Origin of the sequence: Trichocoleus sp. FACHB-46, assembly GCF_014695385.1 — a bacterium.
Classification (GTDB): Bacteria; Cyanobacteriota; Cyanobacteriia; order FACHB-46; family FACHB-46; genus Trichocoleus.
In genome coordinates, this window is sequence record NZ_JACJOD010000028.1 from 1 (window position 1) to 57,671 (window position 57,671).

The 57,671-nt window shown below is 48.2% G+C and carries 52 protein-coding genes and 1 tRNA gene (1 of these 53 running past the window's edge); 36 read left to right on the plus strand and 17 right to left on the minus strand.

Annotation, left to right across the window (positions count from 1 at the left end):
* From H6F72_RS15500 to H6F72_RS15510, 3 genes are all read left to right on the plus strand, one after another.
* Positions 1-297, plus strand: a 297-nt coding sequence (locus tag H6F72_RS15500; protein WP_190437301.1) for an IS1 family transposase, incomplete at its 5' end; no start/stop codon positions are given.
* 375 nt (positions 298-672) lie between these two features.
* A complete protein-coding gene (gene rpsU, locus H6F72_RS15505; protein ID WP_190437304.1) occupies positions 673-861 on the plus strand; it encodes a 30S ribosomal protein S21 in 189 nt (62 codons plus the stop codon).
* 135 nt (positions 862-996) lie between these two features.
* Positions 997-1,374, plus strand: a complete 378-nt coding sequence (locus H6F72_RS15510; protein ID WP_190437308.1) for a pentapeptide repeat-containing protein — start codon at positions 997-999, stop codon at positions 1,372-1,374.
* A 48-nt stretch (positions 1,375-1,422) separates the two neighbouring features.
* On the opposite strand, the gene H6F72_RS15515 is transcribed toward H6F72_RS15510, so the two are convergent.
* Entirely contained in the window at positions 1,423-2,262 is an 840-nt protein-coding gene (locus tag H6F72_RS15515; RefSeq protein WP_190437311.1) for a DUF1838 family protein, read from the minus strand.
* 472 nt (positions 2,263-2,734) lie between these two features.
* On the opposite strand from H6F72_RS15515, the gene H6F72_RS15520 reads away from it, so the two are divergent.
* The 7 genes from H6F72_RS15520 (at position 2,735) to H6F72_RS15550 (ending at position 11,981) form a co-directional block, all read left to right on the plus strand.
* Positions 2,735-3,457, plus strand: coding sequence for a response regulator transcription factor (locus tag H6F72_RS15520; protein WP_190437314.1), 723 nt, complete (start codon positions 2,735-2,737; stop codon positions 3,455-3,457).
* A gap of 153 nt (positions 3,458-3,610) precedes the next feature.
* On the plus strand, positions 3,611-5,101 hold the full coding sequence (gene glgA / locus H6F72_RS15525) for a glycogen synthase GlgA (RefSeq protein WP_190437316.1): 1,491 nt from the start codon (positions 3,611-3,613) through the stop codon (positions 5,099-5,101).
* Between the two features lie 106 nt (positions 5,102-5,207).
* Positions 5,208-6,116, plus strand: coding sequence for a rhodanese-related sulfurtransferase (locus H6F72_RS15530; protein ID WP_190437319.1), 909 nt, complete (start codon positions 5,208-5,210; stop codon positions 6,114-6,116).
* A gap of 64 nt (positions 6,117-6,180) precedes the next feature.
* Positions 6,181-6,849 (plus strand): isoprenylcysteine carboxylmethyltransferase family protein, encoded by a 669-nt coding sequence (locus H6F72_RS15535; RefSeq protein ID WP_190437322.1) that lies wholly within the window; start codon positions 6,181-6,183, stop codon positions 6,847-6,849.
* Between the two features lie 123 nt (positions 6,850-6,972).
* Positions 6,973-8,415 carry a DUF3370 domain-containing protein gene (locus tag H6F72_RS15540; protein WP_190437323.1) on the plus strand — a complete coding sequence of 481 codons (1,443 nt, stop codon included), beginning with the start codon at positions 6,973-6,975 and terminating at the stop codon, positions 8,413-8,415.
* A 97-nt stretch (positions 8,416-8,512) separates the two neighbouring features.
* Entirely contained in the window at positions 8,513-10,636 is a 2,124-nt protein-coding gene (locus tag H6F72_RS15545) for a sensor histidine kinase (RefSeq protein ID WP_190437326.1), read from the plus strand.
* Between the two features lie 346 nt (positions 10,637-10,982).
* Entirely contained in the window at positions 10,983-11,981 is a 999-nt protein-coding gene (locus tag H6F72_RS15550; protein WP_190437329.1) for a sensor histidine kinase KdpD, read from the plus strand.
* On the opposite strand, the gene H6F72_RS15555 is transcribed toward H6F72_RS15550, so the two are convergent.
* A complete protein-coding gene (locus H6F72_RS15555) occupies positions 11,973-12,686 on the minus strand; it encodes a response regulator transcription factor (protein ID WP_313930055.1) in 714 nt (237 codons plus the stop codon). The two genes, H6F72_RS15550 and H6F72_RS15555, sit on opposite strands and share 9 nt — an antisense overlap.
* A gap of 187 nt (positions 12,687-12,873) precedes the next feature.
* On the opposite strand from H6F72_RS15555, the gene H6F72_RS15560 reads away from it, so the two are divergent.
* Entirely contained in the window at positions 12,874-13,608 is a 735-nt protein-coding gene (locus H6F72_RS15560) for a glutathione peroxidase (RefSeq protein ID WP_190437331.1), read from the plus strand.
* Between the two features lie 177 nt (positions 13,609-13,785).
* Positions 13,786-14,367, plus strand: a complete 582-nt coding sequence (locus H6F72_RS15565) for an NADPH-dependent FMN reductase (RefSeq protein WP_190437339.1) — start codon at positions 13,786-13,788, stop codon at positions 14,365-14,367.
* Between the two features lie 164 nt (positions 14,368-14,531).
* Here the strand turns inward: H6F72_RS15565 and H6F72_RS15570 are convergent, their stop codons facing one another.
* Positions 14,532-14,816, minus strand: coding sequence for a photosystem I reaction center subunit PsaK (locus H6F72_RS15570; RefSeq protein ID WP_242016965.1), 285 nt, complete (start codon positions 14,814-14,816; stop codon positions 14,532-14,534).
* 274 nt (positions 14,817-15,090) lie between these two features.
* On the opposite strand from H6F72_RS15570, the gene H6F72_RS15575 reads away from it, so the two are divergent.
* Positions 15,091-15,597, plus strand: coding sequence for an orange carotenoid protein N-terminal domain-containing protein (locus H6F72_RS15575; protein ID WP_190437342.1), 507 nt, complete (start codon positions 15,091-15,093; stop codon positions 15,595-15,597).
* A gap of 216 nt (positions 15,598-15,813) precedes the next feature.
* Here the strand turns inward: H6F72_RS15575 and H6F72_RS15580 are convergent, their stop codons facing one another.
* Both H6F72_RS15580 and H6F72_RS15585 read right to left on the minus strand, forming a co-directional pair.
* On the minus strand, positions 15,814-16,176 hold the full coding sequence (locus tag H6F72_RS15580) for a DUF1257 domain-containing protein (protein WP_190437344.1): 363 nt from the start codon (positions 16,174-16,176) through the stop codon (positions 15,814-15,816).
* 522 nt (positions 16,177-16,698) lie between these two features.
* A complete protein-coding gene (locus H6F72_RS15585) occupies positions 16,699-17,559 on the minus strand; it encodes an SDR family oxidoreductase (RefSeq protein ID WP_190437346.1) in 861 nt (286 codons plus the stop codon).
* 562 nt (positions 17,560-18,121) lie between these two features.
* On the opposite strand from H6F72_RS15585, the gene H6F72_RS15590 reads away from it, so the two are divergent.
* Positions 18,122-19,327: a hypothetical protein gene (locus H6F72_RS15590; protein ID WP_190437348.1), complete on the plus strand. Its 1,206-nt coding sequence runs from the start codon at positions 18,122-18,124 to the stop codon at positions 19,325-19,327.
* Between the two features lie 84 nt (positions 19,328-19,411).
* On the opposite strand, the gene H6F72_RS15595 is transcribed toward H6F72_RS15590, so the two are convergent.
* Entirely contained in the window at positions 19,412-19,621 is a 210-nt protein-coding gene (locus H6F72_RS15595; protein ID WP_190437351.1) for an RNA-binding S4 domain-containing protein, read from the minus strand.
* A gap of 109 nt (positions 19,622-19,730) precedes the next feature.
* Positions 19,731-22,157, minus strand: coding sequence for a TIM-barrel domain-containing protein (locus H6F72_RS15600; RefSeq protein WP_190437353.1), 2,427 nt, complete (start codon positions 22,155-22,157; stop codon positions 19,731-19,733).
* A gap of 166 nt (positions 22,158-22,323) precedes the next feature.
* Here H6F72_RS15600 and H6F72_RS15605 point away from each other — a divergent pair.
* Positions 22,324-22,397 (plus strand) — tRNA-Val (locus H6F72_RS15605).
* A 10-nt stretch (positions 22,398-22,407) separates the two neighbouring features.
* Here the strand turns inward: H6F72_RS15605 and H6F72_RS15610 are convergent.
* Positions 22,408-26,718 (minus strand): ATP-binding protein, encoded by a 4,311-nt coding sequence (locus H6F72_RS15610; RefSeq protein ID WP_199299115.1) that lies wholly within the window; start codon positions 26,716-26,718, stop codon positions 22,408-22,410.
* A 422-nt stretch (positions 26,719-27,140) separates the two neighbouring features.
* Between H6F72_RS15610 and H6F72_RS15615 the strand changes: the two genes are divergently transcribed.
* The 4 genes from H6F72_RS15615 to H6F72_RS15630 all read left to right on the plus strand — a co-directional run bounded on the left by H6F72_RS15615 (position 27,141) and on the right by H6F72_RS15630 (position 32,185).
* The gene (locus H6F72_RS15615) at positions 27,141-28,040 is read left to right on the plus strand and encodes a tetratricopeptide repeat protein (protein WP_190437356.1); all 900 of its coding nucleotides are present in this window, start codon (positions 27,141-27,143) and stop codon (positions 28,038-28,040) included.
* Between the two features lie 143 nt (positions 28,041-28,183).
* Complete coding sequence (locus H6F72_RS15620; protein ID WP_190437360.1) at positions 28,184-29,929, plus strand: ABC transporter ATP-binding protein/permease; 1,746 nt, start codon at positions 28,184-28,186, stop codon at positions 29,927-29,929.
* 34 nt (positions 29,930-29,963) lie between these two features.
* Positions 29,964-30,941 carry a 50S ribosomal protein L11 methyltransferase gene (locus H6F72_RS15625; protein WP_190437363.1) on the plus strand — a complete coding sequence of 326 codons (978 nt, stop codon included), beginning with the start codon at positions 29,964-29,966 and terminating at the stop codon, positions 30,939-30,941.
* 74 nt (positions 30,942-31,015) lie between these two features.
* The gene (locus H6F72_RS15630) at positions 31,016-32,185 is read left to right on the plus strand and encodes an AGE family epimerase/isomerase (RefSeq protein ID WP_190437366.1); all 1,170 of its coding nucleotides are present in this window, start codon (positions 31,016-31,018) and stop codon (positions 32,183-32,185) included.
* On the opposite strand, the gene H6F72_RS15635 is transcribed toward H6F72_RS15630, so the two are convergent.
* The gene (locus tag H6F72_RS15635; protein WP_190437369.1) at positions 32,178-34,367 is read right to left on the minus strand and encodes an ATP-binding protein; all 2,190 of its coding nucleotides are present in this window, start codon (positions 34,365-34,367) and stop codon (positions 32,178-32,180) included. The two genes, H6F72_RS15630 and H6F72_RS15635, sit on opposite strands and share 8 nt — an antisense overlap.
* Positions 34,368-34,690: 323 nt before the next feature.
* The gene (locus tag H6F72_RS15640; RefSeq protein ID WP_190437371.1) at positions 34,691-34,849 is read right to left on the minus strand and encodes a hypothetical protein; all 159 of its coding nucleotides are present in this window, start codon (positions 34,847-34,849) and stop codon (positions 34,691-34,693) included.
* A 19-nt stretch (positions 34,850-34,868) separates the two neighbouring features.
* Between H6F72_RS15640 and H6F72_RS31145 the strand changes: the two genes are divergently transcribed.
* The 5 genes from H6F72_RS31145 to H6F72_RS15665 all read left to right on the plus strand — a co-directional run bounded on the left by H6F72_RS31145 (position 34,869) and on the right by H6F72_RS15665 (position 39,977).
* Positions 34,869-36,146, plus strand: coding sequence for an AAA family ATPase (locus H6F72_RS31145; RefSeq protein WP_190437375.1), 1,278 nt, complete (start codon positions 34,869-34,871; stop codon positions 36,144-36,146).
* 14 nt (positions 36,147-36,160) lie between these two features.
* Positions 36,161-36,946 (plus strand): hypothetical protein, encoded by a 786-nt coding sequence (locus H6F72_RS15650; RefSeq protein ID WP_190437379.1) that lies wholly within the window; start codon positions 36,161-36,163, stop codon positions 36,944-36,946.
* 107 nt (positions 36,947-37,053) lie between these two features.
* Entirely contained in the window at positions 37,054-38,193 is a 1,140-nt protein-coding gene (locus H6F72_RS15655) for a phosphotransferase enzyme family protein (protein ID WP_242016966.1), read from the plus strand.
* A complete protein-coding gene (locus H6F72_RS15660; protein WP_190437382.1) occupies positions 38,190-38,729 on the plus strand; it encodes a DOMON-like domain-containing protein in 540 nt (179 codons plus the stop codon). The genes H6F72_RS15655 and H6F72_RS15660 overlap by 4 nt, the downstream gene beginning before the upstream one ends.
* A 279-nt stretch (positions 38,730-39,008) precedes the next feature.
* The gene (locus H6F72_RS15665; RefSeq protein WP_190437385.1) at positions 39,009-39,977 is read left to right on the plus strand and encodes a protochlorophyllide reductase; all 969 of its coding nucleotides are present in this window, start codon (positions 39,009-39,011) and stop codon (positions 39,975-39,977) included.
* 115 nt (positions 39,978-40,092) lie between these two features.
* On the opposite strand, the gene infC is transcribed toward H6F72_RS15665, so the two are convergent.
* Together infC and H6F72_RS15675 are read right to left on the minus strand one after the other, a co-directional pair.
* On the minus strand, positions 40,093-40,584 hold the full coding sequence (infC, locus tag H6F72_RS15670) for a translation initiation factor IF-3 (RefSeq protein WP_190437772.1): 492 nt from the start codon (positions 40,582-40,584) through the stop codon (positions 40,093-40,095).
* Positions 40,585-40,699: 115 nt separating this feature from the next.
* Positions 40,700-41,257 carry a hypothetical protein gene (locus H6F72_RS15675; protein ID WP_190437387.1) on the minus strand — a complete coding sequence of 186 codons (558 nt, stop codon included), beginning with the start codon at positions 41,255-41,257 and terminating at the stop codon, positions 40,700-40,702.
* A 108-nt stretch (positions 41,258-41,365) separates the two neighbouring features.
* Here H6F72_RS15675 and H6F72_RS15680 point away from each other — a divergent pair, with 108 nt between their 5' ends.
* The 4 genes from H6F72_RS15680 to H6F72_RS15695 all read left to right on the plus strand — a co-directional run bounded on the left by H6F72_RS15680 (position 41,366) and on the right by H6F72_RS15695 (position 44,588).
* Positions 41,366-43,018, plus strand: coding sequence for a glycerol-3-phosphate dehydrogenase/oxidase (locus H6F72_RS15680; protein WP_190437390.1), 1,653 nt, complete (start codon positions 41,366-41,368; stop codon positions 43,016-43,018).
* A 372-nt stretch (positions 43,019-43,390) separates the two neighbouring features.
* Positions 43,391-43,708, plus strand: coding sequence for an RNA-binding protein (locus H6F72_RS15685; protein WP_190437392.1), 318 nt, complete (start codon positions 43,391-43,393; stop codon positions 43,706-43,708).
* Positions 43,709-43,826: 118 nt separating this feature from the next.
* A complete protein-coding gene (gene rpsU, locus H6F72_RS15690) occupies positions 43,827-44,018 on the plus strand; it encodes a 30S ribosomal protein S21 (RefSeq protein WP_190437776.1) in 192 nt (63 codons plus the stop codon).
* A 57-nt stretch (positions 44,019-44,075) separates the two neighbouring features.
* Positions 44,076-44,588, plus strand: coding sequence for a hypothetical protein (locus H6F72_RS15695; protein ID WP_190437395.1), 513 nt, complete (start codon positions 44,076-44,078; stop codon positions 44,586-44,588).
* 39 nt (positions 44,589-44,627) lie between these two features.
* Here the strand turns inward: H6F72_RS15695 and H6F72_RS15700 are convergent, their stop codons facing one another.
* On the minus strand, positions 44,628-44,969 hold the full coding sequence (locus H6F72_RS15700; protein ID WP_190437398.1) for a 2Fe-2S iron-sulfur cluster-binding protein: 342 nt from the start codon (positions 44,967-44,969) through the stop codon (positions 44,628-44,630).
* A gap of 176 nt (positions 44,970-45,145) precedes the next feature.
* Here H6F72_RS15700 and H6F72_RS15705 point away from each other — a divergent pair, with 176 nt between their 5' ends.
* Together H6F72_RS15705 and H6F72_RS15710 are read left to right on the plus strand one after the other, a co-directional pair.
* Positions 45,146-46,228, plus strand: coding sequence for a DUF3474 domain-containing protein (locus H6F72_RS15705; RefSeq protein ID WP_190437402.1), 1,083 nt, complete (start codon positions 45,146-45,148; stop codon positions 46,226-46,228).
* A gap of 163 nt (positions 46,229-46,391) precedes the next feature.
* The gene (locus tag H6F72_RS15710) at positions 46,392-47,423 is read left to right on the plus strand and encodes an aldo/keto reductase (RefSeq protein WP_190437405.1); all 1,032 of its coding nucleotides are present in this window, start codon (positions 46,392-46,394) and stop codon (positions 47,421-47,423) included.
* 23 nt (positions 47,424-47,446) lie between these two features.
* Here the strand turns inward: H6F72_RS15710 and H6F72_RS15715 are convergent, their stop codons facing one another.
* The 3 genes from H6F72_RS15715 to H6F72_RS15725 are packed head-to-tail and all read right to left on the minus strand — an operon-like array spanning position 47,447 to position 50,574.
* Positions 47,447-48,148, minus strand: coding sequence for a DevA family ABC transporter ATP-binding protein (locus H6F72_RS15715; RefSeq protein ID WP_190437408.1), 702 nt, complete (start codon positions 48,146-48,148; stop codon positions 47,447-47,449).
* Between the two features lie 9 nt (positions 48,149-48,157).
* Positions 48,158-49,363 carry an ABC transporter permease DevC gene (gene devC / locus H6F72_RS15720; protein WP_190437411.1) on the minus strand — a complete coding sequence of 402 codons (1,206 nt, stop codon included), beginning with the start codon at positions 49,361-49,363 and terminating at the stop codon, positions 48,158-48,160.
* Positions 49,360-50,574, minus strand: coding sequence for an ABC exporter membrane fusion protein (locus H6F72_RS15725; RefSeq protein ID WP_190437416.1), 1,215 nt, complete (start codon positions 50,572-50,574; stop codon positions 49,360-49,362). Before H6F72_RS15725 ends, devC begins: the two co-directional genes overlap by 4 nt.
* 165 nt (positions 50,575-50,739) lie before the next feature.
* On the opposite strand from H6F72_RS15725, the gene H6F72_RS15730 reads away from it, so the two are divergent.
* Together H6F72_RS15730 and H6F72_RS15735 are read left to right on the plus strand one after the other, a co-directional pair.
* Positions 50,740-51,354, plus strand: coding sequence for a TetR/AcrR family transcriptional regulator (locus H6F72_RS15730; RefSeq protein ID WP_190437419.1), 615 nt, complete (start codon positions 50,740-50,742; stop codon positions 51,352-51,354).
* 73 nt (positions 51,355-51,427) lie between these two features.
* Positions 51,428-53,320: an aminopeptidase P family protein gene (locus tag H6F72_RS15735; protein ID WP_190437422.1), complete on the plus strand. Its 1,893-nt coding sequence runs from the start codon at positions 51,428-51,430 to the stop codon at positions 53,318-53,320.
* Between the two features lie 17 nt (positions 53,321-53,337).
* Here H6F72_RS15735 and H6F72_RS15740 read toward each other — a convergent pair whose 3' ends face one another.
* Positions 53,338-54,462 carry a DNA topoisomerase IB gene (locus tag H6F72_RS15740; RefSeq protein WP_190437424.1) on the minus strand — a complete coding sequence of 375 codons (1,125 nt, stop codon included), beginning with the start codon at positions 54,460-54,462 and terminating at the stop codon, positions 53,338-53,340.
* Positions 54,463-54,676: 214 nt separating this feature from the next.
* On the opposite strand from H6F72_RS15740, the gene H6F72_RS15745 reads away from it, so the two are divergent.
* The 4 genes from H6F72_RS15745 to H6F72_RS15760 all read left to right on the plus strand — a co-directional run.
* Positions 54,677-54,871, plus strand: coding sequence for a cation transporter (locus H6F72_RS15745; RefSeq protein WP_190437425.1), 195 nt, complete (start codon positions 54,677-54,679; stop codon positions 54,869-54,871).
* A gap of 104 nt (positions 54,872-54,975) precedes the next feature.
* Positions 54,976-55,206, plus strand: a complete 231-nt coding sequence (locus H6F72_RS15750) for a DNA-directed RNA polymerase subunit alpha C-terminal domain-containing protein (protein ID WP_190437428.1) — start codon at positions 54,976-54,978, stop codon at positions 55,204-55,206.
* 527 nt (positions 55,207-55,733) lie between these two features.
* Positions 55,734-56,690, plus strand: a complete 957-nt coding sequence (locus H6F72_RS15755; RefSeq protein WP_190437430.1) for a hypothetical protein — start codon at positions 55,734-55,736, stop codon at positions 56,688-56,690.
* Between the two features lie 280 nt (positions 56,691-56,970).
* On the plus strand, positions 56,971-57,671 hold the 5' portion of the coding sequence (locus H6F72_RS15760; protein ID WP_190437779.1) for a LysR family transcriptional regulator. Its footprint extends 256 nt past the window's final position; the window shows 701 of its 957 coding nt (coding positions 1-701); the start codon lies at positions 56,971-56,973; its stop codon lies beyond the right edge, outside the window.

The following is a 57,671-nucleotide window of genomic DNA, read 5'->3' on the forward strand; positions in this document are numbered from 1 at the left end:
GGCGACCGCAGCAGCAAGACCTTCAAGTTGTTATGGGTGATTGTAAAGTGCTGGCACTGTTTCTTCTACGTCACCGATGGATGGAAGGTTTACTCTATGTTCATTGAGGAAAGTGACCAAATTGTCAGTAAGACTTATATGACTCGGGTGGAGGGAGAGAATACCCGACTGAGGCATTATTTAGCACGATTGCACCGGAAAACCTTGTGCTACTCCAAATCAGTTGAGATGTTGAAGTGTTCACTTCGGTTGCTGCTGCATTATTTGAAGTATCGGACAATTCCTCTCTCAGCTTAAATCATTACCTATTCAGCAACGCCTTCCGTCGTAATCCGAAGCAATTGCTAAATAACGCATCGCCTTAATTAGATAGGTCCATTTATCCTAAGGTGCGGGATTGCCTGGCTCATCTAACAGAAGCACTAATCTTAAAAGCAATTCACTAAGCTAGACTTGCGAGAGTTGGCCTACTGCATCGTGATGCAATCTGTAACTTAACTATGCAACTCGTGACAAAAATCCTGACGAAAGATAATTAGCTAACTATTGCTTAACTCAATCCTGTGCTAGCCTGTGGAAAAGGATTATTTTCGGCTGTGTAATTCGTTTTGTTGCAAGCGTTTCTCCGAATCTAACTCTCTGCACCTTTGATTCTGGAGATGCCCCAACCGAATGGCCCAAATAATTCTAAATGAAAATGAGGGAATTGAGGCAGCAATCCATCGATTCAAGCGGAAAGTTTCTAAGGCGGGAATTTTTCCAGATATGAAGAAGCATCGCCACTTCGAAACGCCTGGGGAAAAACGTAAACGTAAATTAGTTGCTAAGCATAGACAGCGGAAAAAATATTCTCGTCACTGATCCTTAAAACTTATCTGGCTGACGCAGCCTAATCAACCTAAAACTCTCGGACCTGAGTTCCGGAAGTTAAGCTTGATCGCTGAAATGAGACACTCCTTCTCTTCGTAAATCTTCTAACAACTCCTAAAGGCTCCTATGAATACCAAAGAACTTCTAAGCCGCTACTCAGCTGGACAAAGGGACTTTAGAAACCTTAATCTAATGGCTGCTAATCTGAGAAATCTTAACTTCAGTGGGGCTAATTTCAGTGGAGCCAATTTCAGAGGGGCAAACCTGACTAGCACCAATTTGAGCCAAGCGAACCTGAGCGATGTCAATTTGACGGGCGCAAACTTAACCAGAGCCAACTTGACACGGGCTAATTTGAAGAATGCCGACTTGACTCATGTCAATCTGAGCGACACAAATCTAAGTCATGCGTATCTGTCAGACGCTATCCTGCCCGATGGAGCAGGAGCCAAACTCGCCTCTAATAGTCCTGCGGTAGCGCTGTCTCAAGATGTAGTAGGCTAACTTGTTCTGAACTATCTCTGAACTCGCTAACCTACTGGTGCCTAGTCTTTACTCTAAGCAAGGTTCCTCTTTGAGGGGAGCGAGTAAGGGAAATTCTTCGCCGCGCAGGTAAGCATCAAATTCTTCTTCAAATCGGCTCCAGCTTGTTGCAATCGAACGTTGCAAACGACAGGCTGGAGCTTCTCGGTATAAAGGAAGGCGTTGCTCGATCTGCGTTTTTAGCGCTGGATGCAATTCTTCAAAGACATTCGTTTTTGTGCCTGTGTAGTTCAACACTAAAAAGCCTGGTTTGCCTTTCATCTTCATCCAAGGCTCCCAAGGTCCCATGCGGTAATAGGACAAAGTGACAGCGCGATCGCAACTGGCATCTACGATCTCATCTTCAAGCATGCGAGTTGGAAAAATAAATTTGTAGGAATCAGAAGATTGCACGAATGGCTCAGGAGAATATTCAGCAAACTTAGGATTACTCGCCAAATTATTAGGTAGCTTCAGGTTGAGGTCTAGTGAGACAAAAGATACTTCAGGCCCAATAAAAGCCCCAACCTGTGGCGGAATCTGAAACTCCTGATAGTCGTAGGAGCGGTGGATGACGTGTAGCGTTTCACCTGTCCACGGGTTTTGCCATTGCCGCAATATTTCTTGCGATCGCGGCTCCAGATAGAGCGTAAATTTGCGGCTGAGTAAAGTCCAGCGCGAAGTTGTAGGGTCTTGAATACAGCGCGAAATATCGACCCCCAAAAAGTCGAACAGGTGAATGGGTTGATCTGAGTCGAGCGGCTGCGCGTACATAGAGCCTGTGGCTTCAAAGTAGTGAGTTCCGCCATCGGTACTACAGCGCATTTTGACAAACTGCTGGTCGGTAATTGTGGACTTGCGTAAAGTCATATTTCACCTCTAGCGAGATCGATTAATCGTAGCTTGAAGATCAGGTGAAGGGGAAACCTCTGTAATGTTACGGGTAATCAAACGCTGTATGTAGGTACTCTGGATCGATAAGTCCTAAAATCAATGAAAATTACTGCATTCTTCATGAATAAAGTAGCAATTTGATTAATTTATTTTAGTGAAAACTCGTAACCATGAAATTACACCTAGAGCTTTGTAGGAAGACAAAAACTACAAAGTGGGTTTAGATTGGGTTAGCTTAATCAAGATTTTAACTACAATACCAAGCGCTGAATTCCAGCTAGCAAAAGGCTTTTAGGGTTGCGATCGCAGTTTTTTCTCTTTGATGGCTTCAGTAGTACTGAACTAATTAATAATTTTCTACACGGGCACTTTCGCGCTGATTAGAACGTCTTTATAAAAGCTTTGTTAAATCAGCTCCATTCTTGTCAGGCAGTGGTGAAGGTTGCAAATGAGTGAAATTCGTGTGGCCCTAATTGAATCTCAGGACCTCAGTCGGTATGGGATGCAAGCGGCTTTAGGACAAAGTGATCTAATCACTGTTGTCGGGGAAGCGGCCAAGGGGCGAGAAGGTTTAGACCTGTTGCAACAAACTCAGCCCGATTTGGTCATTATCGAACTGGATTTGCCTGATATCAGTGGCATTGAGGTCATTCAGCAGATTAAAAACCCAGAGTCGGAAGCAGAATCTGCCGACCTGAAAGTTTTGATTTTTAGCACTGAAGCTAATGAAGAATTGGTCATGCAAGCCTTTGCCGCAGGCGCAGATTCTTACTGCTTAAAAGACAAAACTAATCACCAAGATTTGTTAGAAGCGATTGAGGCAACTTACCAGGGAAATTCCTGGCTCGATCCCGCGATCGCTCGGATTGTGCTGTCCCACTATCAGCAAACGATTGAGCAAGACACCAACGACTCGAGCCCCGGATCTGTGAGCATTGAACCGATTGACCCAGCCGTAGGCCCCATTCTAGGCGCTGACCCTTTAACTAAACGGGAGCTAGAAATTCTGGAGTTAATTGTGGGGGGGCACAAAAATGAGGAAATTAGTCAAAAGCTCTATATCACGCTGGACACGGTAAAAACCCATGTCCGTAATATCCTCAACAAGATGGGAGCCAGCGATCGCACTCATGCAGCGGTTTTAGGCTTGCGTTCAGGCTTAGTGAATTAGAGCGATCGCTAGGTGATTCTCCCCGAGTTTACCTGTCAACATCACCTGATGTGCTGATTTCAGGTTATGCCGAATGATGGGGTTGCTCCTTCGCGAGAAATAAATATACTTTTGTGAAGATAACAAAACCCTTTTGATCAACGAGGAGTAAAGATGTACATCGTACAAATTGCCTCTGAGTGCGCTCCAGTCATCAAAGCCGGAGGCTTGGGCGATGTGGTTTATGGACTCAGCCGTGAATTAGAAACGCGAGGACACTGTGTTGAGCTGATTCTGCCCAAATATGATTGCATGCGCTACGACCATATTTGGGGCTTGCACGATGCCTACCGTGACCTGTGGGTGCCTTGGTATGGCGGCACAATTCACTGCTCGGTTTACTGCGGCTGGGTACATGGGCAACTCTGCTTCTTTATTGAGCCTCACTCTCGCGATGATTTCTTCAATCGCGGTTGTTACTATGGTTGCCACGATGACACCATGCGCTTTGCCTTCTTTAGCAAGGCCGCTCTAGAATTTTTGCAGCAGAGCAACAAGCGTCCCGATGTCATCCACTGCCACGACTGGCAGACTGGCTTAGTTCCCGTCATGCTGTTTGAGAATTACAAGTATGAAATGGGGCTTCAGCGAGTTTGTTACACGATTCATAACTTCAAACACCAAGGCTTTGCGGGCAACGAGATTCTTTGGGCCACCGGACTCAACAACGAACCTTACTATTTCCAACCCGATCGCCTGCAAGACAACTTCAACCCCTTTGCTTTGAACTTGATGAAAGGGGGCATTGTTTACGCCAATGCAGTAACCACAGTTTCACCGCACCACGCTTGGGAAGCGCGTCATACAGAGGTGGGGTCTGGTCTGGGCCACACGCTGCATATGCATCAAGACAAATTTACCGGAATTCTCAACGGCATTGATCTAGACTTCTGGAGCCCCGAAGTCGATCGCTATATTCCACACCACTACACCCAGGACAACTTAGAAGGCAAAGCCCAGAACAAGAAAGCGCTGCGCGATCGCCTGTTGTTGCAAGATGTAGACAAACCAATCATTGCTTATATTGGCCGTCTGGATGCTCAGAAAGGCGTTCACCTGGTGCATCACGCCATTTATCACGCCATCGATAACGGTGCCCAGTTTGTCTTGTTAGGTTCCGCCACCGAAGCGGGAATTAATGCTCACTTCCAGCACGAAAAGCGCTTTTTGAATGACCATCCTGACGTGCATCTGGAGCTGGGTTTTAACGAAGAACTGTCGCACCTGATCTACGCTGGGGCCGATATGATTTTGGTGCCGAGCAACTACGAACCCTGTGGCCTGACTCAGATGATTGGCTTAAAGTACGGCACAGTACCCATTGTTCGGAGTGTGGGGGGTCTGGTGAATACAGTGTTCGATCGCGACTACGACTCCAATCATTTGCCCGAAACCCGCAATGGCTATGTCTTCTATGATTCTGACTATCAAGCGTTAGAATCAACCATGAATCGAGCTTTGAGCCTGTGGCGGGATTACCCCAAAGAGTTTCAACAACTAGTGAAGCAGGGCATGGAATACGACTACTCTTGGAACCATCCGGGTAAGGATTACATCGAGATTTACGATCGCATCCGCCACAAACCAGCTGCTGTAGCGCTGTAATAGTCTGATTGGGAGGAATGGGATTTGTCCCACCCAAAACTAACATTTTAGGGCGCACTCCGGTGTGCCCTAAAATGTGTTTAGACGCTTGATTCGTACGGGAAGCATGACCGAAATTGTTGTTGCCGCACTCTACAAATTTGTCAGCTTGCCAGACTTCGCTGAGAAAAAAGATATGCTCTTGGCCTATTGTTTAGACCAAGACATTAAGGGCACCCTTCTTTTCGCTTCAGAAGGCATCAATGGCACGATCGCCGGATCTCGATTGGCGATCGATGCGGTTCTCTCTTTTTTGCGGGCTGATCCGCGCCTCGCTGATTTAGAGCACAAAGAGTCATATACAGATACTCCCCCGTTCGATCGCCTGAAAGTTCGCTTAAAAAAAGAGATCGTGCCTTTAGGCGTGCCTGAGGTTGACCCCAACCAGAAAGTAGGAACCTACGTCAGCCCAGAAGAGTGGAACGAGCTGATTACCGATCCAGACGTGGTGGTGATTGATACGCGCAATGATTACGAGGTGCAAATCGGTACTTTTCAAGGCGCTTGCAATCCCCAGACGGCTTCCTTTCGGGAATTTCCTGACTATGTTCGCCAGCACTTAGACCCCCAAAAACATAAGAAAGTTGCAATGTTTTGTACGGGTGGAATTCGCTGCGAAAAAGCTTCCTCTTTTATGTTGGAGCAAGGGTTTGAGGAAGTGTATCACCTGAAAGGCGGCATCTTGAAGTACCTCGAAGCAGTCCCAGCCGAAGCAAGTCTTTGGGAAGGCGAGTGCTTCGTATTTGACCAGCGGGTAGCGGTGCGTCACGGGCTAGAACCTGGTTCTTATGATGCTTGTATGGCTTGTGGTAGACCTATTTCAGACGAAGACAAAGCTTCAGAACATTACCAGGAAGGGATTTCTTGTCCTCATTGCTTTGATAGCCTTACGGAAGAAAAAAGAGCCCGCCAAGTAGCCCGTCAAAGACAAGTTGAGCTAGCGAAGCAACGTCATCAGGCTAGCGTCGAGCCTTAAGCGGTTTTGCCAGTTTCCGCATTGCTGCCTTCAATCATAAATTAGAGATCAAAAGGATACGCTGATGAAAGCGAAACATATTATTAACTTGCAAAAGGGGCTGACTGGATTTGTAGTCCTAGGACTGATGTGGGCTTATCACAACTTCACCATCGGTCCGTGGATTTATCTGGCGCTTCACGGCACCTACGGCCTGCTTTGGTTGCTTAAAGATCAGCTCTTTCCCGACAAGCAGTGGGAGCAGAAGATTTCACCAGGGCAAGGTATTTTTGTTGGCATTATCCTAGTTTTGTATTGGGTTGCTCCCTTCTTGCTGATTAGTCGTGGTGTTGTGCCGTCGGCTCCTCTGATTGCGGCGGCTGTGGCCTTGAACATCCTTGGTGTATTCCTCCACTACAGCAGCGATGCTCAGAAATACTTCACGCTGAAATATCATCCTGGTTTAATTACGGAAGGCTTTTTTGCCCGATGTCGCAACACCAACTACTTGGGGGAAGTACTGATCTACAGCTCATTTGCACTTTTAGCTCAGCACTGGTTGCCGTTTGTGATTCTGGCTCTGTTTGCTGCAGGTTTGTTTATCCCGAATATGCGGAAGAAGGACCAATCTCTGGCGCGTTACCCAGAGTTTGCTGAGTATAAAGCGCGTTCTGGTTTGTTGTTGCCTCAACTCCTGCCATCAAGAAACTCGGGTTTAGACAGTCAAGCTCCTGATTCACCTCAAAACGGCTAAACTGGCGATCGCCTGAGTGAACCATTTCCTGTTTGGGGAGTAGTTATAACGGCACTTTGGCTCCAGGATTTGGGTCTCTACAAGATGTATCCCTTTATCTGAGACCCAAGTAGGTAATTGTTTATGAGGCCGAAGCAAAATAACATCGCGATCGCTTTGATCTCTGCTCTAGCCCTGGTTGGGGTAGGCAGTTACAGCTTATTACTTGCTGGTAAAACAGCTTCGTCTGCGTCGGACCTCGCTCAGGGAGCGCCACCTAGCCCGAAACCTACTCCCCAAATCATCGTGGAGCCGCAACCGGTGCGAGCTTTGCCAGGGCAGCTAGATCAGGTGCCGATGTTTAACAGCAATAGCCCGGAGTGGGTTAAGACTGAGGGTATTCTGCTTTCGACTCTGCCGCCTACGAGCAAGAAAACACCAACTGCCCATCTAAATTTTCCGTTTCAGGGCCGCTTCGATTTATTCATTCACCACCAAACACACACCCCGAAGGATCTACAAACTTTCTACTTGGGTGTGATGCTGCATAACTCCAGTTCGCAACCCGTGACTGTTGATGTGTTGCAAGGCGCGACTTATCTGACCCAAAGCGCTCCCTACATCAAGCTGCCAACCTATGTAGACAATCCCAATAATACAGTTTATGCAGGGCCAGGCGATCGCGTGGTGACAGATATTCTTCAGGGCAAGCGCCAAGCTGATTTTCCGGCTCAACTGGTGATTCCGCCAGGTCAAAGCCGGATGCTCCTAAACCACCCGATGCCAGTGCGGGGTTTAGAGAAACCAATCAATGGGCGATCGGGTTATCTGCGGCTGCGTAGTAGTGGCAAGGTCTACGCGGCCAGCTTGATGATGTTTGCCAAGAAAAATGCCAATGGTAGCGATCGCGCCCCCACCTTAGCGGAGTGGCAAGCTTTACTAGACACTGGGACTCTCTCTGGACCTCGCGACAAAGTACCAACGCCACCCGAACAGGCAGGCGGACAGTTGATTTATGGTCGAGTTGCAGGAGTTGCTCAAGGATCGCGCTGGCAAGCTCAACTCAGCGATCGCCCTGGAGCCAAAAACTTAACCATTCCTGCTCCAGGGCAGGCGGTATCTTATGCCATCAGCACAGTGCGAGCAGGTCGCTTGGGCACGGAGCAAAATCAAGCGGCTAAAATGCTGGTACGTTACCCCGATACCGCTTATGAATCCCATGCTAACTATGGCGTGGAATACAACTTGACCTTGCCGCTTTTCAACCCGACTCAACAGCCTCAAAAAGTGGCTTTAACCTTAGCAACTCCTTTAAAGGAGGATCGCCTCAGTCAAGGTGGACTGCGTTTCCGCCAACCCCCTTTTGATGTGCCCTTCTTTCGAGGCACTGTACGTCTGCGCTACCCAGATGATCGAGGCCAGCTTAAGACTCGGTATGTCCATTTGTGGCACCGCAAGGGACAAGTACTGGAGCCGTTAGAGATGATTGCTCTGCCTCCCAACAGTAGCCGTTCTGTGCAGCTAGATTTGATTTATCCGCCTGATTCCACCCCACCTCAAGTCCTCACCCTCAAAACTCAAGGTTAATTTCTATGTAAGTAAGCTGGACTGCCAGAATTGACGCTAAAAGGTATATATTGATCCAAAGCGTTGCGAGATTCTGCGGATTGGCAAGGACGCCTGCATGAAACACCCTGCCACTCTTATCACCAAGCGATTGCAGAAAGTGCCACTGCAAACGGTTCTGGTCGCTCCTTTTGTCTTGCAAATTGCGATCGCAGTGGGGCTGACGGGTTGGCTGTCGCTACGTAATGGTCAGAACGCGGTCAACGATGTGGCTAGCCAGCTACGGACTGAGGTAACCGCTCGAATTCAGCAGCATGTCACGACCTACCTAGAAACTCCTCATCTCGTCAACCGCATTAACGCTGATGCCATTCGCTTGGGATTACTGAACGTTGAAAACATCCCTGGTTTAGAACGCTATTTCTGGCAACAGATGCAGCAATTTAAGACGGTGAGTTACATCTCGCTGGGGACAGAGCAGGCAGAATACATCGGAGTAGAGCGCTTAGATAATGGTGCCTTACAAATTGAAGTCTCCGATCGCGCCACAGGCCGAAATTTCCAAACCTACGCCACGGATAGCCGAGGAAACCGCACGCGACTGGTGCAAAGTAAACCCAATTATGACCCGCGCCAGCGGGATTGGTACAAAACCAGTGTGAAAGCGGGTAAACCGATTTGGACCGAGATTTACACTTACTTCTCTACGCAAAAACTCACGATCACGGCTGACCAGCCACTGTACGATGCCCAAGGCAAATTGATTGGGGTGACGGCGGCTGATTTGGTGTTGTCTCAAATCGGCGACTTTCTCCGCAGCCTCAAGATTGGCAAAACGGGGCAAACCTTTATCATGGAGCGATCGGGGCTTCTAGTTGCAACTTCGCTGCCCGAGAAACCTTTCATCCTCAGCGCTGATGGCAAAACCCAGGAACGACTGGCCGCGACTGCTAGCCGCAATGAGTTGATTCGAGCCACGGCGCAGCACCTACAGCAACGCTTTGGTGATTTGCGGCAAATCCGAGGTAGCCAACAGCTCGACTTTCAATTGGAGGGTAAGCGTCAATTTCTGCAAGTGCTACCAATACCAGATCAGCGAGGTTTGGATTGGCTGATCGTGGTGGTAGTGCCAGAAACAGACTTTATGGAGCAGATCGAAGCCAACACGCGATCGACAATTTTGCTGTGTTTGACCGCCTTGATTGCTGCGATTGTGCTGGGAATTCTCACCTCGCGCTGGATTGCACAGCCGATTTTGCATTTGAGCCGAGCAGCTAAAGCTTTGTCCCAAGGTGAGTGGGAGCAAACAGTGCCCGTGGAGCGAGAAGATGAAGTGGGGGTCTTGGCTCGGGCGTTTCAGAATATGGCGGAGCAGTTACGTGCTTCCTTTGGCGTTCTAGAACAACGCAATGAAGAGTTAGAAGTCCGAGTTCAGGAGCGAACTGCGGATATTCGAGCGGCCAATGAGCAACTGCTAGTGGAAATTGCTGAACGCCAGCGGGTGGAAGATGCATTGCGGGTTTTCTTGCACGCCGTTTCTCATGACCTCCGCAACCCAGTGACTGGGATGTTGATGGTGTTGGGGAATTTGCTCAAAAGTGAATCGTTGCCTATTGATGACTCCAACGGTTCTGGCAAGGCGGTGATCCCGGTGGCCCGTAGCATTTTGGAGCGGATGGCTCAAAGTAGCGATCGCCAACTGTATTTAATTAACTCGCTTTTAGAAGTCCATGCCAGCGAAGTGGGGGGGATTGTCCTTCAGACTGAACCGCTTGAACTTGAGCACCTGATCATAGATGTGCTGACGGATTTTGAGCCTCTGCTCTCTAAAAACCAAGTTAGCGCCACAGCTCTGATTCCGAACAATCTACCTGCCGTTCCAGCAGATCCCTTGCAACTGCGTCGAGTGCTAGAAAACTTACTAGCAAACGCTCTGAAGCACAACCCGCCAGGAGTGAGCTTGAGTGTCAGCGTGGAACAAAAAGACAACTCGTTGCTTTGCCGAGTGCAAGACAACGGAGCAGGCATCAACCCAGAGGTGCGCGAGCATTTGTTTGACCTGTATTCTCGCGGGCCTCAAACCCGTCGCTCTACAGGGCTGGGGCTAGGTTTATATCTTTGCCGTCAAATTATTGTGGCTCATGGGGGAGAGATGGGCGTGACTAGCAGTCCTGAGGCTGGCTCGACTTTCTGGTTTACCTTACCCTTGGCACCTGTAGCAACAACCACAAAATCACCTTGATGGGTGAATCATGTGAGCGAGGTGCGATCGCCTTACCCCCACCTAAGATAAAACTAAGGTGATTAAACAAACTGAGTTTGAAATCAGCTACACCTGCTCTCAAGCTGATTCCGCAAAAAAGAAGTCAGTCTTTCTAACTAGCGCGAACTGGTTATTTTCACAGCAATTTAACGGTGTGTTTAACCAAACTAATAAAGTTTGAGCCACTACCAAGCTGACTATATTGGCACAGCCTGGTTGAGATTACGCATATCAGGTGGTTGCCGATTAGGGCGGCAAAATCGCTGTCTAAAGATTCGCTTGTCTTCGCTTTATCGCCAAAATTAAATCCTATAAGAACTAAATTATGATTGCTGATGTGAACTACCTCCAGGCTTTACGAAATTGCTGTCGCGATGAAGCAGCCTTTACCCAACTACAACAACTCCTCGCAGACCCTCGCGCCAGTCAGCATTTATCAAAGTTATCAGGGTTTGTAGGCAGTCAACCTCAGGCAGAAGCTAGCACCGTTAATCTAAGCGCAATAAGCGCAACCAACACCACCCTAGAGCCGCTAGATCGGGTAGAAGCGTTGTTGCAAGAGGCCTCTACTGAACTTCAGGAAGTACGTCAACGGCAAGCTGTACTGTTTCATGTCATGGAGCATGATCTGCGCCCTTTCCTCATGGGTACCTTGATGGTTTTGCGGAACTTACTCAAGCAAGGAGATGAGACGGTTACAATCACTCGCTCTAGAGTAGAACGGATGATTCAAGCTAGCGATCGCCAACTGCATGCTATGAGCGCCTTGCTCGAAACCTACGCTACAACAGAGCAAACCGTACCACTGCAACCGGAACCTGTAGAGTTTCCAGCGCTCAGCCAAACTATCTTGCAGGACTTGGCACCCCTTTTAAGCGCCAACCAAGCGAGAATTACGCCGCAGATTCCTGCCAATATGCCACCCATTTTGGCAGATTCGGACCAAATTCGCCGGGTGGTTTCCCACCTAGTGACAGCAACCTTGCAACACAATCCACCGGGCCTGCATTTAAGTCTTGCTGCCGAAGTGGAAGCTGGGATGCTGCGCTGTACTCTACTCGATGACGGGCTCGGCTGGGACTCTCGAGAATGCGATCGCTTTTTTGAATTGCAAGTGCGATCGCCCCATGCTTGCTGTTCTACGAGTTTGGGGGTGCAACTGCACCTGTGTCAGCAAATCATTCAAGCGCATGGAGGTGAAATTGGCGTTATCAACACCGAACCAGGTTCGATCATCTGGTTTACGCTGCCCCTCCTAGCAACAGCGGTTGCTTCTAGCAGTTACGCATCGGCTCGGCTCGCGATCGTGCCAGGCTTAAACTAAACCAGAGCGCAAAGCGACCACTGCGGCTTGCACACGATCGTCTACTGATAACTTATTCATGATGCCCCGGACGTGAGTTTTGACGGTATTGGGGCTTAGGTAGAGTTTGGCAGCGATTTCGGGGTTACTGAGTCCTTCAACCATCAGCTTCAGCACTTCCAGTTCACGTTCCGACAGTTGACCAATGCCACTGTTGGGCGTAGGAGGCTTGAGGTGATCAATCACACGCCGGGCAATTTGAGGATCGAGGTAGGTAGCACCTTCCTGAGCGGCGGCGATCGCTGCTTGGAGTCGATCTAAACTGGCACCCTTAATACAGTAAGCATCGGCTCCACTAGAGAGAGCTGCAATAATTTCTGTTTCTGCCGTGTGTGAGGTCAGCATCACGACCCGCACCTCAGGGAGCGCAGCCTTAATTTTTTGAGTGGCCGCGATTCCGTCTAGTCGGGGCAGACCGATATCCATGATAATCAGGTCTGGCTTGAGTCTTAGAGCTGCCTCTACACCTAAATACCCATCTTCTGCCTGTCCCACAACGATGCACGCTGAATCAGCTTGTAATGACTGTTCTAGACCCAACTGCATCATTGGGTCATCTTCAATAATCAAAACCCGTAAAGTTGGCGATGAGATAGTGGCATTCATAAATAGATCTTGTGGCAATACAGCCTTAGTGTAGGCATCTACTTCAACTTTGCACTTCACCCAGGTGACTCACCTGAATGAGTGATGCTGGACAAAGCCAAATTAGTCCTATAGCGACTCTATTATTCTCAGCTTGATTCAGGTAGAACTTCCTAGGGTGTATTGACAGGCATACTCATAATGAGTACGCTTTAAGCAGTCATAGGATGCAAAACTTTACATCCAAACCCAGCGAGGAGCGAAACTTATGTTGCCTAACCACGAAGGACAAAGAGTTCCTGACGTCACCTTCCGAGTTCGACAGAACAATCAGTGGATTGACATCACAACTAATGATCTGTTTGCCGGAAAGACTGTAATTGTTTTCTCCTTACCTGGTGCTTTCACCCCAACTTGTTCCTCGACTCATTTGCCTGGCTACAACGAGTTGGCTCCAGCCTTTAAGGAAAATGGTGTAGACAGTATTCTTTGTCTTTCGGTCAATGATACGTTCGTGATGAACGAATGGGCTAAGGACCAAGACGTTGGTAATATTACACTCATTCCAGATGGTAACGGTGAGTTCACCGAAGGCATGGGGATGTTGGTTGATAAGACTGACCTGGGCTTTGGTAAGCGGTCTTGGCGCTATTCCATGCTAGTCAAGGATGGTGTGATTGAGAAGATGTTTATTGAGCCAGAAGAACCAGGAGATCCTTTCAAAGTATCGGATGCCGATACAATGCTCAAGTACATCAATCCTCATGCTGTGAAGCCTGAATGCGTCTCCTTATTTACAAAGGAAGGCTGCCCGTTCTGTGTTCGGGCTAAAGAGATGTTGAAGGAGCGCGGCCTCGCTTACGAAGAAATTGTGATTGGTAAAAATGCGACGACACGCTCGTTGCGAGCTATGGCAGGAGGAACAACAGTCCCTCAAGTATTTATTGACGGCAAATTGATTGGTGGGTCTGAAGCCCTGGCAGATTATTTGGGTGTAGCCTAGTTGCTCTAAGTAGTTTGACTAGAGTGGTTTAAGCGTAACGCGATCGCTGACTTTCGTCTCTAGAATGAGATTTGAAAGCTGCGATCGCGTTTTGTGTTTAAAGACACTCGCTAAAACTCACTTAACTGCGATCGCAGCTCTGTTTTTCGGTAAAGATATCTTTGAAAATCAATTTTTATGGCTAACTCACCCAGAATTTTGGCTTTTGCGGGCAGTACCCGAACAAATTCCTACAACAAAACCCTGGTTAAAATTGCCGGTACAGGGGCTCGGGCTGCGGGCGCTGAAGTTACTTTCTTAGATCTGCGCGATTTGCCAATGCCGCTTTATGATGAAGATCTAGAGGCGGCTGAAGGCATTCCTGCCAATGCCTTGAAGTTTAAGGAGATCATGGTAGCTCATCAGGGACTCCTAATTGCTTCTCCTGAGTACAACAGCTCTATCTCTGGGGTACTCAAAAATGCGATCGACTGGGCTTCTCGTTCTACCCCTGGTGAACCCTTCTTAGCTGCTTTTACAGATAAAGTAGCCGCAATTATGAGTACGTCTCCGGGCGGTTTAGGAGGGTTAAGAGGCTTGGTTCATGTTCGTAGTATTCTGTCTAGTATCCAAGTTTTAGTCATTCCCGACCAAATTGCGATCGCAAAAGCTCATGAAGCATTTAATCCAGATGGCAGCTTGAAAGATAGCGCTCAACAAACTACCGTTGAGAACCTTGGCGCTAAAGTCGCTCAAATACTGACAAAGTTACAGAATTAAAGGCATAACAGCTAAAAAAATAATTGAGAGAGAGATACGACAAGACCATATCCCTCTCTCAATTTTATAGATCACTTGTCATAGTAGATTAAAAGCTATCGCAGCAAATTTTCTAGCTTGCGCGAGCAGTTAAATCTATCAACGAATTTGTAGAGTTGCTATTTTTATTTGAGCCAACTGGAACTAAGTAAAATTCCTAAAACTCCTAAGATATGACCAAAACTCATTGCGCCTAAGAAGGTGGCAACACTCATGTTGTTCAGTAGGCCAGAGAATGGTCCAAGAGGCATCTTAGGGCCAACTTTGGGAAAGCGAACGGTGCGGCTGGCAATGAACAAAGCCAGTAGGCAGGAACCAATCATAATGGGAGTGCCTTGCCAGTTCCACAAAGCGGTGGGGTCTTGGGACGTAGCAGCGGGGACTGCTGCTAGTAACATAGAGTGAATCAAGATGCTTTCTCCTACTTGTTGAGACACTATATTGATCAACATTAACCGGACGCAATAACCATCTGCCTAATGTAGTTGAAGTAGGAAGTTGGCTAATTCTGCGGCCAGAACATCGCTAGGATTCATCGTCCCGTTGTATTGGCGATCGCACCTCAGCCTGACGAAGGATTTATTAGTGTTAGTAACAAAACTTATCTTCCGTCTTTATATAGGCGTTACCTGGGCCACAGGTGTTTAGCATGCGGGTGTGAGATTACTGTTTTGGACATCTGTTATGACATCTGCAAATACCAATACCGCTCAAACTCTGCGATCTTTTCAGCACCTAGATGTGGATCAGCAAATTGCTGCTTTGGCTTATCTTTATACCGAGCTAGGTCAATCGATCTCTTTTCCCAGTTCTGGAGTGACTTCCTCTAACGAAATTAGTCAACTCGTCAAGCACGTCAAAGATCTGCGTTCAGAAGACCAGCTGCAATTTATCCGCGACGTATTTTCTAGCCAACAGGGTGGTCGCGAGGAAGTAGCGCTTGACCCCCATCCCAGTAAAGCGTTACTAGAATTGATTCCTGGTGGCACCAAAGATCCTCTCAGCCATTACCAATCTTTAGATCCTAATGCTCGCTTAGCGTTCTGGTATCGCTTAGCTCAAGAGTTGGATAGAGATGCTATCTCGACAGCAGCGACGACCCAACTGTCTTCTGGCGCTCAAGAAATCATCAATCATCTGAAGTCTTTAGAAGTCAGTCAACAAGTTGACTTTTTACGTCAGATTGTTTAGTAAGTTTGATTCGCCCGAACTGATTCGCCTAAATTGAACATGAGCGATCGCCTTGCCTTTGAGCTGTCTTGAGGGAAGGCGATCGCTTCGTCATACTTCTCTTGCTAAATACGCTGATGCTTGCAGGTGCAGATCACAAAAATACTCCCCTCAACCAAAAGTTGAAGGGAGAAAAGTGAAATTAGAGTGAAGCGAAACTACGGGTAGTAGAAATTCTTAGGCAACTGATTGCTGCACCATTAAGTTGACCTTGGCATTTTGTAAACCGGGCTGCTTGACTTCTGCCAATGTTTTGTTAATCGCGTATTTCTGATTAATGCTATTCATTAGGTTAGCTAAGTTATGGCTCTTAGCAACACCCCAAAGATCAGCAATTAAGTCAAATGATCCTTGGGGATTGCGAACCCAACCTAAGTCGTAATCGCCTTTAAGCGCTACTACAATGTCAGCCCGAACTTTTTGACCACAAGCGCCGCGCACATCGGCGTTTGTACTAGCAACTAGGCCCAGATCTGCAAGAGAAGCTTTAAGCAGTTCAGCGTCTGTAATCTTGCTGCGAAGAGTACTAAAGTGAGACATAAGTAGTCCTTAAATGGGTGAAATGGGTGAATCTGTGAGTTGATCGAAGAGTTGATCGAAACATGCAATGTTAATCAGCGATACCCGGTGTGCAGTAGAGCTAGCTTCATTCGCACCACACTGAAGGCATTAATAATTTCAGAGCTCTCTATTGCTATTGGTACTAGCAATAGATCACATAACTAATCTATGTAATAGTCTGTTAAGTTTCATTGTTCTAAAGGTTTACTTCTGCCAATCTTGCAAACTCCTAAAGGTAGAGCTGTATCCCTCAACCAGTAGTAGCTTCAGTTACATCAAACAAAATGGCATGGATCAACTTTTTTGATTTCAAGAAAAAAGAAACCTAGAAGTTTTCTAAAACTGGTGGCCCAGCTGGCCTAAACTCCTAGGTTTGATAATGACACTGAATCGCTTCGTATACAGTACTGTGACTAAATCAGCTACACTTCCGACTCAAGCCAGAAATTTCCGTAACGTTGATGGGTAAACCAATATAGAAACGGTTTTGCTGAGAATTTTTTATCCTCCAACAACTTCGCCACCATTGGGGTGCAGAATTTGCCCGGACATATAGGAGGAATCATCAGAAGCCAAGAAGACATAGCTCGGTGCAACTTCTTCTGGCTGCCCAGCTCGTTGCATCGGCACCTGTGACCCAAAGCTCTTAACCTTGTCCTCTGGGAAGGTCGCAGGAATTAGAGGAGTCCAGATTGGTCCAGGAGCGACGCCATTTACCCGAATACCCTTCTCGACCAAAGATTGTGACAAAGAGCGGGTAAAGGCAACGATCGCGCCTTTAGTGGAAGAGTAGTCTAGCAGTTGCTGATTGCCCTTATAAGCTGTGACTGAAGTGGTATTGATGATGGCACTGCCTTCCTTGAGGTGGGGCAGAGCGGCTTTCGTCAGAAAGAACATGCTAAAGATATTAGTGCGGAAAGTACGCTCCAGTTGTTCCGCTGTGATGTCCTCAATGCTTTGCTGCGGATGTTGCTCAGCCGCATTGTTCACCAAAATGTCGAGGTAGCCTAGTTGCTGTACCGTTTGCTGTACAGCTTCTTTGCAGAATTGCTCGTCGCCAATATCACCTGCAATGGTGATACAGCGTCTGCCTTCCGCTTCAACTCGGCGCTTGGTATCTTCTGCATCTTGATGCTCATTCAGGTAAAGGAGTGCGACATCGGCTCCTTCTTTGGCGTAGAAAACTGCTACAGCGCGTCCAATGCCACTATCTCCTCCAGTAATCAGAGCGACTTTTCCTTGTAGTTTGCCGCTTCCCCGATATTTAGAATCATCAAACTGAGGTCTGGGAGTCATTTCAGACTCAATGCCAGGCTGTTGATTCTGATGTTGGGGTGGTTGTAATTCTTTGGATTGACTCATCGTTGCTTCTCCCGGAGTTTTGCTGTATTTCTATCTGTTAAAAGACTTTTAGAAGTCAGCCATAAGCTAAGTTGAAAATCTGCTCTTTATCTGCCGAATCTCAACTATTTAAATTCTTTTGGCTGTTCCCTAATCTGCCGCCTTATTAGCTTCGGCGAGCATGTTCACTTTAGAACGCACTTTTAGTTCAGTTCTGCTTCATTGGAGATAAATTCAGGTCGTTCTATAGGTGAGTTTCTCGTAAGCTAAGCTGTGATGCCTGATACTTTAAGTGACTTGACGATCGACATGATTAATTAGTTGTAGCAATAAGCCACTATTCAGCACGGGCAGTATTTATCGGTACAGTCACACTTCATTCAGACACAGCGTTTTTACAACTTTGGATAGAGTAGTCTCTCTGTCCTCAGTGGAAGAAGCTGTGAGCGATCGCCACTAAGCTGCTTAATAGCAAATACTTTGAAAATGCCAGCACCTTGAATTCATCAATAGAAGTCGATTGGGACAAGCCGATTGAGCTGATTAATTCGAGGCATTTTACATAATTTGAGCAGGTGAAATAATGAGCTTTAATCCGCTAGCTGAAAAAGGAATTCCGCTTGATCAACAGCTACGAAATTGGTCCGAGCTAAACGTTCAGCCCTATATCAAAGATCAAGTCGACCCCTATACTCGTACCCGTGTCATTACGATGAACGGAATTGAAACGGAAGGGATATTTTTCTCTCATCAATTTGCGCGCCACACCGCTGACCCAGACTTGCGGAGACAACTCGCCATGCTGCGTCGAGTCGAGCAGCAACAGCAGAAAGTGGTTAACTGGCTCACGCCTGGTAATGAATCAACTTTGGAAGTCACGATTGGTTATGAGCAGGTTGCAGTTGACCTCACTGCCTTTTTAGCTCGTCATGAACCTGATCCTTATATCAAGCAAGCGTTTGAATTTGGTCTTTTAGAAGACTTCGACCATCTCTATCGCTATGCCAACTTGCTAGAAATGACCGAAGGCAAGAAAGCAGAAGAAGTCACAGGTCGGTTGACTGAGATTATGCCAGGACGGCCAACAGTCGCCGAACACCGCCATCCCTATGATGATGTGCGTAGACCTAGCGATCGCACCAAAGCTGATCCGGTCTCCCTGCTGCACGTGCTGACCTTGGTTGCTTCCGAGCAACAGACCATGAACTTCTACATGAACGTGGGCAATCGTCCTATGAACCCGCTGGCACGGGGACTCTACCTGGAAATCGCTCAAATTGAGGAACAGCACGTCACCCATTATGAATCTCTGCTTGACCCCAATGCTTCTTGGCTAGAGCAGGAAGTTCTGCACCAGTACAACGAGTGCTATCTGTACTATTCCTTCATGCAGCAAGAGTCCGATCGCCGGATCAAGCAAATATGGGAACTCCACTTGAACATGGAGATTGAGCATCTGCGGATTGCTTGTGACCTGCTCCGTCAGTATGAAAATCGCGATCCGGAAGAATTCTTGCCCCAAAGCTTACCGGAGACCATGCGCTTTGAAGAAAACAAAGACTATATCCGTCAAGTTTTAGCAGATCAGGTGAATTTGACTACTCAAGATACGGAATTTGTGCCAGTTGAGCAACTACCTGAGGATGCTCGCTACTTCCAATACCAAAAGACGGTCAACGCGGGCGGCGTACCCAGCGAACAGGTGATTGAAGAACACCGCAGTCAAATGGGTGGCGACTATCGCATGACCACAGAGGGAGCGCATCCATTGGCGGGTGCTAATCGCTAAAGACCGAACCCCCCAGCCCCTCCATAATAAAGAAGCGGCTGGGGGGTCTTACAGTTGAAAGAAGATGAGGAAGAGAGAGGCGAATTAGAGGTTATCCAAATCCACTTCAAAAGTTTGGTCATCCACGGTGACGCGATCGCCGGACACTAGTTTGCGACCCCGACGAGTTTCCAAAACACCGTTGACACTCACTACTTCATTTTGAATGATCATCTTGGCTTGACCACCGGTGTCTACAAGCCCAATCACCTTCAAAAATTGATCTAGTTTAATCGTATCGCTCGTCTTAGTCATACCAGGTCAGAGAGAGGAGTCTCAGTAGAAGTCATTATTGCTATTCTCTATTGTCTTTGAATGTTCCTGCTTTGGAGATGGGCGATCGCGAAATTAGCTCTAACTTGTCTTATTCCTCAGTCACCACCAACTGCCAGCTAGCTGCTTGAGGAACTTGAGGCAGCGTTACTTCTAAGCGATCGCCTACCCAGCACAAATCCCTGATTTCTGCCCCTTGAACTGTGACTCGGCTGTGAGGAGTTAAACCAATCCAATGCACTTGGAAATTTCGGGCAGCAGGCATATCTGTATAGGTGCCTCGGATTGCTTCACAAGTTAGGATGTGCTGGCTAGATGCTTGCTGTTGGGTAAATCGCCGCCGACTGCCTGCTTCAGTCAAATATGCCTGACTCATACCATCATCCTCATAAAAATCCAGGTCACCAGCATCTCCTGCATAAACTTCGAGCAGTAGTGTGGCGGCTGGTTGGTTTCCTGCTCGTAAAGCCATAGGCTGTAGCGGCAAAATGGCCCCTGCTTTTACAAACACGGGTACTTGGTACAGTGGCACATACAAATTCAACTGTTGCGCTCCTTGATAGAATTTACAGGTTTCTCGATGCCACCAACCTCCCACAGGCAAATAGATAGAGCGATATCCGCCTGCTTCTACTACAGGCGCTACTAAGACGCGATCGCCTAGGAGATACTGGGTTGGTTGTTCATAGGCAACAGGATCTTCGGGATAATGCAGATACAGAGGCCGACAGAGGGGCAATCCTGTTTCAAAGGCAATTCGACTGAGGTGATAGAAGTAGGGAAGAAACTGAATCCGCGTCTGGAAGGCTTGGCGAACTGCGTCTAACACCCACTGGCCATAGGCCCAAGGCTCTCGTTTGCCGTGATCTGAGTGCAAGCGCACCACCGGACTCCAACAACCAAACTGCACCCAACGCACATACAATTCAGGGTCAATATAGGGGACACCAGGCACATGGTTGTAGAAACCTCCTAAATCGTGTGACCAATAGGCGACCCCAACGTTACCAGCCCGTGCCGTAAAATCTACGAGTAACTGCAACACTTCCCACTGCGAGTAGGTATCCGCTGAAAACTGAGCGGGATAGCGATGGGAACCCATGCCCCCGGTACGAGACAAAATCATCGGTCGCTGGGAACGATTGGCTAGATGCGTGAAATAAACATGATTTGTCCAGAGCTGAGAGTTGACGCCGGGATGAATCGCGCTAGAGCCATCAATCCACCAAAAATCGATGCCATCTGCTTCTCGCGGACCGTGCAGCACCTGCATAAATAATCGAGCTTCTTCTGGCTCGGCCAAGTTAAACAACAGCCAACCCGTTTCTAGCTCTGCTTGGGTGGGCTTATATTCTGCCATTCCGCTCGGATGCCAGGATTCAAAAATCCAACTGGACATCGGGTTTCTGATTGCAAATACCTTTCCCGCTTTGACATCATCTGGGTCTAGCCCTCGCGCTTCGCACAAAGCTTGGAACTGGCTATCGCCCGGAGCTAAGCCCTCTGGGTGAACATTCGCTCCGACATGCAGTCCTTGCTCATGAATCTGCTTTAGAAAGGTCGGTGCATCTGGGAAAAATTCTGGGTTCCAATCCCAACCACACCAACCCGACAAATGCCAATCCACATCCAAAATCAAGACATCGAGTGGTAGGTCAAGTGCCTCAAATTGCTTCACTAGGTTGTGGTAGTCAGTGTCGTAGAGTTGCCCAAACAACGAAAACCAAACCCCAAAAGCCCAGCGCGGCAACATTGGAACTGGGCCACAAAGTTGGACAAAGTTTTGTAGGGCTTGAGCATAGTCAGAGCCGTAAGCAAAGAAATACCAATCTTGGCCTTCTGGATCGAATCGTTGAGCTAGCCAGTTGTTTTCTAGGGGGGCACTAGCTGAGTCATTCAAGACGCTATAACCACTCCGGCTGAGAATTCCTGGTGGGAAGCGGTGCCACTCTTGCAAGACTTGCCGCACTTCCTCTGGTAACTCTTCCTGACGGTAGCGATCGAGATACCAGAGTGGTGGCTCCTCAAAGCGGGTAGTTTCTCCGCGATCGCGCAAGCTCAGGTGAGCCTTTTTCATCGGGTTGTAAAGCCATTCTTGGGTGTAAGGGTAGGCGCGTTCTACTGTTGCCGGATGTACTTCAGTGGGTCGGAGATTGCGGTGGATCAGGTCAAGGCTACAGAATGTACCGCCCAAGTTGGCAGAGTCAACAGTTGTAGGAGTCCAACTTCCTTTTTGTGTCCCACAGCGCCACTCTATTTGCAGGTTGTTGTCGTTGAATGGCTGAGTATCCGGTCGATAGTGAATTTGAATCAGTTCAGTTTGTAGTTGGAGTACACCAGCCTCGGTCCAGGCGATCGCCTGAAAGGGTAATGCTTGAGGTCGCGTCATTGCTTGGACGGTGGGTCGATCCTCAAATTGCCCCGTTGCTGACCACTCCAAACGAACTAAGCCTTGGCTCAAGGCACTAAAGCGAGCAGAACCACAAACAACGCGATCGCCTACAACCTGATATTGCACAGCATTTCTCCCTAGAGACCCTCAGTTTCCCAAGGTAGCAAGGACTTTTCGGGCTAGTTGACTTTGCAGTGGCTAGGTCAGAAAAAACTGCCCAAGGAAAGTTATTCCCGATTCACGAGAGGGATTGCGCTTTTCTGGAAGGGTGTGATACATTTATAAATCGCTAGGACGCATAGCTCAGTTGGTTAGAGCACTACGTTGACATCGTAGGGGTCACTGGTTCGAGTCCAGTTGTGTCCATCACTTACACTCACAGGCGATCGCCCTTTCCTAGCAATGTGACGATCGTCTTGACTAGCTCGTCGGGTTCTACAGGTTTTGCCACATGCTGTTGAAACCCAGCGGCAAGAGCTTGTTTTTGGTCTATCTCTCCAGCATAGGCAGTAAGGGCGATCGCTTTGGGTACGGCTTTGCTGAATGCTGAATGCTGATTGAGTTCTAGTGAGTTGGCTGAAGCAGAGGCGTCTGCAAAACGGGCTTTGATCTGCCGCATCAGCATATAACCATCCATGATGGGCATACCAATATCACTAATCAAGAGATCTGGTTGGAACTGCTCTAAAAGAGCTAAAGCCTCTGACGCAGATGCTACTGAACTGACCTCGGCTCCATATTGCGTCAGAATAAACTCGACTAAATCCCGCATATCGGCTTCGTCGTCTACCACCAACACGCGTACTCCGCTCAGGTCGATGGTAGTGGTATCTGAGTTCTGAGGGTGTAAGGGTTCTGAAGCTAGTCTCTGGAGCGGGATTCTAACTGTAAAGGTAGATCCTAACCCTTCCCCAGGGCTCTCTACATCGACAGTACCACCATGTAACTCGCTCAAGTGGCGAACGATCGCCAACCCTAATCCTAAGCCGCCAAATTTACGGGTAGTTGTTCCATCCTCCTGCCGAAAATACTCAAACACATGCGGCAGAAATGCTGAATTGATGCCTTTTCCAGTATCTTTAACTTGAATTTGGGCCTGAGTGCCTGCTGGCTCTAATCGAACTTCTACCTGTCCACCTGCGGGGGTGAACTTGATGGCATTGGAGAGCAAGTTCCAGACAATTTGTTGAATTCGAGCCGCATCTCCGGAGATCTGGGCGACATCAGCCGCAAACAGAGTTTGAATTTCAATTTGTTTGGCCTCCGACGCCAAACGTACGGTTTCGATCGCCGCTTGGATGACTGTGACTAGGTTAACTGGACTCACATTCAAAGTCATCTTGCCTTGTAGGATGCGGGAGACATCTAGCAGATCTTCGATCAATTGGGTTTGTAGTTTGGCATTGCGTTCAATCGTTTCTAGCGCCCGCTGGGTTGTTTGCTCATCTAACTTGCCTTGTTGTAGTAGCTTTGACCAACCCAAAATAGGGTTGAGAGGCGATCGCAACTCATGGGATAAGACTGCTAGAAACTCATCTTTAATCCGGTTAGCACGTTCAGCCTCCGCTCTGGCCGCTTGCTCAAGTTGCAGGAGATGGTAGCTTTGCGCCGCATATCGTTCCCGTTCCGCTTCTACTTGTTTGCGATCCGAAATGTCTATAACTGAACCAATATATCCTTTGAATTCACCTTCCGCCCCATGCCAAGGAGCCGCCGCATCCAACATCCAGTAATACTCACCATCGTGACGCCGCAACCGATACTCTACGCGAAACGGTTCACCACGCTGACTAGATTTTATGAAATTATCCTTAGCGCCGCTGCGGTCATCTGGATGGACAGCATCCAACCAGCCCAAACCCAAACCACTTATCTCACTCTGACCAGAGAATTCGTACCAGCTTTGGCTCAGGTAAGTACATTGGCCTGCTGAATTAGTTACCCAGATCATGACGGGGGCGTTGTCTGCCATGTGGCGAAATCGCTCCTCGCTTTCCAATAGCGCTGTTTCTACTTGCTTGCGATCGCTAATGTCGGTCACAAAAATAGTGACACCTTCGGCAAAAGGATAAATCCGGTTCTCGAACCAACGCTGATAGGGTGGATAAAAAACCTCAAATCGAACCACTGTTTGTTCAGCAACTGCCCGACACACCTCAGTTCCGAATAGACTGTTAACCATGTCGGGAAACACATCCCAAACACGCTGACCTAGCAATTCTTCCTTACGCTTACCCGTCACTCGCAGGACTTGTTCATTGATGAAGCTGTAGCGCCACTCCCGGTCCAGCACAATAAACTGATCGTTAATGCCTGCCAGAACGCTCTCTAAACGAACTCTAACTGCCTCTGCTTCAGCCCGTAGACCTTGCTCTCGCTGGGTGGCTTCTTGCCGCAATCGCGCCAGCTTTAAGGTTGCTTCTACCCGTGCCAGCAGCTCCCGAGCTGAGAATGGTTTAATCAAGTAGTCATCAGCTCCAGCTTCCAATCCCTCGACACGAGACTCTTCGCCCGCGCGAGCTGATAGCAGGATAATGGGGATATCTTGAGTTTGCGGATCGGAACGAAGCGATCGCAATAGGGCAAAGCCATCGAGCCCTGGCATCATGACATCTGTTAACACTAAGTCAGGCGGGTGGTGACGAATCGCAGCGAGGGCACCAAGACCATCTGTAACGGTTTCTACTGCATATCGTTGACTCAGGAGCCGTTTCACATAGTCGCGCATGTCGGCGTTGTCATCAGCCAAGAGGATACGAGCCGCAGGTTGAGGAAGTAAAGATGAAGAGTTTAAGGAAACATCTGCTCCCACGTTGCTCCTTTCGTTGATCTCCTGAGGTGTTGTTTCACTAACATAAACATCCTTTTCAGGTAACCAACGCAAGGCTTCTGCCACAAAGGAGACCGAGCCTACCGCTGTTATAGGTGATATGCGAGTATCACTAATGCGCTCTGGCGGGAGATGAGCCGTTCCGGTGGGAATCGAGACGGTGAAGCAGGTGCCTTGCCCCTCTAAACTCTCTACAGCGATCGCGCCTCCATGCAGCTTGACTAATTCTTGAACCAAGGAGAGACCAATCCCTGATCCCTCAAAACTACGTCCTTGGGCTCCCTTGACTCGATGAAACCGCTCGAACAAATGGGGGATTTCAGCGGCAGGGATACCAATGCCAGTGTCTCGGATTGCTAGCTCAACATGATCTTGCATCCACTGCAAGCGAGCTGAAATTTCGCCGTTAAAGGTGAACTTAAAGGCATTGGAGAGTAGGTTAAGCACTATCTTTTCCCACATCTCTCGGTCTACATAAATAGCCTCAGGTAAGCGTTGGCAATCCACAACCAGGTGTAAATCAGCCCGCTCGATTGCAGAGCGAAAAACACTGGCTAGTTCTGTCGTCAAAGCTGCCAAATCAGTAGGTTCATATAAGGCTTGAACTCGCCCTGCTTCAATTCGGGAAAAGTCTAACAGCGTATTGACCAACTTCAGCAACCGCAGTCCATTGCGCTGTACCGTCTCAATCCGCTCTCTCTGAGTAGGCGGTAGGGGCTCGGTCTGGTCAGCCAGGGCATCGTCAGTAGGACCCAACATTAAAGTTAAAGGGGTACGGAATTCGTGGCTGACATTGCTGAAAAAGACAGTTTTAGCGCGATCGAGTTCTGCCAAAGCTTCTGCTCGTTTCCGCTCTTCCTCGTAAGCTTGGGCATTAGCAATACTAGCGGCGATCTGCGCTGCTACCAGATCCAGAAATCCCTTATAGTTATCGTCCAACAGCCGGAACGGATTAAGACCCGCTACTAAGATACCTGCCTTACCAGTCTGTCCAGATGGGGAGATCGGCAGTGCGACTGCTTGATGGGGTAAGCGATCCCAAGACCCTGTGGGCAGGTCGTCAAAACGTTTCTCTAGGTCAGTGACTAAACAAAATTGACGGGTTTCGAGCACTTCTGCAAAGCACCAAGCGCCATCATCCAGAGAGATTATTTCAGGAGCGATCGCGTGACCCCGCTCAATGCCACTAGTTCCCGCCAGAAACAGGTGCCGCTGATCTGGATCAACCAGATAAATCATGGCGAAAGGGAGATCGTAAAGATAGGTTTCTAGACAGGCCGCACTTAGGGTGCAAGCTTCATCAAACGTTCGGGCATCGGCGGTTCTAGCGGCTAGTTCTCGTAGTAGAGACAACTGCCGTTCACCAATGATGCGCTGCGTATCGTCTGTGTTGGCACAAAGGATGCCGCCTGTCCCACCCTCGTCATCCGGTACGGGGCTATAGGAGAATGTGTAGTAAGTTTCCTCCGGGTAGCCGTTGCGTTCCATGATCAGCAGCAGTGCTTCGTCATAGGTGCCTTCATTTTTACGCATTACCGAGGCCGCCCGGGGACCGACTTGGTCCCAAATCTCTCGCCAGACTACTGAAGCGGGCTGGCCTAGAACTCCTGGATGTTTACCGCCAAGAATAGCTTTGTAGGCGTCGTTATAAAGGTTAATTAGCTCCTCGCCCCACCAGACAAACATCGGCTGTTGCGAGGTTAGCATGATGCGTACAGCAGTTTTGAGGCTCTGCGACCACTGCTCTACGGGGCCTAGCGATGTTTGCGACCAGTCTCGCGATCGCATCAGCGCCCCCATTTCACCCCCACCCGCGAGAATGGCTTCTCGGATAGCTGCCTCTCGTTCTGCATTCACAGTTGTCACTCTACCTCTGAAACATATCCGGACGAAGGTGGCGCACTAGGGTGCCGATAGTTAGTTGTTCGATCCCAACCATTGCTGACCGATGGACAGAGTCATCACTATTGATAAAGTCCTTATCTCTGACTCTTAGGGATCAGACAGAAAATCTTCATCCTCCAAGAGGTAGACTTAGATTAACCTGAGTTCACATTTCTATAAAGAGTTGGTAATTTGACTCGATATAAACTGCAATCCCGATTCTGAAAAGCATAAACTTAGCAAATCAAATTAGCGTGAAAGCTACTTTTTGTCGGCAATTTGTTACTTCAAGGTCAGCGATCGCACCGAGAATGTTTCAGAAATTTAAGTGTAGCTCGTTGAAGTCTAACTGAATGGCTAATTGGGGCGCTGAGAGCTTGGAGTTGAGCAAAGACATGGCGAGACAAACGTTTACTGGGCTGGAGAGCCAAGATTTAAGGGATTGGGAAGCTACGCCGACCTTAGCCAATTCCGACTGGAGCGTCATTGTATTCATCCTCGGTCTCAGCCTAGGTTGGCACCTGGCTGGCTACCGTCGTGCTGCGGCTGCCAATCCAGCCGCAACTGGGGACACAGCTAATCCAGAGGCTGAACCAGATTTGGGACCACAAGATTTAACCCAACTGCCTTTTACTCAAGCGATCCAGTGGTTAGCTTATGGTAAAGACTTGGAACAAGCAGATCAATATGAGACAGCGATCGCTGTCTATGCGGAAGGATTGAAGCGTTTTCCTCGCAACTTCCGCCTCTGGCACGAACAAGGATTAGCGTTAGCCAAGCTACAACGATTTGAGGAAGCGATCGCCAGCTACGACCGAGCTTATGAGCTGCGACCCCGTGATCCAAGTTTGGCTCATGAACGTGGAGACACATTATTGCAGCTAGAGCGCTACGAGGAAGCGATTACTGCCTTTGATATCTATTTGAAATACACACCTGATAGTGAGCACATTCGCTCGGATCGAGGTTATGCACTCTATCAACTTGGCTGCTACAAAGAAGCGCTGCAATGGCTTAACCCGATTGTGCAGAGCCAGTCAAGCGATCGCTATTCGGTGCGGCACGCTCATTTCTATCAAATTAACTGTTTATGGCAGTTGGGTGAGCTGGAAACGGCTCTAAAGTCGTGCCGAGAAGCCATGAGACAATATCCTGATTCATGCTTTAAAAAACAGCAAGAAGCTCTGAGACAACGGATTGCTGACCTGACCAGTGACGCTGAGCCATCTGAGCCGACCCCAGAACCAACATTAGAATCAGCGGCAGCGGTATCAACTAGTTCTGAAAACACCTGAAGTTGCATCTGATCGGCCTCTGCGCTGATCAAGTTGGGATTGCTATAGGATCGACTATTGGGCAGATTTCAACCTGCTTGAGACCGGTTTAGCCTTTGAAGGGTTTGCCCCGTTCGCAAAGCAATTCCAAGGAAAATAAGCAGATGGATCGATTGAACTTCAAAGTGTTTCAGCAGTTTTGGGCGATCGCCAAATCCTACTGGTTCGGAGATGAGAAATGGCAAGCTAGAGGCTTATTGTTAGGAGTGGTGCTGTTTTTGCTGGCCTATACGGGGCTGAGCGTAGTCCTCAACAACAAGCGAGGCGTGCTGATCTCCGCGCTCTCGGCTCGGGATGAACCTCGGTTTTGGCAAACAGTCACTATCTTTATTGCGGTGTTGGTCCTGTATGCCCCTCTGCTGGCAGGTTACCGATATTTGCGCGATCGCCTGAGTTTGCAATGGCGGCGTTGGCTGACCAATCGCTTTCTCGAAAATTACTTTAGCAATCGGGCCTACTACCATCTCAATACCTCCAACACAGAGATTGACAACCCAGACCAGCGGATTGCTGAAGATGTTCGCAGCTTTACCCAAGAATCTCTCACCTTTTTGTTGGTGTTAGTGGAGTCGGTGTTGTCGGTGATTGCCTTTAGTGGCGTGCTTTGGGGAATTTCTCAACCTTTGGTTTTTTTCCTGGTGCTTTATGCTCTAGTTGGCACGATCGTCACAACGGTTGTGTTTGGTAAACCATTGGTACGACTCAACTTTGAGCAACTCAAAAAAGAAGCTGACTTTCGCTTTAGTTTGGTGCGAATTCGGGAGAATGCTGAAGCGATCGCCTTTTATCGAGGGGAGGAGCGCGAGTCGCAGCAGATTCAACACCGATTTCTTGAAGTATTCGACAACGTCAAGCGACTGCTGCTTTGGGAATTGAATCTGAACGTGTTAACCAATGCCTATGAATTTATCCCTTTCGTACTGCCAGCTTTAGTTGTAGCGCCAGCGATCTTTGCGGGGGAGATGGAGGTAGGCAAAGTCACTGAAGCCCAGGGAGCCTTTGTGCGGGTCTTTTTCTCGCTGAATGTGGTAGTAGCTCGTTTCCAAGCTCTGACTACCTTTGGGGCTGGCATCAATCGCTTGTATACCTTTGCTGAGTTTCTAGAAAAGCCGCAGGACAACCAAACTGTTGATGCTCCCGACTCGCTGACTGAAGCAACCATTCAAACCGTGGCTGCCGATCGCGTCGCGGTAGAACATCTCACTTTAGAAACGCCCAACCACCAACGCACGCTGATCGAAAACTTATCTGTCGAATTACAGGCTGGGCAAGGGCTTTTGGTAATGGGGCCGAGTGGTTGTGGCAAAAGTTCCCTACTACGGGCGATCGCTGGGTTATGGAATACGGGTCGTGGTACCATCTTGCGCCCCGGGCCAGATCAGATTCTGTTTTTACCCCAACGTCCCTATATGGTAATGGGGACTCTACGGGACCAACTGCTCTATCCCAACACGCATATTCAGGTGGATGACCAACGCTTAAAGCAAGTGCTGCAACAGGTAAATTTAGCAGATCTGGATGAACGCTTTGGTGGTTTTGAGACTGAACGAGACTGGGCAGAAGTCTTATCGTTAGGAGAACAACAGCGTCTCACTTTTGCCCGCTTACTGGTCAACCAACCGAAGTACGCCATCTTGGATGAGGCGACGAGCGCTTTGGATCTCGACAATGAGGAAAAACTCTATCAACATCTACAAGCGATCGGTACTACCTTCTTGAGCGTCGGTCATCGCCCGAACCTAGCGAATCATCATCAGCAAGTGTTGCAGCTCTCCCAAGATAAAACCTGGCAGATCCGGCAACCTTTGATCTTCCGTCAAGAACAACTGGAGTTGATCGAGCTACCTTGAGCCGCGCTAGAATGACCTCTTTGGGAAAGTAAGTATGTCGTGGATCGAATTGAGCCTGGATACCACACCAGAGGCGGTGGACTGGGTTCAGACGCTGCTAGCAGGAACTGACTATCAAGGAGAAATTCGAGTCACGGCTTACAGTGAATTAGATTCTCGCTGCCCCAGGGAGCCAGAAACTCCCCCTCATGACTGGGCATTCACGATTTGCTTATATCTCCCTTACGATATCCGGGTGCGCACTCAGATCGCTGAAATTGATTCTGTGCTTTCTCCCCTACATCGCACCGGGCTAACTACTGAGCTACAAGCTTCGATCGTAGAAGAGAAACCTGCTCTACCAGAGACGGTGAGTTCCCTAGTTCACCGCATCGGGCAGCGTTTTGTGGTTTTGCCCGGGGATATACCCTACCAACCTGAAACAGCTAATGAACTTACCTTAAGGATACAGACAAGTCTGGCCTTCGGCAGCGGTTTTCATCCAGCCACTCGGCTGAGCCTTCGGTTATTAGAGCGTCATGTTAGGCCTGAAATGCGGGCGCTCGATTTAGGATCAGGCTCAGGGATTTTGAGTGTAGCGATCGCGAAGCTGGGGGCACAAGTCCTGGCTCTAGATAACGACAGGGTGGCTGTAGAGTCTACGCAAGATGCTGTGGAGCGTAATGGTGTGGCGCAACAAGTCAGAGTGATGGAAGGCAGCTTGGGGGGTGGCAGCGAGCTAGGGCATTGGATGGGCGGAGATATTAGTGATCAAGTGCCTACCGTGAAAGCGATCGCAGAGTTTGACCTAATCATGGCGAATATTTTAGCGCGGGTACATGTTGCCCTCGCAGATGACTACCGCCAAGCCCTGCGACAGAATCAGGCTCAGGACGCACGGTTGATTACGGCTGGCTTCACTACAGATCACGAAGCGGAAGTAACAGCGGCCCTCGCAGCAGCAGGCTTTACCATCATTGACTCAGAATGCTGTAATGAATGGGTGGCCTTGGCTTATCAACTGCAAGCCTGAGCGATCGCCCCACCTCGATCAGCTAAGCGTAGGTGATAATAAACGCTGTTGGTTAGAAGACAGAGGACATGACGATGGAGCACGATTTTAAGCAACTAGCTGAACTGTATAAAAACGCGCTCCTCAACGATGTCATTCCTTTTTGGGAAGAGCACTCGATCGATTGGGAGCAAGGCGGCTATTTCACCTGTCTCGATCGCACGGGTCAAGTCTATGACACCGACAAGTTTATCTGGCTGCAAAACCGTCAAGTCTGGATCTTCTCGATGCTGTATAACCAACTGGAACAGCGAGAGAACTGGCTGAAGATTGCCGCGCATGGAGCCAATTTTCTCGCGCAGCATGGTCGCGATGATGAGGGGAATTGGTACTTCGCGATCGATCGCGCTGGCAACCCTTTAGTGCAGCCCTACAACATCTTCTCGGACTGCTTTGCAGCGATGGCCTTTAGCAAATATGCGTTGGCTTCTGGGGAAGCAAGTGCTAAGGAGATCGCACTACAGGCTTACAACAATGTGTTGCGCCGCAAGGAAAACCCCAAAGGTAAGTACAACAAAACCTATCCGGGTACTCGTCCGCTGAAGTCGTTGGCAGTGCCGATGATTTTAGCTAACCTCTCTTTAGAGATGGAATGGCTGTTGCCTCAGGAGAAATTGGAGCAAGTTCTGGAAGCTACAGTGCAGGAAGTAATGACCGACTTCCTAGACTGCGATCGCGGCTTAATGTATGAGAATGTGGCTCCCAATGGCTCCCATGTGGATTCTTTTGAGGGGCGGCTGATTAACCCAGGTCATGGGATTGAGGCCATGTGGTTCATCATGGATATTGTCAATCGTCGCCAAGATACTGCCACAATTCACCAGGCAGTAGATGTGGTGCTGAATATCCTCAACTTTGCTTGGGATACAGAATATGGCGGGCTGTATTACTTCATGGATGCCGAGGGCCACCCCCCGCAACAGCTAGAGTGGGACCAAAAACTTTGGTGGGTGCATGTGGAATCCTTGGTGGCGTTGGCAATGGGTTATCGCTTAACCGGGCGCGAGGATTGTTGGCAATGGTACCAAAAGCTGCACGATTACACCTGGTCTCATTTTGCTGACCCGGAATATGGCGAGTGGTTTGGCTATCTCAATCGTCGTGGAGAAGTCCTATTGAATCTCAAAGGCGGCAAATGGAAAGGTTGCTTCCATGTTCCTAGAGCGCTCTACCTCTGCTGGCAACAGTTCCAAGCGCTCAGCTGAGTTGACTCGGAATGTGGATCACAAACTGGGTTCCTTCACCAGGATAAGAGAGGCACTCTAGTTTGCCTCTATGTCTTTCTGTAATGATTTGGTAGCTGATTGACATCCCCATCCCTGTTCCTTTACCCACAGGTTTAGTGGTAAAAAAGGGATTAAAGATGCGGGCTTGAACATCCTTATGGATGCCTGGGCCATTATCTGCGATCGCGATCTGTATCCACTTTTCATCCACCACCACAGTTGAAATTTCGATTTGGCTGGGGTTATTGATCTCAGGCAGTTCTTCTAAAGCATCGATCGCATTCACCAAAATATTCATGAATACTTGGTTGAGCTGTCCAGCGTAACACTCGACTAGCGGCAAATCTCCATAGTTTTTGATGACTTCAATCTCTGGGCGATGCGAGTGAGCCTTGAGGCGGTGCTGCAAAATGAGCAAGGTACTGTCAATTCCCTCATGGATGTTCACTCGTTTAATCTCCGCTTCGTCCATGCGCGAGAAGTTGCGGAGAGAGAGCACAATTTGACGAATGCGATCGGTGCCGACCTGCATCGAAGACAATATTTTGGGCAGGTCTGCCTGCAAAAACTCTAAATCAATTGCTTCAGCAGCAGTTTTGACTTCGGGGACAGGATGAGGATCGTGCTGTTGATAAAGCTGCAAGAATCCTAATAAATCTCGGATATATTTCTGGGCATAACCCAAGTTGCCATAAATGAAGTTAACTGGGTTATTAATTTCGTGGGCGATGCCAGCGACTAGTTGACCTAGACTAGACATTTTCTCACTCTGAAGCATCTGAGCTTGGGTCCGCTGCAACTCAGTCAGAGCATTTTTGAGTTCGGTCGTGCGATCTTCCACGCGGTCTTCAAGTTCTTCATTGCTACTGGCTAGCGCCGTAAAGGATTCGCGTAGCTGTCCACTCATGTAATTGAAAGAATTCGCTAATGCGTTGATCTCCTGAATGCCACTTTCTTCTACAGTTTGATCTAAGTTGCCAGATGCCATTGCTTGACTAGCTCGGTTGAGTCTGGAGATCGGACGCGTAATCCACTGGGAGGTAAAGATGCCCAGGAGTGAAGCAACTCCCAGGGCTGCTAAACACAACCAGACTGTGGTGCGAGTGTTGGCATCAATTTGAGCCATAAATTCGCGTTCTGGCAGGCTCACCACAACCAGCCAATCTAGCCCGTAGGGATCGCGCCAAGGCGTAACTCGCACATAGTAGCGCTCTCCTTGTAAGTCAAGTTGTAGTTCTTGAGCTGTGGTAATGCTGCCAAAATTATTCAGGCGCTGTTGAAGCTGGATGGAAACGCCTTGAACAATAGAATTCGGACTGTTGATCGCTTTTAATCGCTGTGGCTTCTGGTTAACCAGTCTGGAGAGTGGCTCTGTCCCGGAGCTAGCAACTAGTAGACCATTGCGTTCTAGAATAAAGACTTGTCCAGAATCACTGATGTCTAAATCGCGGAGAAAGCTGCTGATTTGGCCTAGACGCTGCTCAACGGCGATCGCTCCAATGATCTTTTTATTCTTGTCATAAACTGGACTGCTAATCGAGATCGCGAGAGGATTGGCGGCTTCGCTTTGCCAGGTATAGACTGAAGACCACAAGGGTTTCCCTGTCTGCATTACCTCAGTGTACCAACTCTCCTTTTGAAAGGGGTAGCCTGAATCTTTGTCGAGCAGTCTACCTCGATTTCCCTGTGCATCTGGCTCATAGATATGGAGATTTTGATTGCCAAATTCGCTGGGGTCGATCCGCTCGGTAATTAGCTCGACTGGATAAGTCAGCGGGCGGCCCACATCCACATATTTGCCATTGGTGGAGCCAAAAAGGATATAACCCACGTTGTAGAGCTTGGCTTGCTTCCAGAAAAAACGTCCTAACCCATCTAGATCGTTGGGGTTGATTAAGCCAGAGCTAATAGCGGTTGCGTTCAGTTCATTGAGCTTGCGAGTACTAGACAGATAGTTTTCTAGGTGTTGATCAATCTGTTTGCCAACTTGACTCTCCAAGTTCAGCACCAATTCGTTGACTGCTCGTTGTCCATTCTTAAACGATAGATAGCCAACGATCGCGACTGCTCCAAAAACTTGTAAAACAAACGGCACAACCAGAACAAGTTGCAGTTTTTGTGCTGGAAATTTCCAAGTCTTACAGGAGCCTCGCTTTTTCATATAGTAGGCAATTAGGATTGATGGTCGTGCCTTTCACCCTAAGGTTTAAGCGATCGTAATTGATTGTGCAGTGGGAGAGCGAGTAGTGGTTTAGGAAAGCGCAGGAATAGTAGCAAGGATAATAGCTTTAATTCCTGGAAAACGCACACCCATTCTCCACCACAATAGTATTCCCGTAAGGCCAGTGTATTTATCTAACACATCCTGCCTATAGTGAAAGAGCGATCGCAACTAACAAAACGTTGATAGAAGGAGCTATGGGTAAGTCTATGATAGCGACATGCTCATTAATACTTGTAGAAAATGCGATCGCAGGATATTAGCTAAGGCGATCGCTCATCGTAGACCAGTTTGATACGATTAGTTGGGAGCAGCACAAGCACGGTATAAAGTTCCCATCCACAACCCATGACAAACGAGTCTAGGAAAACTAGTGGCAGACGTAAGCATAAGGCATCAGCTACTAATAATGTGCCACCCATCTATTTTCTTGCATTGGGTGTGGAGAATGTACTCTGTTTTAAGGATCTTCAAATTCTGTATCTCTCTGATGAGAACAGTCATCCAGCACAATGGACAGTTATCTTGGGTGATAATGGGGTTGGTAAGACTACCCTGCTACGCTGTTTGGCAGGTTTAGAAGTGAAGACGGATCAGCACACTGAAGAATTTGGATATTTTCCTCTTCTCCTCACTCCATATTCTTTTGAAGGCCCGGCGATGTGGCAGGAGGTAAAGATATTAGAACGTAATCGTGCACGAGTTTATCCTCGTTTTGTCAGCAATATTACCCTGACTTCCCTTAAGGAATCAAAAAAAGCAGATTTTCAAGAGCACGAAGCCGATGTAGGTATAGCTTCCGATTGTTCTTTTATGGGTCAAGAGTTTCAAGCGTTAATATGCTATGGCTACGGTGCAACACGTAGAATGGGGGAGACTTCTCTGGGTGAAAGTTTGACTATAGAGAATTCAGTAAGTTTATTTTCGGAAAGAGCTTCTCTTATTAATGCGGAAGAGTGGCTCTTACAAACTGATTATGCTGCCCGCTCTGCTTCAGGTGAGATTCGCGCTCGCTTAGAAAAGCAACTACATCAAATCATAGAAGTTTTAAAACGAATTCTGCCTGATATAGAAGACATTCGTATTGCACCAGCGGATGAAGAAATTCCCCGTCCAAGAGCAGAATTCTTGACACCTTATGGTTGGGTTCACCTCTCAAGTCTGGGGTTAGGCTATCGAACGGCGGTCGCCTGGATGGTTGATCTAGCAGTGCGGCTGTTTCGGCGCTATCCCGACAGTGAAGACCCGTTGGCTGAACCTGCAATCGTGCTAGTGGATGAAATTGACTTGCATCTGCATCCCAAGTGGCAGCGCAATATCATGAACTTCTTGACTGAACGATTCCCAAACACTCAATTCATTGTGACTGCTCACAGCCCGTTGGTGGTGCAAGCAGCAAAAGATGCAAATATCGTATTACTGAGACGGGAAGGCGATCGCGTAGTCATTGATAATAATCCTGAAATTGTTGAAAACTGGCGAGTTGATCAAGTACTGACTAGCGTTTTTGAGCTGCCAACTGCTAGACCCGCCGATTTAGAGCCTTTGTTGGCTCGCAGACAAGAATTACTCTCTAAAGCCCGTCTTTCCAAAGCAGACAAAGCAGAACTTCAAGAGTTGGAAGCTCAAATTGGTGCTCTCCCTACGGCAGAAACTCCTGAGGATATAAAAGCAATGGATATCATTCGTCGTGCGGCTAAATTGCTAGAGAATTCCTGAACGGAGAGATTTGCTTGATTCGGATTTATAAGCCAGCAGTGGTGCCAGAGAAACTTGCTCAAGATGGTAAAAAGAAACGGCGATCGCATTGCAGCACTTACTCTCGCAACCCAGATGCCTATCAATGTGGAGATAAAACCTTCTCTTTTGACCGCTCGATCTATAGCCATGAGAGTGTCAAAGAAGCATTGATTAAAGCTCAACATGGGAAATGTTGTTTTTGTGAACGTTTGATCGGAACTGATGGAGATGTTGAGCATTTTCGTCCTAAACAAGCCTACAAACAAGCTAATGGCGAATCCTTACAACGACCAGGCTATTACTGGCTAGCTTACGAATGGGACAACCTCTACCTTGCTTGCCCTGCTTGTAATCAGCGCCATAAGCAAAATCTGTTTCCTCTGAAGAATCCTGCAAAACGAGCCATTGATCACAAGCAGGATGTTGCCCAGGAACAACCACTATTTATTGATCCAGGCAAAGAGAATCCCGAAGAATTCATTGGCTTTCGAAGTGAAATTGCATTTGCCATTAAAGGCAATCAAAAGGGCAAGGTTACGATCGACGCTTTGAAACTAAATCAGCGATCGCTTCCTGAAGCGAGGCTTCAACGACTGCAACTCTTGAGACAACTGCACCAAGTCGTACAGCTAGCCGCTGAGCAACCAGAAAACGCTGAACTTCAGGAATTAGCCAGGGAAGCCAAAGATTCAATAGAAAAATTTTTGCAAGATAATGCTGAGTTTGCTGCTGCTGTACGTTGTGCGCTTCATACACAATTTCAGTTTGTGATTGGATAGCTATCCTGAATGCAATAGTACTGATGGCTTGAAACAGCAGCAGTAACGTTAATTAGAACCAGCAACGCCGTACACTGTGTCATGGCGAGTAGTCAGCGGAGTTTCCCATGTCAACCAGGGCAGATATGACCAGCGATCGCACCCCCAGTAGTACCCTAGATCCCCTTGTGGCTATTGCTGACCAATTTGCCCACCAAGGCAACATCACCAGCGTCCAAGCCTTTGGTAACGGCAATATCAACGACACCTTCCTCGTCGCCCTGGATGATCTTGACCAAACTCGCTTTGTCCTGCAACGCATCAACACTCAAATTTTTCGCCATCCCGAACTCGTGATGCAAAACATGCGAATCCTCACCGAGCATGTTTGCGATCGCCTACAACGCACCCCCCTCGACCGTCGTTGGGAAACTCCGCGTGTTCTCCTCACCCAAGACGGACAAGACCATTGCAGTGATGATCATGGTTCCTTCTGGCGAGCCATCAGCTTCATCGAAGGCTCTGAATCTTTCGATACTATGCAAGAGGTGGCTCAGGCCCAAGAAGTTGGATATGCCTTGGGGATGTTCCATAGCCTGATTAGCGATCTCCCTGCCACCAAACTAGCTGATACCCTAGAAGGCTTCCACATCACTCCCCGCTACTGGCAGCATTACGAGCAAGTTCTGGCTCAAACCAACGTTAGCGCTACTCCAGAAGTCTCCTACTGTTTAAAGTTTGTCAGCGATCGCCAAGCTTTAGTTCACGTCTTAGAAGATGCCAAAGCACAAGGCAAACTGCCCCTCCGCTTGATGCACGGAGATCCCAAAATCAATAATGTGATGTTTGACATCACGACCGGAAAAGCAGTCAGCGTGGTTGACCTAGATACCGTTAAGCCTGGTTTAGTGCATTACGACATTGGGGATTGCTTGCGATCGGGTTGCAATCCGGCGGGGGAAGAAACCCAACAGTGGGAAGCGGTGCAGTTTGACACCGATCTGTGCCAAGGCATCCTCAAAGGATATTTAGCGATCGCCAAAGACTTCTTGACTGAACCAGACTATACCTACCTGTACGGCTCCATCCGTCTAATTGCTTTTGAGTTAGGGCTGCGATTCTTGACAGATCATTTAGCAGGCAATGTCTACTTCAAGGTCAAGTACCCAGAACATAATCTAGCCAGAGCCTTGGTGCAGTTTAAGCTAACTGAAAGTATCGAATCTCAAGCCACGACTCTCCAAAATCTAATCTCTGATTTGCGATGAACAGCCAAGCTTTCTCTTTGCAACCCTTTCCTCATACCAATTTACCTGCAAACCTTCAGCTCACAGGTGATATTGCTCGACGAGCACAGACACTCCATATTCGTTATGTGCTCTCCGGCGATTTGTCTAAAATTGCGATTGCCCCTCCAGCAAAGATTCCAACTCGTCAACACGAGCTGTGGCAGGAAACCTGTTTCGAGTTCTTTGTAGGGTCGCAAGACAGCGATCGCTACTGGGAATTCAACCTGTCCCCATCTGGTGATTGGAACGTCTATCGCTTTAATGGCTACCGACAGGGGATGCAAGAGGAAACAGCTTTTACTGTGCTGCCCTTTGCAGTAGAGGCGCAACTGGAAGCACATACACTCTCACTTGAGCTAAATTTGGCGGCGATCGCACTAGACGAGCAACCTCTAGACGTGGCGATTACCGCAGTGGTCGAAAGCCAAGATAGTGAGGTGACCTACTGGGCTTTAGCTCACACGGGATCAGAAGCAGACTTTCACCGCCGGGATAGCTTTGTCCTAAACATTTGATTTTTCTACCTGCTTAGGTTTAACGGCCTCATCGGAAAGAGTAGCTTTGGCACTTAATAGATCCACACAAACCTTTATATTCAGCAACGCCTTGAATACTAAGCTTTTTGATTTTTGATTTTTGTCTAAAAAGCTCATTAGAACTTAATTTCAGCGATCGCGATTGGCCAACTTTTTGCCGATCAGCTCCCCAGTTACCCAATTAAAAAATAGGCATCGCGGGTTCTTGGTATGAGATCCTAGAAAAGGTCAACAACGGTCAACTGAAGTCTGAACAGCATGGAACGAGATCAAAAACCAACCGTCGTGGTCACTGGTGCCTCCTCCGGAGTTGGTTTGTACGCTGCGAAAGCGCTTGCCAAAAAAGGGTGGCATGTAGTGATGGCCTGCCGCGATTTAATTAAGGCAGAAAACGCTGCTCAAGAGGTACAAATTCCTAAAGACAGCTATACCCTCTTGCCGATCGATCTGAGTTCTTTAGATAGCGTTCGGCAGTTTGTCGATAAATTCAGAGCCAGCGGCAGGTCTTTAGATGCCCTGGTATGTAACGCCGCAGTTTATCTCCCCTTGTTAAAGGAACCCTTACGCAGTGCCGAAGGCTATGAGCTGAGCGTCGCAACCAATCACCTCGGCCATTTTCTGCTGTGCAACCTCATGCTGGAAGATTTGAAAAAGTCTTCCTATTCCGATCGCCGATTGGTGATTTTGGGAACTGTGACGGCCAATCCCAAAGAGTTGGGTGGCAAAATCCCCATTCCTGCTCCTCCGGACTTAGGAGATCTCCAGGGCTTTGAAGCGGGCTTTAAAGCGCCGATCACCATGATTAATGGCAAAAAGTTTAAGTCTGGCAAAGCTTACAAAGACAGCAAACTCTGTAACGTTTTGACCATGCGGGAACTGCATCGTCGCTATCACGAATCGACGGGGATCACGTTTAACTCCCTCTATCCGGGATGTGTGGCAGACACGCCTTTGTTCCGCAACCACTATCCGCTGTTCCGCAAAATCTTTCCCCTCTTCCAGAAAAACATCACTGGAGGATATGTCTCCCAGGAGCTAGCAGGTGAGCGAGTGGCCGCGATCGTCGCTGATCCTGAGTACAAAGAATCGGGGATGTATTGGAGCTGGGGCAATCGTCAGAAGCCAGGTCGTCAATCTTTTGTGCAAGAAGTTTCCGACGAAGCCAGTGACGACAACAAAGCCCAACGGCTGTGGGATTTGAGCACGAAACTGGTGGCACTGGCGTAACGGCACAGCAACGTGAGGCATTGCCTACCCAAACACCCTACCTGAACCTAAAACGTAGGGGCACCTATAAAAGATGCCCCTACGATCAAAAATTATTCCTAAATATCTAGAATATTTAGGCAGGAACGACCTGAACAATCAGCGACCGTTTATCAAGCGACTGTACTTTACCAACTTGACTTAGGTCTGCTGCAATGCGGTCTAGCAAGTCCCCAGCGCGATCGCGAAATTGATTTTCTCGACCCCGTAGACGAATCATAAACTTGACTGAATCGCCTTTACCTAACCACTCGATCGCATTATCGATTCGGAGCTTGTAATCAGACAAGCCAACATTCGGGCGCAGCCTAACTTCTTTGACAGTTGGCCGTGAACCCTGACTCTGGCGCTTCTTCTGCTGATATTGCAGCTTGCCGTAATTTAGAATTTTTGCGACTGGAGCGTCCTTACCCTGCGAGACCACTACGAGGTCAAGCTCCACACTCTCAGCTATTCTTAAGGCTTCATTGGTATCGATCAAGCCACGATTATTGTTTTCATGGTCAATTAGAAAGACCTGAGGGGACGTGATTTGACGGTTAATGAGCTGTTTCTGGGCTACGATAATAAGCTCCTTTAAATTTTAAAGTAGGTCAATACTTGCTTAAACAAGTATCTTAAAGTTAACACAACACTCCCTCAGGCTGCATGCGATCGCTGATTCTTTTAAGCTTGATGCGGTTTTATCTAGAAACTTCGCTGAGTGGCTTGGGGGACAACGCATACTTCATGGCGCCGTAGAAGAGAACTAAGACCAAAAGCCCTGTAGCAATTCCTAATGGCGCAATTTTTAGCATCCACAAACTGACCAAAACTAAACCGATCGCGTCAGCGCCTAAAACCGGGAGCCGTTGAGGAATACCCCAAGCTTGAATCGCTATTTTTTCAGCCGTGTGGAGTTGAATTCCTGCCCATAGGTTGAACCAAACTTGGCTCAATAAAATCACAAGCGAACCCCACCCGAGCCACAGGGTGGCAGCATAAAAGCCCAACAGTTCCAGGGCAATGGTACTGACTGTAGCTTGGTAGAAACGCTTGAGGCGAGCATCTTGAATTTGTTGTCGTGCCTGAGCTACCTGTTCTAGATCCACCACTGCCATGCGAGCTTGATCTACACAAAGCAACAAAATACCAAGCGCCAGCAGTTGAGTAGATAATTCATCTCCCCCTATCACCTGCCACAATAGTCCTAGACAAGCAGGAAAGAAAAGCAAAAACATTATCCAAGCGATCGATAGCATGCAGCAATTCCTTGAGGCTGACGACGACACAAACAGTTAGCACAAGCAGCCAGTCAGCCTGACCTAATCAGTAGTCTATTCAGACCAAACTCACATTTTAAGCCCCGAATGAACCGAGAAGAGCATGTGGCCCGCTTACAGTCTGAAGCTTTTGATTTGCTAGTTATTGGGGGTGGCGCAACCGGAACCGGAATTGCCCTAGATGCTGCCACGCGAAACTTGAAAGTGGCTCTTGTAGAGCGAGACGATTTTGCGGCTGGAACCAGTAGCCGTAGCACCAAGTTAATTCATGGCGGTGTGCGTTATCTAGAGCAGGCAGTGTTGCGGCGCGATCGCAGTCAGTTTGATTTAGTCCGCGATGCGTTGAAGGAACGGGCAGTCTTATTAAAGATTGCGCCTCACCTCAGTCAACCCTTACCGATTGTCATGCCCCTGTACAACCCGCTGCAAATCCCCTACTTTTTCACAGGGCTGAAGTTGTATGACGCTCTCGCCGGAAAAGCAAATCTGGCTCCGAGTCAGTTTCTCAGTGCTAAGGAGATCCGCGATCGCCTACCCATGCTGAGATCAGCGGGATTGTGGGGTGGGGTTCTCTATTATGATGGGCAATTCAACGACGCTCGGATGAATGTGGCTTTAGCACTGACCGCTGCTGAAGCAGGAGCAGTAGTTGCGAATCACGTGGAAGTAGTGGCACTGAATAAAGCCAACGGTAAACTGTGCGGGGCCACTGTGCGCGATCGGCTCAGCGGAGACCGTTGGGAGATCGTTGCCAAAGTTGTGATCAACGCTACTGGCCCGTTTAGTGATACGATTCGCCAGTTGGATGAGCCGAGTGCTACGCCCATGCTGCGGTTGAGTTCTGGCGCGCATCTCGTTCTCGCTCAGCAGTTCTCGCTACCTACAACGGGGATACTGATTCCCAAGACAGAGGATGGTCGAGTCCTATTCATTTTGCCTTGGTTAGGACATACATTAGTGGGCACTACTGACAACTCCACTACCCTGTCTGCTGATCCCCAAGCTTCTCAGGAAGACATAGAGTATATTCTGCGTCACTTGCAGAAGTACTTCTCTATTCCTGTTACACAGCAAGATGTTCGAGCAGCTTGGGCAGGACTACGCCCCCTAGTCTCTGATCCCAAAGCTGCCGATACCGCCAAACTGTCGCGAGACCATGTGATCAATGTCAGCGATTCAGGGTTGCTCACGATCACAGGTGGTAAGTGGACTACGTATCGCAAGATGGCCTCAGACACCGTTAATGCCGCTTTGACATTGGGCAACCTGAACTGCGATCGCCCCTCCCAAACCGAAAGCCTTAAGCTAGTGGGTGCAGAGAACTACTCCCCTCAAGGAGGCATACAGTTACAAACCACCTATGGCTTAGCCCCTGATGTCGCAACCCACCTCAATCAAGCTTATGGCGATCGCGCAATTCAGGTGGCAGAGTTAGCCCGAGAAGGATACGGTCAGCGTTTAGCAAAAAACTATCCTTACTTAGAAGCGGAGGTTGTTTACGGAGTCAAGCAAGAAGCAGCTCGGAGCGGCAGCGACATCCTGGCCCGTCGGACCCGCCTCAGTTTTTTGGATCACCAAGCCACTCAAAGCGCTTTACCTCGCGTGGTCGAGCTATTAGGAAACACATTAGGTTGGAGTCAAGCCCAACAACAAGCTGATTTACAACGATCAGCTACTGCTCTGAAAGTTTCTGCCACCGCAACTTCAAATTCACCTACAGCAGTCTTAAATGATTTCTAAAATTGGCTCTAGATGTAAACATCTTGTGTACTAAAAGCAAGGTGCCTACACTACGAATAGAGGCAATTTTATGAGTGATTGAAAGTTAGTATATCGTCCGTCAAAATTGATACAATTTGCTCGTTTGGTCGTACAACTGCTCAAAAGCTATCATTCTGCTTTTGCTAAAGTTGGCGATCGCCTAGCTCCAATTGAAACAGAACTTAATTAACTTCTAATTATTTCCAGAAGATTTACAACTCAACCTTCTACATGACTGTGTTATAGTCACAGCGTAAGGATTATTTTCGGCTTTGAAACCCCATTTCGTTTTACCGACAAGTGTTTCTCCGGATCTAACTTCTCTACACTCTTTGATTTTGGAGATAATTCATGTCGATTTACGTTGGTAATCTGTCCTACCAGGTTACCCAAGAAGACCTCAAGCACGCGTTTGCAGAATACGGAACCGTCAATCGGGTTCAGCTACCCACTGACCGAGAAACAGGTCGGGTGCGGGGATTTGCTTTTGTGGAAATGGGAACAGAAGCAGAAGAAGCAGCTGCAATTGAAGCGCTTGACGGTGCAGAGTGGATGGGACGTGACCTCAAAGTGAATAAAGCCAAACCCCGTGAAGACCGAGGTTCGTCCGGCGGTGGCGGCGGTGGCGGTGGTTGGAGTAATAATCGCCGTAGCGATCGCCGCTATTAAGCCTTTTGTTTCAGGTTTAAAATTTAGAGTCTCTGGCAGACAAAGGCAAGTGCTCTATTCTGCTAGAGACTTTTTTGCTTACTTTCCAGGCAGTACGGTTCATATGGGAGAAAACAGGATGACTCAAGTGGTTTTAGGTGAGAACGAAGGCATTGAATCTGCTTTGCGTCGGTTTAAGCGACAGGTTTCTAAAGCTGGCATCTTTCAGGATATGAAGAAGAAGCGGCACTTTGAGACCCCCTTGGAAAAAGAAAAGCGGAAAGCTTTAGCCAAACACAAACAGCGTAAACAACGTTCTCACCAAAGATAACCAGTTGACGATGTCGTAAATAGCCAAAAGCAACTAGTCAATAGAGGTAAATCAACTGTGACGCCAGAAACAATACGAATCATTTCTAACTTAAGGCAGGAATTCTACTCTCTATTTGTTGCTGAAATGGCTGTCCCTGTCAAAATCAGCGGCAGTTCTTACAACAGTAGTTCTTTAGTGGCCTCTTGGACGGATGCAAGCCAATACTTGAACTACGTCAACATTTACGCCTATTCGGCCCCAGATGCTTTTCAGTCTGAACGGCCTTTTATTCTGCGGCTAGCTATTAATAAAGGCGCAGGGGACATCGCAGTGGCTCGTAAAGGCCCTTTATGTAGGGGGTTGAACCGGAAGTGGTGCTTTGAGTTAACTATCTTGCCAGAAGAAATTTTAGAGTTTCTACCTTGGGTAGTCAGCTTAGTAGAAGCAAAAGCTAAAGGTTCGCTTTCCTCAGTTGAGGAACCCCCTTATCCTGTAACTTTCAGCGATACCAATAGCGCATTTACCACTGAAGCTTGGACTCAAAGAGCGAGACAAAGGATAGATCAAGAATTGTGTGTCAACCATTAAAGCTAGATTTAGACATTTTCTAGCAGGGAATCAGCCGCTCTATTCTGCTTCAACACTATCAGGCTTGAAGTAGAGCGATGACTGATACAGCACAGATTCCTGATGAGTCTGCAAGGTGCAATCAGCCATAGGGTAAGTAACACAAGTAACTACATACCCTGATTGCACCTCTTCAGGCCGTAAAAATTTTTGTTCGCTTTGATCCACTTCACCACTCACCAGCTTGGCGACACAAGCAGAGCATTCTCCTTGCTTGCACCCAGATGGTAAGTGAATTCCAGCCTCTTCCGCGATATCTAAAATGTACTGATCATCAGGCACGGCGATCGCACAATCGAGGTTAAGCTTCGGATTAATAAGTCGTACTTGATACACAGCCATAGTTTTTAATCTGGCTCCAAAAGTTTTTATATCTCGCTACTCCTTAAGTTAACCCTTAAAGAACCTAGGATTTCAGGGGTTTCCCCTACTCATTACATAAGGTTAAGCCCTACAATAGGGCAGCTATGGGCAGATGCTGAATGCGACTCAAGTCAAATCATTCATGCAGCTGCCCTATGTTTTGCTATCTCATTCAAAACTACGAAAACGTGACCTCCAACTTAACTACTCGTCCTCCTACGCGTGAGTTTCTACCCTTCACGCTTCAAGATGTCCGATCGGCTATCCCAGGCCACTGTTTTCAATCAAACCTTTGGCGATCGCTCTCTTACTTTTTCCTAGACCTTGGCATTGTCGCAGGCCTCTATTGGCTCGCCGCTCGCATTGATAGCGCCTGGTTTTTCCCGCTTTTCTGGTTGATGCAAGGCACCATGTTTTGGGCGCTGTTTGTAATTGGGCACGACTGCGGCCACGGTTCGTTCTCGCGCTACCGCTGGCTCAACAATTTGGTGGGTCACCTCAGTCACACCCCCATTTTGGTGCCCTATCACGGTTGGCGCATCAGCCACCGCACCCACCATGCCAACACTGGCAACATCGAGACCGATGAGAGCTGGTATCCCGTCACCGAGGGCTACTACGACAACATGCCTTGGTACGAGAGGTTGGCTCGATTTCACTTGATTTTGTTTGTCTACCCGTTGTATCTGTTTCGGCGATCGCCCGGAAAGCAGGGGTCGCACTTTCTGCCGGACAGCCCCTTGTTTCGGCCTCATGAGAGACGTGCAGTCCTCACCAGCACCGTGTGTTTGTCACTGATGCTCACCTTTTTGGTGGGTTTGGGTGTGCATTATGGCTTTGGGTTTCTGTTTAAGTACTACCTCATGCCCTACGTGGTCTTTGTGGTCTGGTTAGATTTAGTCACCTTTCTCCACCACACCGATGCTGATATTCCTTGGTATCGCGGCAAAGATTGGTACTTCCTCAAAGGCGCTCTCTCCACCATCGATCGCGACTACGGCATTTTCAATCCCATTCATCACAACATTGGCACTCACGTTGCCCATCATATCTTTATCACAATTCCCCACTACCATCTAAAGGAGGCTACAGAAGCGATTAAACCTGTTTTAGGAGAACATTATCGATCTTCCCAAGAACCCATTTGGAAATCGTTATGGCGCTCCTACCAAACCTGCTACTTTGTTCCAGATCAAGGCAGTAAGGTCTACTACCAAACCCCTTCTAAGAAGATCTAAAATCGAATCACCGAAAAATTTTTGTCACCAGTCAAGCGGTTGTTTTGCACAACGCTAGCTGGTGATTTTTATTGTTTGTCAAAATGTATTCCACGCAACTTATTTTTGATGATTTAAGCCAGTACCTTAACAACAAAACTCCATTGGTAGGAGATTTGGTTTTATGCAGTACACAACTTTGGGAAAAACAGGTCTAGTTGTCTCGCGGCTGGCTTTTGGAGCGATGACCTTTGGCACCGGGCAACTGGTTCCGGGGGTGACTAATAGCATTGACCAAACGCTTGCCGATCAGATGGTGGGTCGAGTCCTAGATGCAGGCATTAATTTATTTGATACTGCTGATGCCTACACCAATGGGGAATCAGAAATTATGTTAGGCAAAGCGCTGGGCGACCGCCGCGACCAAGTAGTGATTGCGACTAAAGTGGGGTTTCGCTTGGGCGATGCCATTACAGATACGGGGTTATCGTACCGCCACATTATCCGATCCACAGAAGGGAGCCTGAAGCGGCTAAACACAGATTACATTGATCTCTACCAAATTCATATCCCTGACCCGCTCACGCCCTTGGAAGAAACTCTGCAAGCGCTGGATAACTTAGTTCGCCGGGGATTAGTGCGTTATGTGGGTTTTTCCAATTTTCCTGCCTGGAAAGCGGCTCGGATGGTAGGAATTCAGGAGCGGTATGGCTATGCGCGGTTCATTGCCGCTCAGATGTATTACTCCTTAGCGGGGCGAGATTTGGAGCATGAGTTTGTCCCTTTTGCCGAAGATGCTGGGATGGGGATTCTAGTCTGGAGCCCACTAGCAGGCGGCTTTCTCAGCGGTAAATACACTCGCGATAATCCTGCGCCTGAAGATGCCCGTCGCACTAAATTCCAACTTCCACCTGTCGATGTAGAGTCAGGATATGAGGTAGTCGATCGCCTGAAGCAAATCGCCCAAAACCACAGTGCCTCTCCTGCCCAAGTCGCGATCGCCTGGATTTTGACCAAGCCCTTTATCTCTTCGGTGATTATTGGAGCCAATAAACTATCTCAACTAGAAGACAACTTGGCATCTGTTGATCTACAGCTTTCTCCTGAGGAAATTGCTCAACTCGATACCCTAACAGCTCCGCCATCTCTCTATCCGGGATGGATGCAGCCTCTCGGATGGGATGCTAAAGTCAAAGCGGCATTGGGAATCACTTGAGCCACTGAGCCCAGAAACCTGTGTTATGCAACGGCACTCAAAACGGTGTTATTGGTGAGTCGGCCATCTTCCATGTGTACAATGCGATCGGCAACATCCAAAATGCGATTGTCGTGGGTGACGAGGAGAATCGTGCAACCTTGTTCTTTAGCTAAGGTTTGCATCAAGGTGACGACATCTCTGCCTGATTTACTGTCTAGAGCAGCAGTGGGTTCATCCGCCAGAACAATTTTAGGATGGCTAACTAGGGCACGGGCGATCGCCACTCGTTGTTTTTGGCCCCCTGAAAGATCATTGGGGTAATAGTGGAGCCGCTCACCTAAGCCAACTTGCTCTAGCATTTGGGCAGCTCGTACTTCCATCTCTGCTAAGGATAAATGGGAATGTAATTCTAAGCCCATTTTGACGTTTTGTAGTACCGTCAAACTGCCGTGTAAATTGTGAGCCTGAAAGATATAGCCGTGTTGTCGTCGCGCGATCGTTAGGTCTTTGTCTTTGGCTCCACAGAGTTCTCGGCCCAATACTTGCAAACCACCAAATTGAGCCGATCGTAGACCACCGACTAAAGTTAGCAGCGTGGTTTTTCCCGATCCCGATGGCCCCGTCATGATCACGATCTCGCCTGCATTAATCTGCAAGTTGATGTCAAACAGAACTTGCTTGCGGAGTTGACCGTGACCGAAGTGATGACTCAAATTCTGGATGGAGATGACAGGTTGAAACATGACAAACCCCTAAAACATATCGGCAGGATCAGCGGATTGCAGCTTACGAGTGGCGATCGCACCGGAGATACTGCACATGGCCACTGTGAGGAACAACACGGTTAAGGCGCGTGACAGTTTCATCACGATCGGCAAAGCGGTGGCATTAGCCGCCAATTGGTAAAGCCCCAGCGGCAAAACCATCCCAGGGATAAAGCCCAAAAAGGCCAGAATCAAAGCTTCTTCAAACACCACGGCTAGGAGATATTGATTGCGATATCCCATCGCTTTGAAGGTGGCGTACTCCTTCATATGCGCGTTGACATCGGTGGAGAGCACTTGATAGACAATCACCACGCCCACCACAAAGGCCATGCCTGTGCCTAAACCAAAGATGAAGCCAATCGGGCTTTCCTTTTTCCAGTAGCTTTCCTCAAACTCGATGTATTCTGCGTGGGTCAGGACTCGGACATCGTCAGGGAGATGGGTTTTGAGAGCCGTTGCCACTTGGTCAGGACTGGCATTGGGTTCTACACGAATCAAGCCTAAATTGACACTTCCTGCATCTCGGCGCGGAAACAGACGCAGAAAGGTTTGGTCACTGGCAATCAAGATGCCATCGGCTCCAAAAGAAGCTCCCAGGGAGAAGAGACCTGCGATCGCGATCGTGCGTCGCTCTACTTCGGTGGTAATGGTTTGGAGCTGTTCAGTCTGACTCTTCTCAGTTTGGTTTTGTTCAATTTGAGCGATCGCCTGTTGGTAATCTCCTCTAGAGTTGCGATCGAACAGCACTTGATCGGGTAGCTGAATCTTGTCTAGCTGTTGGTTGACTTCTGGCAAATTGAGAATCGGTTCGTCAGGATTCAGCCCTAGCACTTGAATCGAGGCTTCCTTGCGGGTGTCGGGATGTTTCCAAGTAATAATGTTGGAGTAAAAAGCTTCCGCTGACTCCACCCCAACCACATCTCTGGCCTGGAAGAGGCGGCGGCGAGAAAAGGTAGACAAGTTTTGGGTGTTCCGAGCTTGGGGACTCACCAAGACAATATCTGCATTTAAGCTGCGGCTGAGCTTGGTATTGCTGTCGTACAGAGCGCTTTGGAAACCCAGTTGCATGAACATCAAGACATCCGCAAAGGCAATGCCCGACAGTGCTACCAGCAATCGACTTTTTTCGTGACTGAGTTGCAACCAGCCGAGAGGCGTGCGCCGCTGCAATTGTTTAATCAAGCCGATCATTGTTCAATTACCGCTGTCACTTGCAAATTGGTCAGCTTGGCTGCTTTTTGGCTCGATGCTGCATCCAAAGCCACATGCACTTCAATCACCCTGCCGTCGATGTTGGCGCTAGGGTCTGTATTGACAATGGTTTGGCGCTGAATTTGCGAGTCAATCCGCTCCACGGTTCCCAATAATTCCCCAGGGATAGAATCGCTGCTGATTTTGACTCGCTGCCCCGCTCGCACTTTGCTGATGTCGCTTTGATAAATTTCAGCGATCGCCTTCATCCGTTGGGTTTGACCAATGTCAGCAATGCCCTCATTCGAGACCACCTCACCGGGATAGGCATGAATCCCTAAAATCTCAAAAGCTTGTGGCCCTCCGGCAGTTCCTCGTGTAGGCACTCGCACATAAGCTTGATCTAAATTGGCTTTAGCCTGTTTCATCGCCGCGATCGCCCGATTCACTTCTACCTGCTTCGCCTGAATATCCACCGGACGCACCTCTGCAATCCGCTCTAAGTTGGCTCTAGCTTGGTTTACTTCGGCAGGGCTGGTCGATTGAATTCTAGTTAATACCGCTTGGGCTTCTTGCCAGCTTCTTTGCGCCGTTTCTAGGGTTAAGCGTTTGCTATCGAGAGCCGAAGCCGCGACCGCCCCTTCTTGGTAGAGAGATTGATAGCGATTAAATTCCGTTTGGGCGTTCTGCACTTCTGACTGTAAACGCGCGATCGTGGCGTTCTGCGCTTGAATATCTCCCTGCCGTTTTGCTTCCAATCGCACGATTTCCGCTTGCTGTGCTGAGATTTCTCCCTGTTTGGCTCCCGCTTGGGTAATGGCTAGCTGCGCTTGTGCCACTTCCACCTCGGCTTGGGCTTGCTCAAAAGCGGCTTGTAAGCGATCGCGACTGTCTAGGACTGCAATCACTTGGCCTGCCTGTACGCGATCGCCCACGTTTACCAGGAGTTGCTCAACACGATTGCCGTTATTGGAGGTAGGCGCGGACAGTTTGATCACTTCTCCCTGCGGTTCCAGTCGCCCCAAGGCGGTGATTGTTTTGATGCGCGGCGCAGCCATCGTGGCGATGTCAGCTTTTGACGTAGCTGGAGCTTGGAGCCGCCAAACCTGATAGGCAGACACGCCACCCAAGGCAAATAGAGCCGCAATCGCTAATGGAGTCCAGCGTTGAGTTTTAGGGGTGGGAAGGCCAGCAGGCGCATTTGGCAACATGATCAGGCTCCAGAAAAATTAGTTGCACCTGAACTAAACAGTTTAGTTCTATAAACCACGCTAAACTAAACAGTTTAGTATCGTCAAGAGGTATGCTTAAAACAAGCAGTCGCCTTAAATCGGTGATGATTGAGGGTGCTATGTCTGTTTCTAGCTTGAATATCTATGAGAAAAACTAAAAGCGTAGACCGCGACCTATCCCCTGAGAAAACCGCAGCCATTCTAGATGGAGCGATCCAAGAGTTTTTGGTCAAAGGTTATGCTGCGACCAGCATGGATCGCGTGGCAGCCGCCGCTGGCGTTTCTAAAGCGACGGTTTATAGCCACTTTCAAGATAAAGAGGCTTTATTCACAGCTTTAATTCAACGCTTAGCTTGCCAAAAAGAACTGTTTAACTCAGAAAAGCTGCAAGCTATTCAAGATGATCCAGCGTTGGTACTTAGGGCTTTTGCTCTGGAAATGCTCGATAAGATTCAAGCCGATCCGCACCTGTTAACCTTTGTCCGCTTAATCATTGGCGAGTCATCCCGCTTTCCGGCGCTAGCCAGGGCCTTTGTGCAAAACGTCGAAAAGCCCAGCATCGAACTTTTGACTCAATATCTCGCCTCTCGACCCGAACTCCGGTTGCCTGACCCAGAAGTGGCAGCGCGGGCTTTTATCGGCACGATTGTGCATTATGTGATTCTGAAGGACCTGCTGCATAGTGGGGATCTGGTGCCGATGGAGCGCGATCGCCTGCTCGACAATTTGCTGCATCTGATTATCCGTCCAGCAAGCTAGGCCAAGCTAGGCGAGGGCTGTACCATAGAGCTATCACTTGCCTTGCGTTTTCTACCGTCTCAAAGTTTTGTCTATGTCACCCCTAGACCTCGTCCAGCAACAAGCTCAGCAAGCTCTGACTGAAGCCAAATTAGCCGATTTGCGGGCTTGGATGGCAGCCTATCAACTGGATGGCTACCTAATTCCTTCGGCAGATGAGCATTTGAACGAGTATTTGCCAGAAGCCAAACAGCGTCGGACTTGGATCAGCGATTTTACAGGGTCGGCAGGAGACTTCTTGGTTGGGACCGAGCAGAGCTGGTTGTTTGTGGACTCTCGCTACTACGAACAAGCTGATTTACAGGTAGATCCCGCAGCCATTCACGTGTCTAAATTGGGCTTAGAAGGTCATAAAACTCTAGTCGAAACTCTGGAAGCTCTCGGACAAGCCGCGATCGCCGTCCAACAACCCTTTCGTTTAGGGGTTGACCCCTTCACGGTGACGGTGGATCAGTGCCGTGACCTACAAAAACGGCTGGCTCCAGCGGGCGTGGTGCTGGTGAGCCTTCCCGAAAATCTAGTCGATCGCGTGCGGGAATCAGCAGCTTGGGCAGATGGTCAAACTCCTGCCAGTTATGCCGCCTCTCGGTTGTTTGCGGTGCCAGAAGCCCTAACCGGAGAAACCGTCGCGCAAAAGCTAGAGCGGTTACGGCAAGCCATGCAGAAGGCCCAAGCCGATATCCTGCCGCTCACCAAGCTCGATCAAATTGCTTGGCTGTTGAACCTACGGGGTTGGGATGTTCCCTACAATCCGGTGTTTATTGCCTACACCATTGTCACGGCTGAGCAAGCGTTCCTGTTTACCAATCTAGAGCGCATTGACACCGAGATCCAGCAATCACTACAACCCCATATCGCCTTGCTGCCCTACGAGCAGTACGCTAACACGTTGCAGTCTTTGCTCAATCAGCCACAACCCCTGCGGGTTTGGATCGATGCCAAACATACCACAATGGGTACCTACGAGCTGGTTCAGGAAAGCTCTAAGACTGGCAAAGTCCAGATTGTGGAAGCCCCGAATCCTGTGGAGGGGATGAAAGCTCGTAAAAATGCAATCGAAATCGAGCAGATGCAACAAGCCAACCTCAAAGCCAGTCGGGCAAAGGTACGAGCCTGGAAGTGGTTTTCCGATCGCTGGGCCGCAGGCGATCGCGTGACTGAATTTGATGTGGCAGAGGCGATCGCTCGGTTCTATCAAGCTGAACCAGGATTCCAAGGACTGAGCTTCAACACCATCTCCGGTGCGGGAGCCAACAGCTCCATTGTTCATTACGGCACTCCCAACCCCAATGTAGACTTGCAAGCGGGTCAGTTGTTACTCCTCGATTCGGGAGCACAGTTTCTCTCTGGCACCACCGATGACACCCGCACTTTTGTGGTCGGAGAAGCCACGCGAGAACAGATTGCACGCTATACCGAAGTCCTGAAAGCCCATATCAACTGTGCCATGCAGCGCTTCCCCAAAGGGACGCCCGGATGCCAACTGGATGGCATTGCGCGATCGGCCATGTGGCAATCGGGACTCGATTATGGACATGGCACAGGCCACGGCGTAGGTGCTTTCTTGAATGTGCATGAAGGGCCGAATGGCATTAATAAGCGATCGCAAGAACCTTTGGAACCAGGCATGGTAACGAGTGTCGAACCTGGCTACTATGAACCCGGTTGGGGCGGTATCCGCATCGAAAATCTTTATGTGATCAAAGAGGTCGTGACAGAAAATAACGGTGCAGTCCCCAAAGGCACCTGGTATGAGTTTGAATCGCTGACCTACATTCCGTTTGACAAGCACCTGATCGACTGCGATCGCCTCAGCCCGCAGCAACGAGAGTGGCTAGAGCATTATCACGTCCAAGTTGTGGAGAAACTCGCCCCCACTCTTACTCCAGATGAAGCTGAGTGGCTCAAGGCAGCTTGCCAACTTTAAGCTATTTGCTTTAACTCCTAACTAGCTACAGGTTGCCGAGCTTCCAGTTGTTGTTCCAAAATCGCTACCACCGCCATTTCTTCGGGATTTAAAGCGTAAGCAGAATCTGAGGCGGGTTGCTGCATCGCTTTTTCCAAAGTGGACATGAGCGACCCGTCTAAATAAGCATCTAGAATGGCGGGATGCACATAATACTTGCGGCAAGTAGCAGGTCGATTACCAAGATGGGCTGCTACGTTTTTAATCGCCTGATTGATATTTTTCTTGGCCTGAGTTTGCGACTGAAACGGACCCATTGCATCTAACTCTAAAGCCGCCATAACTGTACCCGACCAAGTTCGAAAATCCTTAGCAGTGAAGTCTTGCTTGGTTATTTCTTGCAAATAAGTATTGACTGCACCAGAATCAATGCACTGGCTTTGACCTGCGTCATCGAGATATTGAAACAACTCGTAGCCCGGAATTTCTTGGCAACGTTTGATGATGCGAGCCAAACGGCGATCGCTAATTTGAATATCATGATCAACGCCACTCTTGCCTCGAAACTTAAATCGCAACGTAGTGCCGGAAATATCTACATGCTGGCAACGCATGGTTGTGAGGCCAAAGGAGCGATTAGTCCGGGCATAAGTTTCATTGCCCACCCGGATGCAAGTTGTTTCTAAAAGCCGCACCACTGTAGCTAGCACCTTTTCCCGAGATAACCCGCGCAACCCCAGGTCATGATCTACCCGCTCTCGAAGGGTAGGTAAGGCATCGCTAAAGGCAATCAATCGGGTAAATTTGGTTTGATCTCTTACCTGCCGCCACAACGAATGGTAGCGATACTGTTTGCGTCCTTTAGCATCTCGACCTGTGGCCTGAATATGACCGTTGGCAAACGGACAGATCCAGACATCTTTGTAAGCAGGCGGAACGGCTAATGACTCAATCCGTTGAATCTCCTGGCGATCGCGGATGATTTTACCGTCTATGTTCAGATAAACAAACCCTTTTCCTCTAGGTTGGCGTTGAATACCTGGGCTGTCATCATTGACATAGCGTAACCCAGCTACCTGAGCCGATTGGACAGGATCGGTAATGAGCGAAGCTAAAAATTTTCGCCGCTGCGATCGCTTGGAACGCTGACGTTGCAGTTGCATGAGTGGTTTAACTGATTTTGCTAGAAGGAAAAGAGTTTTACGTATTGGTCACTCTAGCGAATTGGTTAAGCTCCTCACTCTGTAAAAAAGTATAGGCATATAGTTCACCCAACGAGCGAATCGTCGCCAGAGAAATAAGCCCTCAGGGGAGTAGTAAAGGGGCAAAGCAAAATCAGAAAATATCAATTGTGTAATTAATAACCCGTGAAAAAACATGGTCCTCAAACTTAATGTCCCAACCATCTCTGGCCCTGATTCGGTAGAAGATATCAAGAGAACCATCAAAACTACTGAGCCCGATGCCAAAGTTGAAGTAGATGTAGAAGCCAAAACGGTCACGGTAGAATCTGGCGCATCGGAAGAAACGATCAAGCAGTTAATTTCTGCAACTGGTCATCAAATTGCCTAATTAGACCTGCGATGGCTCACTGCTAATCGAATCTTGTATTAGTAGGGTATGGCATGATGATCAAGGCTGTTCCATCTTGTAAACGCTGACACCTGATTAAAGCGATGAGCCATCACAAAAATTCTTTATCTCAAACTTCGATTGAAGAGTTGCAGCTTTCAATGCAAGCTTACGGTTTTTTGAAGCGCACCCAAATCCATTCGATCGCCGATCTGATTAACTACACCGAAGAAGACTTGAGAATTTTAGATGCTACTGCTGCTGAAGAGGTCATTGCAGCCCTTCAAAGCTGCTTGGGCATTACCCTGCAAAATGTGGATGCTCAAATAATTTAAGCCATTTCTAATTAGGCCATCGCCTAGCATTTAGTTAAGAGCGTTGATTGCTCATGTGCTTGCTAGCTAAAGGCTAAACTTTTGCTGAGTTGTATGGTGCTATACCGCCTTACGTGAAGCGATCGCTAAGGATGAAGCTCCAACACCATCTAAAACCTAGACTCCTGGAGAACTTCAAGCAGGTTACTAAACCGAAATTCTCTAAAAGCTGAGTCTGCTTAAATTAAAAAGTGTCCACTTACTTGGATAGAAAGTAGTAGAAAAATAGTCTCAACTTGAGGTAGAGGGTACCTCAAGTTGAGAGGTGTTAGCTTAAGAATTAAGCGCACAACTTAATTTCTAGATGAATAATTTTCGCAGGTTTGCTGCCATTAAAAATAACAATTAGTATCTTATCTTACGGTTTTAATTGTTGTTCAAATTGTATCATTCAACCTCTGACTTTATTTCATCTAGCTGATAAAGCTTTACAAGCAAGTTTGCGTGCTCTGCGACATCAAAACTCTCTCTTGCTTGAAGTTATTGCTATGTCTGAATCTCTCTCTCTTAAAGACCCAATCAGTATCCTGACAAACAGTAAAACGACAGAATTCTCATTGGTTTTAGCCAACGTCAGGCATGGTATTTGGCTTTTTGGTATCCCTGCTTGGTTATTTGCAATTATTGATAGAAGCTTTTCTGCCTTAGCGGATAGCTGCTTTTCAGCGGTTGAAATTCTCCATTTGAGCATGGCCTCTTTGTTTTTTGTCAGCTGGTTATGTCTCAAGCCAGAAGAGTCCTCACAGAGGGATACTGTCGGGGCTGTCTGGGAACCTGCACCCGGTTCTGAGTTATCTGAGCATGAACTTTTTCTTCAAATGGCTCAAGCGAGAATGACAGAGCTAGAAGATCGGCATATGATTCGGCAGGAATATGACCTACCGTTTCCTCAACTGTGTCAGATTTACCACTTGCTAAACCTGAAGCATTTAGAAAATGTGCACAGTTTTAGCTTAAATAACTTGAGAATCGTTAAGGTTAGTCAAGTAAACGCTACTTCTATCGGTGGCCACATCAAGTTTCAAACCATTTTAGAATCTCCATTTAACGTTTTAAGAGTTTGGCGGCAGCCAATTGTGGAAGTTGATTTGATCTTGCACAGTCCTTACACTGTTGAGTTGAGCATTCCGGTTTATAACGAAAAACGAATTACGGTTTTGTTCAATGCCATTCCGCTGAGCGAGACAGAACATAAATTTCTCATCGACATCTACAGCGATCTGCCTTGGCCGAAACCACTCTTGCAAGCTGTGTTGCATGTTTCTGCTTGTTTGACTTTGTTTGAAGACTTACCTTATTTGCACAAACTGGCTCAGAGAAACCTCGATCGCTTGGTTAACTCTAGCCGCCTTCCCAGTCATGAGACGATGTGGCTATTTGGACGGTTTGTGTCCCTCTATGGCTCAAGCGCTCAACCTCTACCCGCTGCTAGAGCGATCGCCTAAACGCCTAAACGTAGAGCAATTATCCCCAGATTAAACAAAACTACAAATCACAAAACCAATGGCAAGATTAAACGCACAAGTCTTGCCATTGTATTTTTTTGCACAACATATTTCGTAGCATCACCAGACCAAGTTGAAGCGTAGGATTTTGGTTGATTCAAAATTTGGTTTAGAGAGATCTGGCTTTTAGTTGAGCGATCGCCCTCAGTCTGTATCAAGCTCTACCAAACTGATTAGGCAGATCAGCTAAATCTCTACATGTAACTTAGGCTACATGATTATGCGCCTGGAACAGTTGCAAGCTTTTTTGGCCGTTGCTGAGACCACCAGTTTTCAGCAGGCGGCCCGTCGATGTGGAGTCACCCAATCTACCATCAGCCGCCAAATTCAGGCGCTGGAGGGAGATTTGGGCTTGTTACTGTTTCACCGCACAGCCCAAGCTCGTCTGACTTTGGGGGGGGAGCGGCTGTTGCCACGGGCTCGCAAAATTTGCCAGGAGTGGGAATTAGCTGCGACCGAATTAGCTGATTTGATGGCAGGAAAGCAGCCAGAGTTGTGTATCGCCGCGATCCATTCGGTCTGTGCCCATTATCTACCACCTGTCCTTCAGCATTTTTGTCAGGATTACCCAGACATTCAATTGCGTGTGACTGCCTTGGGTAGCGATCGCGCCCTTAAAGTTTTGAAAGACGGCTTAGTTGACTTAGCCATTGTGATGAACAATCGTTTGCTGACGACGGGGCCAGAAGTAGTCGTTGACCCGCTCTATAACGAATCCATCGAAATTTTGATGGGAGCAAACCACCCCTTGACCCAATACGACCGAGTGCCTTGGGCAGAATTGGTGCGGTATCCTCAAGTGGTGTTTAAGGATGGCTATGGTATGCAGCGCCTCGTCCAAGAGCAGTTTCAACGTCAAGGGGCAACCTTAAACGCCGCCTTAGAATTAAACACACTAGATGCATTTCGAGGCATTGTTCG

Bases quoted from the DNA above. Each gene is read 5' to 3' on its own strand.
- rpsU (WP_190437304.1), top strand. From the start codon at position 673: ATGGCCCAAATAATTCTAAATGAAAATGAGGGAATTGAGGCAGCAATC.
- H6F72_RS15510 (WP_190437308.1), top strand. From the start codon at position 997: ATGAATACCAAAGAACTTCTAAGCCGCTACTCAGCTGGACAAAGGGAC.
- H6F72_RS15515 (WP_190437311.1), bottom strand. From the start codon at position 2,262: ATGACTTTACGCAAGTCCACAATTACCGACCAGCAGTTTGTCAAAATG.
- H6F72_RS15520 (WP_190437314.1), top strand. From the start codon at position 2,735: ATGAGTGAAATTCGTGTGGCCCTAATTGAATCTCAGGACCTCAGTCGG.
- glgA (WP_190437316.1), top strand. From the start codon at position 3,611: ATGTACATCGTACAAATTGCCTCTGAGTGCGCTCCAGTCATCAAAGCC.
- H6F72_RS15530 (WP_190437319.1), top strand. From the start codon at position 5,208: ATGACCGAAATTGTTGTTGCCGCACTCTACAAATTTGTCAGCTTGCCA.
- H6F72_RS15535 (WP_190437322.1), top strand. From the start codon at position 6,181: ATGAAAGCGAAACATATTATTAACTTGCAAAAGGGGCTGACTGGATTT.
- H6F72_RS15540 (WP_190437323.1), top strand. From the start codon at position 6,973: ATGAGGCCGAAGCAAAATAACATCGCGATCGCTTTGATCTCTGCTCTA.
- H6F72_RS15545 (WP_190437326.1), top strand. From the start codon at position 8,513: ATGAAACACCCTGCCACTCTTATCACCAAGCGATTGCAGAAAGTGCCA.
- H6F72_RS15550 (WP_190437329.1), top strand. From the start codon at position 10,983: ATGATTGCTGATGTGAACTACCTCCAGGCTTTACGAAATTGCTGTCGC.
- H6F72_RS15560 (WP_190437331.1), top strand. From the start codon at position 12,874: ATGTTGCCTAACCACGAAGGACAAAGAGTTCCTGACGTCACCTTCCGA.
- H6F72_RS15565 (WP_190437339.1), top strand. From the start codon at position 13,786: ATGGCTAACTCACCCAGAATTTTGGCTTTTGCGGGCAGTACCCGAACA.
- H6F72_RS15575 (WP_190437342.1), top strand. From the start codon at position 15,091: ATGACATCTGCAAATACCAATACCGCTCAAACTCTGCGATCTTTTCAG.
- H6F72_RS15580 (WP_190437344.1), bottom strand. From the start codon at position 16,176: ATGTCTCACTTTAGTACTCTTCGCAGCAAGATTACAGACGCTGAACTG.
- H6F72_RS15585 (WP_190437346.1), bottom strand. From the start codon at position 17,559: ATGAGTCAATCCAAAGAATTACAACCACCCCAACATCAGAATCAACAG.
- H6F72_RS15590 (WP_190437348.1), top strand. From the start codon at position 18,122: ATGAGCTTTAATCCGCTAGCTGAAAAAGGAATTCCGCTTGATCAACAG.
- H6F72_RS15595 (WP_190437351.1), bottom strand. From the start codon at position 19,621: ATGACTAAGACGAGCGATACGATTAAACTAGATCAATTTTTGAAGGTG.
- H6F72_RS15615 (WP_190437356.1), top strand. From the start codon at position 27,141: ATGGCGAGACAAACGTTTACTGGGCTGGAGAGCCAAGATTTAAGGGAT.
- H6F72_RS15620 (WP_190437360.1), top strand. From the start codon at position 28,184: ATGGATCGATTGAACTTCAAAGTGTTTCAGCAGTTTTGGGCGATCGCC.
- H6F72_RS15625 (WP_190437363.1), top strand. From the start codon at position 29,964: ATGTCGTGGATCGAATTGAGCCTGGATACCACACCAGAGGCGGTGGAC.
- H6F72_RS15630 (WP_190437366.1), top strand. From the start codon at position 31,016: ATGGAGCACGATTTTAAGCAACTAGCTGAACTGTATAAAAACGCGCTC.
- H6F72_RS15635 (WP_190437369.1), bottom strand. From the start codon at position 34,367: ATGAAAAAGCGAGGCTCCTGTAAGACTTGGAAATTTCCAGCACAAAAA.
- H6F72_RS15640 (WP_190437371.1), bottom strand. From the start codon at position 34,849: ATGGGTGGCACATTATTAGTAGCTGATGCCTTATGCTTACGTCTGCCA.
- H6F72_RS15655 (WP_242016966.1), top strand. From the start codon at position 37,054: ATGTCAACCAGGGCAGATATGACCAGCGATCGCACCCCCAGTAGTACC.
- H6F72_RS15660 (WP_190437382.1), top strand. From the start codon at position 38,190: ATGAACAGCCAAGCTTTCTCTTTGCAACCCTTTCCTCATACCAATTTA.
- H6F72_RS15665 (WP_190437385.1), top strand. From the start codon at position 39,009: ATGGAACGAGATCAAAAACCAACCGTCGTGGTCACTGGTGCCTCCTCC.
- H6F72_RS15675 (WP_190437387.1), bottom strand. From the start codon at position 41,257: ATGCTATCGATCGCTTGGATAATGTTTTTGCTTTTCTTTCCTGCTTGT.
- H6F72_RS15680 (WP_190437390.1), top strand. From the start codon at position 41,366: ATGAACCGAGAAGAGCATGTGGCCCGCTTACAGTCTGAAGCTTTTGAT.
- H6F72_RS15685 (WP_190437392.1), top strand. From the start codon at position 43,391: ATGTCGATTTACGTTGGTAATCTGTCCTACCAGGTTACCCAAGAAGAC.
- rpsU (WP_190437776.1), top strand. From the start codon at position 43,827: ATGACTCAAGTGGTTTTAGGTGAGAACGAAGGCATTGAATCTGCTTTG.
- H6F72_RS15700 (WP_190437398.1), bottom strand. From the start codon at position 44,969: ATGGCTGTGTATCAAGTACGACTTATTAATCCGAAGCTTAACCTCGAT.
- H6F72_RS15705 (WP_190437402.1), top strand. From the start codon at position 45,146: ATGTTTTGCTATCTCATTCAAAACTACGAAAACGTGACCTCCAACTTA.
- H6F72_RS15710 (WP_190437405.1), top strand. From the start codon at position 46,392: ATGCAGTACACAACTTTGGGAAAAACAGGTCTAGTTGTCTCGCGGCTG.
- H6F72_RS15715 (WP_190437408.1), bottom strand. From the start codon at position 48,148: ATGTTTCAACCTGTCATCTCCATCCAGAATTTGAGTCATCACTTCGGT.
- devC (WP_190437411.1), bottom strand. From the start codon at position 49,363: ATGATCGGCTTGATTAAACAATTGCAGCGGCGCACGCCTCTCGGCTGG.
- H6F72_RS15725 (WP_190437416.1), bottom strand. From the start codon at position 50,574: ATGTTGCCAAATGCGCCTGCTGGCCTTCCCACCCCTAAAACTCAACGC.
- H6F72_RS15730 (WP_190437419.1), top strand. From the start codon at position 50,740: ATGAGAAAAACTAAAAGCGTAGACCGCGACCTATCCCCTGAGAAAACC.
- H6F72_RS15735 (WP_190437422.1), top strand. From the start codon at position 51,428: ATGTCACCCCTAGACCTCGTCCAGCAACAAGCTCAGCAAGCTCTGACT.
- H6F72_RS15740 (WP_190437424.1), bottom strand. From the start codon at position 54,462: ATGCAACTGCAACGTCAGCGTTCCAAGCGATCGCAGCGGCGAAAATTT.
- H6F72_RS15745 (WP_190437425.1), top strand. From the start codon at position 54,677: ATGGTCCTCAAACTTAATGTCCCAACCATCTCTGGCCCTGATTCGGTA.
- H6F72_RS15750 (WP_190437428.1), top strand. From the start codon at position 54,976: ATGAGCCATCACAAAAATTCTTTATCTCAAACTTCGATTGAAGAGTTG.
- H6F72_RS15755 (WP_190437430.1), top strand. From the start codon at position 55,734: ATGTCTGAATCTCTCTCTCTTAAAGACCCAATCAGTATCCTGACAAAC.